Origin of the sequence: Nostoc sp. CCY 9925 (assembly GCF_963920935.1) — a bacterium.
GTDB lineage: Bacteria > Cyanobacteriota > Cyanobacteriia > Cyanobacteriales > Nostocaceae > Nostoc.
In genome coordinates this window covers 1-56,290 of sequence record NZ_CAWUDO010000056.1, presented here as the reverse complement: position 1 = coordinate 56,290, position 56,290 = coordinate 1, and the positions used below count along the sequence as shown (strand labels likewise).

The 56,290-nt window shown below is 41.3% G+C and carries 53 protein-coding genes, 1 tRNA gene, 3 pseudogenes and 1 riboswitch; of the genes and pseudogenes, 40 read left to right on the top strand and 17 right to left on the bottom strand.

Annotation, left to right across the window (positions count from 1 at the left end):
• Positions 1 to 202 precede the first annotated feature (202 nt).
• Positions 203 to 739, bottom strand: a complete 537-nt coding sequence (gene cysC / locus ACM0OY_RS24775; RefSeq protein ID WP_414571477.1) for an adenylyl-sulfate kinase — start codon at positions 737 to 739, stop codon at positions 203 to 205.
• A gap of 3 nt (positions 740 to 742) precedes the next feature.
• Between cysC and ACM0OY_RS24770 the strand changes: the two genes are divergently transcribed.
• The 3 genes from ACM0OY_RS24770 to ACM0OY_RS24760 all read left to right on the top strand — a co-directional run bounded on the left by ACM0OY_RS24770 (position 743) and on the right by ACM0OY_RS24760 (position 2,586).
• The gene (locus ACM0OY_RS24770) at positions 743 to 967 is read left to right on the top strand and encodes a hypothetical protein (RefSeq protein WP_414571476.1); all 225 of its coding nucleotides are present in this window, start codon (positions 743 to 745) and stop codon (positions 965 to 967) included.
• 150 nt (positions 968 to 1,117) lie between these two features.
• Positions 1,118 to 2,071 (top strand): phosphatase PAP2 family protein, encoded by a 954-nt coding sequence (locus ACM0OY_RS24765; RefSeq protein WP_414571475.1) that lies wholly within the window; start codon positions 1,118 to 1,120, stop codon positions 2,069 to 2,071.
• 350 nt (positions 2,072 to 2,421) lie between these two features.
• Complete coding sequence (locus tag ACM0OY_RS24760) at positions 2,422 to 2,586, top strand: CopG family transcriptional regulator (protein WP_414571474.1); 165 nt, start codon at positions 2,422 to 2,424, stop codon at positions 2,584 to 2,586.
• A gap of 396 nt (positions 2,587 to 2,982) precedes the next feature.
• Here ACM0OY_RS24760 and ACM0OY_RS24755 read toward each other — a convergent pair whose 3' ends face one another.
• A complete protein-coding gene (locus ACM0OY_RS24755; protein WP_414571473.1) occupies positions 2,983 to 3,357 on the bottom strand; it encodes a hypothetical protein in 375 nt (124 codons plus the stop codon).
• A 453-nt stretch (positions 3,358 to 3,810) separates the two neighbouring features.
• Positions 3,811 to 3,936 carry a hypothetical protein gene (locus tag ACM0OY_RS24750; RefSeq protein WP_414571472.1) on the bottom strand — a complete coding sequence of 42 codons (126 nt, stop codon included), beginning with the start codon at positions 3,934 to 3,936 and terminating at the stop codon, positions 3,811 to 3,813.
• A 963-nt stretch (positions 3,937 to 4,899) separates the two neighbouring features.
• Here ACM0OY_RS24750 and ACM0OY_RS24745 point away from each other — a divergent pair.
• Complete coding sequence (locus ACM0OY_RS24745; protein WP_414571471.1) at positions 4,900 to 5,133, top strand: hypothetical protein; 234 nt, start codon at positions 4,900 to 4,902, stop codon at positions 5,131 to 5,133.
• Positions 5,134 to 5,255: 122 nt separating this feature from the next.
• Positions 5,256 to 5,675: pseudogene (locus ACM0OY_RS24740) on the top strand (HD domain-containing protein); the annotation flags it as partial.
• A gap of 140 nt (positions 5,676 to 5,815) precedes the next feature.
• On the opposite strand, the gene ACM0OY_RS24735 reads toward ACM0OY_RS24740, so the two are convergent.
• Positions 5,816 to 6,496: an NADPH-dependent F420 reductase gene (locus tag ACM0OY_RS24735; protein ID WP_414571470.1), complete on the bottom strand. Its 681-nt coding sequence runs from the start codon at positions 6,494 to 6,496 to the stop codon at positions 5,816 to 5,818.
• A gap of 73 nt (positions 6,497 to 6,569) precedes the next feature.
• Here ACM0OY_RS24735 and ACM0OY_RS24730 point away from each other — a divergent pair, with 73 nt between their 5' ends.
• From ACM0OY_RS24730 to ACM0OY_RS24715, 4 genes are all read left to right on the top strand, one after another.
• The gene (locus tag ACM0OY_RS24730; protein WP_414571469.1) at positions 6,570 to 7,136 is read left to right on the top strand and encodes a Uma2 family endonuclease; all 567 of its coding nucleotides are present in this window, start codon (positions 6,570 to 6,572) and stop codon (positions 7,134 to 7,136) included.
• Between the two features lie 28 nt (positions 7,137 to 7,164).
• Positions 7,165 to 7,770 carry an SHOCT domain-containing protein gene (locus ACM0OY_RS24725; protein ID WP_414571468.1) on the top strand — a complete coding sequence of 202 codons (606 nt, stop codon included), beginning with the start codon at positions 7,165 to 7,167 and terminating at the stop codon, positions 7,768 to 7,770.
• Positions 7,771 to 7,874: 104 nt separating this feature from the next.
• Positions 7,875 to 8,090 (top strand): type II toxin-antitoxin system HicB family antitoxin, encoded by a 216-nt coding sequence (locus tag ACM0OY_RS24720; protein ID WP_414571467.1) that lies wholly within the window; start codon positions 7,875 to 7,877, stop codon positions 8,088 to 8,090.
• Positions 8,083 to 8,310 carry a type II toxin-antitoxin system HicA family toxin gene (locus ACM0OY_RS24715; protein WP_414571466.1) on the top strand — a complete coding sequence of 76 codons (228 nt, stop codon included), beginning with the start codon at positions 8,083 to 8,085 and terminating at the stop codon, positions 8,308 to 8,310. The genes ACM0OY_RS24720 and ACM0OY_RS24715 overlap by 8 nt, the downstream gene beginning before the upstream one ends.
• Before the next feature lie 152 nt (positions 8,311 to 8,462).
• Here the strand turns inward: ACM0OY_RS24715 and ACM0OY_RS24710 are convergent, their stop codons facing one another.
• From ACM0OY_RS24710 to ACM0OY_RS24700, 3 genes are all read right to left on the bottom strand, one after another.
• Positions 8,463 to 8,813, bottom strand: coding sequence for a DUF1257 domain-containing protein (locus ACM0OY_RS24710; protein ID WP_015136553.1), 351 nt, complete (start codon positions 8,811 to 8,813; stop codon positions 8,463 to 8,465).
• A 140-nt stretch (positions 8,814 to 8,953) separates the two neighbouring features.
• Positions 8,954 to 10,465, bottom strand: coding sequence for an AAA family ATPase (locus ACM0OY_RS24705; protein ID WP_414571465.1), 1,512 nt, complete (start codon positions 10,463 to 10,465; stop codon positions 8,954 to 8,956).
• Positions 10,466 to 10,556: 91 nt separating this feature from the next.
• Positions 10,557 to 10,910 carry a hypothetical protein gene (locus ACM0OY_RS24700; RefSeq protein WP_414571464.1) on the bottom strand — a complete coding sequence of 118 codons (354 nt, stop codon included), beginning with the start codon at positions 10,908 to 10,910 and terminating at the stop codon, positions 10,557 to 10,559.
• A gap of 289 nt (positions 10,911 to 11,199) precedes the next feature.
• On the opposite strand from ACM0OY_RS24700, the gene ACM0OY_RS24695 reads away from it, so the two are divergent.
• The 6 genes and pseudogenes from ACM0OY_RS24695 (at position 11,200) to ACM0OY_RS24670 (ending at position 17,777) form a co-directional block, all read left to right on the top strand.
• The gene (locus ACM0OY_RS24695) at positions 11,200 to 11,733 is read left to right on the top strand and encodes a hypothetical protein (protein WP_414571463.1); all 534 of its coding nucleotides are present in this window, start codon (positions 11,200 to 11,202) and stop codon (positions 11,731 to 11,733) included.
• An 83-nt stretch (positions 11,734 to 11,816) separates the two neighbouring features.
• Complete coding sequence (locus tag ACM0OY_RS24690; RefSeq protein ID WP_414571462.1) at positions 11,817 to 12,092, top strand: hypothetical protein; 276 nt, start codon at positions 11,817 to 11,819, stop codon at positions 12,090 to 12,092.
• A complete protein-coding gene (locus tag ACM0OY_RS24685; protein ID WP_414571461.1) occupies positions 12,016 to 13,170 on the top strand; it encodes an NAD-dependent epimerase/dehydratase family protein in 1,155 nt (384 codons plus the stop codon). The genes ACM0OY_RS24690 and ACM0OY_RS24685 overlap by 77 nt, the downstream gene beginning before the upstream one ends.
• 12 nt (positions 13,171 to 13,182) lie before the next feature.
• Positions 13,183 to 13,827, top strand: a pseudogene (locus ACM0OY_RS24680) (DUF4291 domain-containing protein).
• A gap of 6 nt (positions 13,828 to 13,833) precedes the next feature.
• Positions 13,834 to 14,964, top strand: a complete 1,131-nt coding sequence (locus ACM0OY_RS24675) for a glycosyltransferase family 4 protein (protein WP_414571460.1) — start codon at positions 13,834 to 13,836, stop codon at positions 14,962 to 14,964.
• 194 nt (positions 14,965 to 15,158) lie between these two features.
• Positions 15,159 to 17,777, top strand: coding sequence for a GAF domain-containing protein (locus ACM0OY_RS24670; RefSeq protein ID WP_414571459.1), 2,619 nt, complete (start codon positions 15,159 to 15,161; stop codon positions 17,775 to 17,777).
• An 82-nt stretch (positions 17,778 to 17,859) separates the two neighbouring features.
• Here ACM0OY_RS24670 and ACM0OY_RS24665 read toward each other — a convergent pair whose 3' ends face one another.
• The gene (locus ACM0OY_RS24665) at positions 17,860 to 18,135 is read right to left on the bottom strand and encodes a hypothetical protein (protein WP_414571458.1); all 276 of its coding nucleotides are present in this window, start codon (positions 18,133 to 18,135) and stop codon (positions 17,860 to 17,862) included.
• Positions 18,136 to 18,974: 839 nt separating this feature from the next.
• Here ACM0OY_RS24665 and purC point away from each other — a divergent pair.
• The 7 genes from purC to ACM0OY_RS24630 all read left to right on the top strand — a co-directional run bounded on the left by purC (position 18,975) and on the right by ACM0OY_RS24630 (position 28,115).
• The gene (purC, locus tag ACM0OY_RS24660; RefSeq protein ID WP_414571480.1) at positions 18,975 to 19,712 is read left to right on the top strand and encodes a phosphoribosylaminoimidazolesuccinocarboxamide synthase; all 738 of its coding nucleotides are present in this window, start codon (positions 18,975 to 18,977) and stop codon (positions 19,710 to 19,712) included.
• Between the two features lie 238 nt (positions 19,713 to 19,950).
• Entirely contained in the window at positions 19,951 to 22,458 is a 2,508-nt protein-coding gene (locus ACM0OY_RS24655; RefSeq protein ID WP_414571457.1) for a BamA/TamA family outer membrane protein, read from the top strand.
• Between the two features lie 186 nt (positions 22,459 to 22,644).
• Positions 22,645 to 23,535, top strand: a complete 891-nt coding sequence (lpxC, locus tag ACM0OY_RS24650; RefSeq protein ID WP_414571456.1) for a UDP-3-O-acyl-N-acetylglucosamine deacetylase — start codon at positions 22,645 to 22,647, stop codon at positions 23,533 to 23,535.
• Positions 23,536 to 23,712: 177 nt separating this feature from the next.
• Entirely contained in the window at positions 23,713 to 24,243 is a 531-nt protein-coding gene (fabZ, locus tag ACM0OY_RS24645; RefSeq protein WP_414571455.1) for a 3-hydroxyacyl-ACP dehydratase FabZ, read from the top strand.
• A 288-nt stretch (positions 24,244 to 24,531) separates the two neighbouring features.
• Positions 24,532 to 25,350: an acyl-ACP--UDP-N-acetylglucosamine O-acyltransferase gene (gene lpxA, locus ACM0OY_RS24640; RefSeq protein WP_190959468.1), complete on the top strand. Its 819-nt coding sequence runs from the start codon at positions 24,532 to 24,534 to the stop codon at positions 25,348 to 25,350.
• A gap of 144 nt (positions 25,351 to 25,494) precedes the next feature.
• Entirely contained in the window at positions 25,495 to 26,664 is a 1,170-nt protein-coding gene (lpxB, locus tag ACM0OY_RS24635) for a lipid-A-disaccharide synthase (RefSeq protein ID WP_414571454.1), read from the top strand.
• 164 nt (positions 26,665 to 26,828) lie between these two features.
• Complete coding sequence (locus tag ACM0OY_RS24630) at positions 26,829 to 28,115, top strand: DNA cytosine methyltransferase (protein ID WP_414571453.1); 1,287 nt, start codon at positions 26,829 to 26,831, stop codon at positions 28,113 to 28,115.
• Positions 28,116 to 28,251: 136 nt separating this feature from the next.
• Here the strand turns inward: ACM0OY_RS24630 and ACM0OY_RS24625 are convergent, their stop codons facing one another.
• The gene (locus tag ACM0OY_RS24625) at positions 28,252 to 28,791 is read right to left on the bottom strand and encodes a phycobiliprotein lyase (RefSeq protein ID WP_414571452.1); all 540 of its coding nucleotides are present in this window, start codon (positions 28,789 to 28,791) and stop codon (positions 28,252 to 28,254) included.
• Positions 28,792 to 29,221: 430 nt separating this feature from the next.
• Between ACM0OY_RS24625 and ACM0OY_RS24620 the strand changes: the two genes are divergently transcribed.
• The 7 genes from ACM0OY_RS24620 (at position 29,222) to ACM0OY_RS24590 (ending at position 37,192) form a co-directional block, all read left to right on the top strand.
• Positions 29,222 to 30,379: a sulfate ABC transporter substrate-binding protein gene (locus tag ACM0OY_RS24620; protein ID WP_414571451.1), complete on the top strand. Its 1,158-nt coding sequence runs from the start codon at positions 29,222 to 29,224 to the stop codon at positions 30,377 to 30,379.
• 88 nt (positions 30,380 to 30,467) lie between these two features.
• Positions 30,468 to 31,469 carry a PstS family phosphate ABC transporter substrate-binding protein gene (locus tag ACM0OY_RS24615; protein ID WP_414571450.1) on the top strand — a complete coding sequence of 334 codons (1,002 nt, stop codon included), beginning with the start codon at positions 30,468 to 30,470 and terminating at the stop codon, positions 31,467 to 31,469.
• A 38-nt stretch (positions 31,470 to 31,507) separates the two neighbouring features.
• The gene (gene pstC, locus ACM0OY_RS24610) at positions 31,508 to 32,449 is read left to right on the top strand and encodes a phosphate ABC transporter permease subunit PstC (protein WP_414571449.1); all 942 of its coding nucleotides are present in this window, start codon (positions 31,508 to 31,510) and stop codon (positions 32,447 to 32,449) included.
• 5 nt (positions 32,450 to 32,454) lie between these two features.
• Positions 32,455 to 33,354, top strand: a complete 900-nt coding sequence (gene pstA, locus ACM0OY_RS24605; protein WP_414571448.1) for a phosphate ABC transporter permease PstA — start codon at positions 32,455 to 32,457, stop codon at positions 33,352 to 33,354.
• A 103-nt stretch (positions 33,355 to 33,457) separates the two neighbouring features.
• A complete protein-coding gene (pstB, locus tag ACM0OY_RS24600; protein ID WP_414571447.1) occupies positions 33,458 to 34,285 on the top strand; it encodes a phosphate ABC transporter ATP-binding protein PstB in 828 nt (275 codons plus the stop codon).
• Positions 34,286 to 34,488: 203 nt separating this feature from the next.
• Positions 34,489 to 34,914, top strand: coding sequence for a hypothetical protein (locus tag ACM0OY_RS24595; RefSeq protein WP_414571446.1), 426 nt, complete (start codon positions 34,489 to 34,491; stop codon positions 34,912 to 34,914).
• Between the two features lie 121 nt (positions 34,915 to 35,035).
• Positions 35,036 to 37,192, top strand: a complete 2,157-nt coding sequence (locus ACM0OY_RS24590) for a single-stranded-DNA-specific exonuclease RecJ (protein WP_414571445.1) — start codon at positions 35,036 to 35,038, stop codon at positions 37,190 to 37,192.
• A 96-nt stretch (positions 37,193 to 37,288) separates the two neighbouring features.
• Here the strand turns inward: ACM0OY_RS24590 and psb30 are convergent, their stop codons facing one another.
• A complete protein-coding gene (psb30, locus tag ACM0OY_RS24585) occupies positions 37,289 to 37,432 on the bottom strand; it encodes a photosystem II reaction center protein Ycf12/Psb30 (protein WP_069068686.1) in 144 nt (47 codons plus the stop codon).
• Positions 37,433 to 37,855: 423 nt separating this feature from the next.
• Here psb30 and ACM0OY_RS24580 point away from each other — a divergent pair, with 423 nt between their 5' ends.
• From ACM0OY_RS24580 to ACM0OY_RS24570, 3 genes are all read left to right on the top strand, one after another.
• Positions 37,856 to 38,206, top strand: coding sequence for a YkgJ family cysteine cluster protein (locus ACM0OY_RS24580; RefSeq protein WP_414571479.1), 351 nt, complete (start codon positions 37,856 to 37,858; stop codon positions 38,204 to 38,206).
• Between the two features lie 99 nt (positions 38,207 to 38,305).
• Positions 38,306 to 38,737, top strand: a complete 432-nt coding sequence (locus tag ACM0OY_RS24575) for a TMEM165/GDT1 family protein (protein ID WP_414571444.1) — start codon at positions 38,306 to 38,308, stop codon at positions 38,735 to 38,737.
• 52 nt (positions 38,738 to 38,789) lie between these two features.
• A complete protein-coding gene (locus ACM0OY_RS24570) occupies positions 38,790 to 39,101 on the top strand; it encodes a TMEM165/GDT1 family protein (RefSeq protein WP_414571443.1) in 312 nt (103 codons plus the stop codon).
• Positions 39,102 to 39,297: 196 nt separating this feature from the next.
• Here ACM0OY_RS24570 and ACM0OY_RS24565 read toward each other — a convergent pair whose 3' ends face one another.
• Complete coding sequence (locus tag ACM0OY_RS24565; RefSeq protein WP_414571442.1) at positions 39,298 to 40,224, bottom strand: cobalamin-binding protein; 927 nt, start codon at positions 40,222 to 40,224, stop codon at positions 39,298 to 39,300.
• 469 nt (positions 40,225 to 40,693) lie between these two features.
• Between ACM0OY_RS24565 and ACM0OY_RS24560 the strand changes: the two genes are divergently transcribed.
• Together ACM0OY_RS24560 and ACM0OY_RS24555 are read left to right on the top strand one after the other, a co-directional pair.
• On the top strand, positions 40,694 to 42,907 hold the full coding sequence (locus tag ACM0OY_RS24560) for an ATP-binding protein (protein WP_414571441.1): 2,214 nt from the start codon (positions 40,694 to 40,696) through the stop codon (positions 42,905 to 42,907).
• Positions 42,908 to 43,748: 841 nt separating this feature from the next.
• Positions 43,749 to 46,301, top strand: coding sequence for a beta strand repeat-containing protein (locus ACM0OY_RS24555; RefSeq protein ID WP_414571440.1), 2,553 nt, complete (start codon positions 43,749 to 43,751; stop codon positions 46,299 to 46,301).
• Positions 46,302 to 46,525: 224 nt separating this feature from the next.
• Here ACM0OY_RS24555 and ACM0OY_RS24550 read toward each other — a convergent pair whose 3' ends face one another.
• Positions 46,526 to 47,056 carry a pentapeptide repeat-containing protein gene (locus ACM0OY_RS24550; RefSeq protein ID WP_414571439.1) on the bottom strand — a complete coding sequence of 177 codons (531 nt, stop codon included), beginning with the start codon at positions 47,054 to 47,056 and terminating at the stop codon, positions 46,526 to 46,528.
• A 263-nt stretch (positions 47,057 to 47,319) separates the two neighbouring features.
• Between ACM0OY_RS24550 and ACM0OY_RS24545 the strand changes: the two genes are divergently transcribed.
• On the top strand, positions 47,320 to 48,210 hold the full coding sequence (locus tag ACM0OY_RS24545) for a hypothetical protein (RefSeq protein WP_414571438.1): 891 nt from the start codon (positions 47,320 to 47,322) through the stop codon (positions 48,208 to 48,210).
• 493 nt (positions 48,211 to 48,703) lie between these two features.
• On the opposite strand, the gene ACM0OY_RS24540 is transcribed toward ACM0OY_RS24545, so the two are convergent.
• From ACM0OY_RS24540 to ACM0OY_RS24530, 3 genes are all read right to left on the bottom strand, one after another.
• Entirely contained in the window at positions 48,704 to 49,453 is a 750-nt protein-coding gene (locus ACM0OY_RS24540; protein WP_414571437.1) for a class I SAM-dependent methyltransferase, read from the bottom strand.
• A gap of 42 nt (positions 49,454 to 49,495) precedes the next feature.
• Positions 49,496 to 49,870 carry a response regulator gene (locus ACM0OY_RS24535; RefSeq protein ID WP_414571436.1) on the bottom strand — a complete coding sequence of 125 codons (375 nt, stop codon included), beginning with the start codon at positions 49,868 to 49,870 and terminating at the stop codon, positions 49,496 to 49,498.
• A gap of 134 nt (positions 49,871 to 50,004) precedes the next feature.
• Positions 50,005 to 51,546, bottom strand: a complete 1,542-nt coding sequence (locus ACM0OY_RS24530) for an ATP-binding protein (protein WP_414571435.1) — start codon at positions 51,544 to 51,546, stop codon at positions 50,005 to 50,007.
• Between the two features lie 205 nt (positions 51,547 to 51,751).
• Between ACM0OY_RS24530 and ACM0OY_RS24525 the strand changes: the two genes are divergently transcribed.
• The 3 genes from ACM0OY_RS24525 (at position 51,752) to ACM0OY_RS24515 (ending at position 53,537) form a co-directional block, all read left to right on the top strand.
• Positions 51,752 to 52,204, top strand: a complete 453-nt coding sequence (locus tag ACM0OY_RS24525) for a cupin domain-containing protein (RefSeq protein ID WP_414571434.1) — start codon at positions 51,752 to 51,754, stop codon at positions 52,202 to 52,204.
• Positions 52,205 to 52,330: 126 nt separating this feature from the next.
• A complete protein-coding gene (locus ACM0OY_RS24520; protein ID WP_414571433.1) occupies positions 52,331 to 52,855 on the top strand; it encodes a hypothetical protein in 525 nt (174 codons plus the stop codon).
• Between the two features lie 199 nt (positions 52,856 to 53,054).
• Positions 53,055 to 53,537 carry a hypothetical protein gene (locus tag ACM0OY_RS24515; RefSeq protein WP_414571432.1) on the top strand — a complete coding sequence of 161 codons (483 nt, stop codon included), beginning with the start codon at positions 53,055 to 53,057 and terminating at the stop codon, positions 53,535 to 53,537.
• A gap of 240 nt (positions 53,538 to 53,777) precedes the next feature.
• On the opposite strand, the gene ACM0OY_RS24510 is transcribed toward ACM0OY_RS24515, so the two are convergent.
• Positions 53,778 to 54,524, bottom strand: coding sequence for a cobalt-precorrin-6A reductase (locus ACM0OY_RS24510; RefSeq protein WP_414571431.1), 747 nt, complete (start codon positions 54,522 to 54,524; stop codon positions 53,778 to 53,780).
• Positions 54,521 to 54,934: a DUF1636 domain-containing protein gene (locus ACM0OY_RS24505; RefSeq protein WP_414571478.1), complete on the bottom strand. Its 414-nt coding sequence runs from the start codon at positions 54,932 to 54,934 to the stop codon at positions 54,521 to 54,523. The genes ACM0OY_RS24510 and ACM0OY_RS24505 overlap by 4 nt, the downstream gene beginning before the upstream one ends.
• A 21-nt stretch (positions 54,935 to 54,955) precedes the next feature.
• A riboswitch (cobalamin riboswitch) is annotated at positions 54,956 to 55,139 on the bottom strand.
• Positions 55,140 to 55,231: 92 nt separating this feature from the next.
• Here ACM0OY_RS24505 and ACM0OY_RS24500 point away from each other — a divergent pair.
• Together ACM0OY_RS24500 and ACM0OY_RS24495 are read left to right on the top strand one after the other, a co-directional pair.
• Positions 55,232 to 55,305: transfer RNA gene (locus ACM0OY_RS24500), tRNA-Val, on the top strand.
• A 410-nt stretch (positions 55,306 to 55,715) separates the two neighbouring features.
• A pseudogene (locus ACM0OY_RS24495) lies at positions 55,716 to 56,139 on the top strand (transposase); the annotation flags it as partial.
• Between the last annotated feature and the right edge of the window lie 151 nt (positions 56,140 to 56,290).

Sequence of the window (56,290 nt, the reverse complement as noted above, 5' to 3'; positions counted from 1 at the left end):
CTGCCTCCTGCCTCCTGCCTTGTCATAACGACAATTTTCAACACCGACCTACTTATAAGTACATGGGTAAGGGCACAACATGTTGTGCCCCTACGATTATCTGTACCTCACTCCTTTACAATCTGCTATTGAGTACAAGTTTGTATAGAACAGCTTACTAACTGAATCGGATTCTGAATTCTCAATTCTGCTAATTAACTGATTATATTTTTCCCTGTTCGCGAAGATAATTTAAAACTATTTCTACACATTGATTGACAGTTTCTTTATGAGTTTTGAGAGTTATATCTGGGTGTAAAGGCGGTTCATAGGGAGAAGAAATTCCAGTAAATTCAGGAATCTCTCCAGCTAAAGCTTTTTTATATAAACCTTTAACATCCCTTGTGATGCAAACTTCCAAAGGAGTATCAACAAAAACCTCAATAAAATTCGGTATTTGAAGTTTGAGTTGTTCGCGGGCATCTCGATAAGGAGAAATTAAAGCCACAACAGTATTAATGCTATGTTTATTTAAAAGTCCACATACAAAACCAACTCTGGCAACATTAGTATTTCTATCCTCATGAGAAAAACCTAAGCCTTTAGAAAGATTAGTGCGGATGACATCACCATCTAAATATTCACATGGAAGTGATAATTGCTCTAATGCTCTGGTTATTTCTATTCCTAAAGTTGACTTTCCTGCCCCAGATAATCCAGTTAACCAGCAAGTGAAACCTGGTGATTTCAAGTTGTTCATATTTTGGAAACTACATTATTATTTACGATCGGAATATTCAATTTGAATTTACATGCGATCGCCACCCCCTTGTTTGGCATAATTAAAGCAGCGATCGCCACTAGATTAACAACGATTATGGGAATATTTGCCTCAGTTTCCCAAAATATTGGGTTAGTCTACCTGAAGCTAATTTCTGTGCGTCTAGCTTCTTTGACAACCTACACAATTTCAGGTTTTTGTCTCTAATACCAAGTCTATTGATTTATAATTACAATAGTTTTCATGTATTGCGACCACAATCTTGTTTCTTCTATTGCGTCCAAAAAAATAATGTGGTTCATTTCCCTGAAAATGGCTTGTAAAATACGCTATTACGAAAACTGATTAGTTAGAATAATGAACGCTGATGTCAGTAATCGCTCCCATCAAAATATTTTGATTCAAGCTATACATACTGCCGTTAAAGGCAGAGCTAGATATAAAGTAAGTGGACTTAGGCATTCTCATAGTCTTAAAAACTACATAGCATCAAGATTATCACAAGATAAAATAATTACCAAATTTCAAGTTAATGATTTGACAGGAAATGTTCTTGTAATTTTTAATCAAGATTTTAGTCCAAATGCGATCGCCTTAATTCTGCAAAATATTGTCTTAGATTACACAAGAAAATTTAAAGAAGTACTTACACCAAAACTTGATATCAACGAAAAGGCTAAAACTTTACCTATATATTCAGTAAACAATCAGCTTATTCAGTTATCTGGGGCTATTTTTTCATTGGCGTTTTGTAGTGCATTGTTACACAGATATGGCCTTGATCGCAGTATTTTGCTAGCAATCCAAAAGGTGCATACCCCACTCCTCGATCAGCTCATGCTGAGTATAACTTTTTTTGGTGAACCACTGGTTTTACTATTAATTAGTTTAGGAGTAGGAATTAATTGGTCATACAATAATCGTCGCTGGCAAGCAACTACTTTGGGTATAACTACAAGTAGTGCGATGGTTTTAATTTATTTGCTGAAAGTGCTTTTTGCTAGGGCGCGTCCAACACTATGGAAGTGGATTATTGATGTTGGTCACCCTAGCTTTCCCAGTGGTCATGCTATGTTGTCTTTAGTAGTTTATGGTCTGATAGCCTATATTTTGGCCAAGGAATCTCCTCAATGGCAGAAGCAAATTTTTACCTTGACTGCTATTCTAATTATTGCGATCGGTTTTAGTCGGCTTTATCTAGGCGTTCACTGGCCAACTGATGTCTTCGTTGGTTATGCTGTAGGTTTATTATGCTTAGTCGCCTGCATTCTTACCTTAGAACTAGAACAAAAATATCCTGCTTATCAGTAAGTTTGTTGCCAATTAATTCAGTGCGATCATTAATGATTACTAATTAAATCAAAAGTAAAAATTAATCCTCAATTTATCTTTTTTGCCTCTTTTATGGTGTTTAATTCAGTAAATTCCCTGTTTGAATATGTATATTTTATTTCAAAGTTAACATTATGTTTATAATTACTGGATTTAAATTAGCTAAACTTCACATTTTAGAGTAGAATTTATTTCTTCACGGTTAATCGATAAATATAGCATTTGTCTTCATTATTTCTTAAATGCAATTTCATTGATTATACCATTGTAGTAACAGCATAAAAAACTGATATTAGAGAAGTACTAGCAGAAACATAGTTTGTTGAATCATGAATAAAAAATGGGCTGTTAAACGATTTACAATCAATCTGGCATCAGAAGAGGCACAGAAGCTTGAGCAATACTGCTCAACTACAGGGAGGCCAGCAACCGATGTCATTCGGGAATTAATTCGCTCTCTTTCTACTAATGACGAAAAAGTTTCTCCAAAATAGAAGGTGTATTGAGCTAGGCAATAGGGAAGATTAATTGCAAAATTACAAACCTCTCTCCTATAAGGAGCTACGGTGTATACACATCTGTGTAGGAAACCAAAATCCTCGTAGATCCTCCTAAATCCTCCTTTTTAAGGAGGACTTTGAGAGGTTTTTGCCCCCCTTTCCAAGGGGGGTTGGGGGGATCAAAAGTCTGGGGAGCAACTGTAGAAGACTTGTGTGTACACCGTAGCCTATAAGGAGAGGGCTTTACAGAACTTATAAATTTTCAAACAAACCTGACATTAGAGAGATCGCATGATTTTTTGCGGCTGTGCCAAACATAGATAAAGGTGTCCAGTCAATAATACCGCTCTAAATTCGTAGATAAGAAGCGATCGTCAGAAAGTTTATCTATCAGGTAGTAGGCAAGTCTCCTTCAGGTAAAATGTTATCTATACTAAGTACCCAAGGTATACCTTTGTCAATTGGAGAAGTAACAGTAATTTTAGCTCTGTTGCTAAACTGTTTTAACTTTTCAGCAAAATAGGGAACAGTTTTCATAATGTTGCGATAACTTTCCATATCGTGACAAATCATAATTAATGTCAGAATGCCACTGTTGATTTGGAAATACCAATGGCAACTAGATAACAAAACGCGTGTTATATTGTCGCACGCGAAGAAAAAGCTTTTTTTAATTGCTTCTTCAAGTTGTCTGAATAGTATTTCACTCACTCTTATTGTTTGATTTGAAGGCAAATCATCTGGAGGTAGACAAGATTTATTCATAGAACTTTAGCCAGCGGCAAAGTACGACAATGATTCTTTGCACAAATATTGCAGAAAAATTCAGCCTTGACATAGAAGTCCTATTTGATTGCGTGAAAAAACTCATCCTCAACCAGAAAAAGCTGATTCCCTACCTGTAGATAGACAATTAATTGCCTATCTACTCGTACTCTCTGATAAGAGCAAATGAGTTCAAAAATCAAATCGGATTGCTATAGCCGATTGTGCAATAAATATGTGCATATTCCTTTAAGTGGAACAGTAATTTTTAGTGAGGCAAAATTTACCCCAAAGAGCGAAATTGGTTGGTTGTGTATTCCTTACGGCTTATATTCTGTGGTCACATAGGTTAGGACACTGTTAATTGCTCTGAGCAATGAAGTAACTGGGTTCACACTCAGTACGGGCTAAACACCCTGCTTCTGCTAACAGCACTTTGCCATAACTCACCTATCAAGCATCAAATCCTAAACCAATTTCTAAAACTGTATTCAGCATTACTTTATGCCAAAAAAGTTGGTAACCCTCTAAATACAAAATAAATTCCTTATTAGTGATAGTTAGGGAGTTTTGAGTCATAATCAATAGCTAAAAAACAATCTTCAGCAAAAAAAATTGCGCTTTGCAAGAAATTTTGCACAATATGTGATATTGTTGGAATATAGGGAATCAAAACAGCGAAAGCACAGTTATATTGTCCAAGAGAAATAATATAAATTCAAAGACCATGCTTTCGCCTTGACAGATTTAGTTAGATCCGCTATTGCTTTTTGAACTGTTGTGATTGTAGGTTGTGCGTCTATGATTTACCTATAGGCGAGAGCCACTGAAAACTAGTATTCACAACGCGAATAACTTTGCAAACAGCATCTCTGCATTGCACAGTCTATGCCGAGGTCAGGCACACATCGCTGGGATGCACCTTTATGATTTCTAGACTGGTGAGTATAATAAGCTAATCGTCATTCATTTTTTCAGAGTGGTTCGCTTGTAGTAACCGGCTCTATCCCTGGTTTTATGCAACTTAAATGATCATTAGCTTACCCCATTTTTTCGAGATGTTCTAGCAGGAAGAGAAGGAGTTTTAATCGCTCTCGGTGTTTGGGAAGAGGGACTTTTAGTCAAACCTGATAAGCTGATGGTAGTCAGAAAACTGACTGATTTAGTCGGTACACGCTTACTTTTGGGACAAAAACTCGAACAGCAACAGATACCGTTTTAGCGAATGTCTAGAGTAGATTGCAATTATGGTTGGTTGTGTAGCTTAAGGAAAAACTCTGCGTAAATTTGAATTCCTGTTGCAATCATTCTTAATTCCAATCTTGAAACCCTGGGTAACTCTGGCTTTCTTAATTTTGACCCTTCTCTGCGAGACGCTACGCGTAGCTTGGTTCTCCGTAGGAGTACGACTCCGCTCATGGTTAATTTTGAATGCGTGAATTTTGAATTGGTATGAAGCCTTGCTTCCTTTTAATTTACAACAAAGTATCGCTACTGATGTAGCCTAAGAATTTCAACTTTATTATCAGCATTAATAGAGTTATGAATACAATTAAACTCACAGAAAAATTTGAATCAGCTTTAGTCTATGCAACTCGTCTTCATGCCAATCAAACACGCAAAATTAGCGGTGTTCCTTACATATCACATTTACTGAGTGTAGCAGCTTTGGTAATAGAAGCTGGCAGGGCGGCCGCATCATGTCAACAAGCAAAGTCTATTCTCAATAGAACTAAAATTAATGTCATTAACTCTTGCTTATTGCGAAAATTTTAGGCGATCGCTTTGGGGCTTAAAAAATAATCAAGCGCGAAATCCTGATTTTTTCGTTGGTTTTTAACCTTCGTTGTGATCAAGAGTAATTTAGATGCGTTTGCCCTGTAGAAGCTGGTGGAAGTGAAGAAGAAGCGATCGCAGCTCTATTACATGATAGTATCGAAGACCAAGGCGGTAAAGTCACTCGTGAAGATATCCGTCAACGTTTTGGCGAAATAGTAATAGCAATAATTGATGGCTGTACAGAGTGGGATACACCTCCCAAACCCCCTTGGCTAGAACGGAAACAGCGGTATTTAGAAAACCTGCGCCATGCATCACCATCAGTAAGGCTGGTATCATTAGCAGACAAATTGCATAATGCTAGGTCGTTATTAGCAGATTGGCAACAACGGGGAGATGCCATTTGGGTTGAGTTTCATAACAGCAAAGAAAAGACTTTGTGGTTTTACCAGTCACTAATTGAAGTTTATCATCAAACAGGTAATGATTGGATGACACAAGAACTCGAACGAATTGTTAACCAATTAAATTTAGGTTAGTTGGCGTTGCTGAATTAGGGGATGAAATCTGAGGTACTCAAATGTGAAACTCTTTATTTTCTCTGCGTATTTGCGCCTCTGCGTGAGACAATTTATCCCGCATTTATGCAAGGCCGGTTAGTTTGTTGACTTCATATAATTTAATTTAAACTCGAAGTTTGCCGTCCACCTAAACGTTGCCCTGATGGTGTAGGTAAAACATTCACAGAGATAGTTGCATAAACACCCTGTTTTTGGCCAGCTATAATTAGACGAATAAAGTCTCCTAAACCTTCAACCAATCGAGCATTACGTAAAACACCACAATCCACTGGTAAAAATCCAATTTCTTCTGTAAGTCCCATCACTATTTTTTTGGCTTGCTCATCATCTCCTGCCACAAAAACAGAAACGCCGTAATTTTTCAATGGTTCAGGTGCTAATTCAAAAACTTCCTGCGCCATAGTATTAAAAGCTTTTACCACCTGCGCCTGGGGTACATCTTGAGCAAGCTTTTCAGCTAGAGATTCTACTATTGGAGCATAAGCAAATCCTTCAGGAATCTCCTGATTATTACAATCAATAATAATTTTATTGTCGAGAACTTCAGAATGAGAAAGCAGCTGTTTGGGCATAACGTTACGTGCTGTCCATAAAATTACATCAGCAAACGCCGCCGCCTGTTCGTTAGTTCCGCCTTGGGTTCGGCGTCCAGCGAACTCTGCCGTTGCTTTTCCTTTTTCGGCATCACGGGAGCCAAAAAACACTTCATGTCCCTGCTCTGCCCAGAGAATACCTAGAGAGCGTCCCATGTTTCCACTACCAACAATTCCAATCTTCATGAATTAACCCTGATTACACCGTAGATTGTGAAGAGACTATAGTTAAGGCAGGTGAAGTAGCCACAAAGCAATTATGACCACCAACTTACCTGTAGTTACAGAGATTGTACCAATTGTTTTGCAATTGCAACCCGCGATCGCTATGACCAACGAACAATTTTACGACTTTTGTCAGCTAAACCGTGATTTTCGCATCGAACGCAATGCTGCTGGAGAATTAGTGATTATGCCCCCTACTGGTTCCGAAACCGATGAACGCAACTTTAACTTAGTTGGGCAGTTGTGGGTGTGGACTGAAGAATTTGAGTTAGTGGCACAAGTTAATTCAACTACATCTGTGATTAGTCAGCCTCTAACTATTAGCCATGAAACTCAAGTAGCAACTCCAAGCAAAAACTCTACAGTTAAAATAAACACATATAATGATGTTTCATCTATTAAAAATCAAGCTTCAAATCAACCTCAATCAACATTTAGTCAACTTGCAATCTACTATTTTTGTGGAATTAGTTTAATAATTGGTACTTTGTTGAGTTCATCAACCTTGGGCAATCCAGCTGTCACTTGGTTAATCATTATATTTGTTCTAGCTTGTTTAGTTCGCTATCTCTACACCACAAGGTCGAGGATTTATAGCTAAATATTCACAGCAAACAATCGAAGAACAAGTGAAGCAGCAAGCAAACGCTCTAGCAAAATCAGAAAGAATAATACAAATAGAAAATCTGGTAACTAGCGGTTTATTGGATGCAGGTGAACAAGTTGTATTCTCTCAAATAGCTACTTACCGGGGTGGAGTTCGTGGTTATCCAAACTCTGCTCAAAGCTGCGGATTGGCATTTGTTCTTGACCACTCCTTCGTATTCTACGATAAAGATATGTATTTTAAAGTCCTATATGAACGAGTGATTGAAGCTAAACTTGATTTCTTTGAGCTTGGGGGTGTTCGTGGATTTTTAGCTCTTGGTGATGTAGGACGCCAGCTTCAACAAACTAAAAATACCTTGGAATTGTCTTATCTCGATGGGGATAATACTGAACGCAGTACAAAATTTCAGATTAATGACGCTCTTACCATACCAGGTGAAGCAGAAAAGGCTAGGGAATTTCTCAACTATCTTCTTGAATTTAAAGGGCAATTTTTAAGCTATTCATCTCAAAATCTGTCTGATCCTCTATCTAAAATAGAAAAATTGAAAAAATTGAGAGACCAAGGAGCTATTAGTGAGGATGAATTTGAAGCGAAGAAACGCAAACTACTTGAACAGTTATAAGAAAATATTTATAGAGAAATTCTGCTGATGTTGTTTGGAGGTGTGATCGCACTCAGCGTTAAACTAGAAAAAGCAGTGCGAACGCTCTATCAAAATAAAACACCATGAAGACCAAAACCTTGACTGCCATTCTTCACAAAGAAGAAGATATGTATGTTGCTGAATGTCCTGAAATCGGCACAGTTGACCAAGGTGAAACAATTGAAGAAGCTCTTGCTAATCTTAAAGAAGCTACAAGGCTATACCTAGAAGAATGTCCTTTGCTCGACACTGATACTAATCCTAGATTTGTAACGAGTATAGAGGTCAGCTATGCCTAAATTGCCAAGGATATCAGGCAATGAGGCGGTTCGTGCATTAGAGCGCTTAGGATTTATTCAAACTAGACAAACTGGTAGTCATATTGTATTTAAAAAACCAACTCCCGAAGGAGAAATTGTTTGTGTTGTACCACTCCACCGCGAGTTAAAAGTTGGTACACTCAGTGGTGTTCTTAAGCAAGCAAAAGTCACACCTGAAGAATTTATAGAAAATTTGTAACGGCTTTGCAGCTATCCTGGGGGAACGCCTAAAGCGAATGCATAACACAAAAAAAATTAGGACTGAGAAATAAATCTCAGCCCCGAAAAAAAGCGGGCTAACCGCTAATGCCTGGTTAACCCGTGCAGCTTTGGGAACGCGCAGAGAAATTGTTATTGCAATACCAACTTCACATTGGCGTTTTGTAGACCGCGCTGTTTTACTTCAGCCAAGGTCTTGTTAACAGCATATTTTTGGTTAATAGAGTTGATCAACTCGGTTTGGTTGTGCTTCTTAGCAACGCCCCACAGGTCAGCGATTAGGTCAAAAGAACCATCGCTGTTGCGAGACCAGCCGAGGTCATATTCGCCTTCCAATACGGCAACGATATCGGAACGAACGCGCTGACCGTTATAACCACGTACATCAGCTTCAGTTTTTACGCTGATACCGAGGTCGCGCAAGGAAGCTTTGAGGATTTCGGCATCGGTGATCTTGGTACGCAGGGTGCTAAAGTGAGACATTTGGGTTTCCTCCAATGAGAAGATTGAGAAATACGACAACGGTTTGTTTTGGACGAAGCCGCACTTAGCAGGAGGCGGCTTTTTTCATAACTGCTAGCACTAAAGCTAGCCTTTCCCCCTGGGATGGCAGAGGAAAGCTTTTAAAACTCCATTCGCTGATATTCAGCAACGGAGGATGCTGCGGGACGCGCTCGCTGTCTGGCCCAATCTCTCAGAGCCGTTACTTGTTCTTGCATCGTTCGAGACAGCGGCAATGTTGCCTTCAGCGCAGCAATAATATCTAGTTGTGTGAACTCCCGATCTTGGGCAAAAGCTTCATACATTGCCGCAACGATCGCTTGCTCAATTTCTGCCCCAGAAAAGCCATCGGACATCTTAGCTAATTGCTCAAGGTCAAACCTAGAGATGTCTTCACGACGCTTGGTTAAGTGAATATTAAAAATATCTTGGCGTTCTTCTGGAGTTGGCAAATCCACAAAGAAAATTTCATCAAAGCGTCCTTTCCTCAAAAATTCCCCAGGTAACCGTTCAACTCGGTTCGCGGTTGCCATTACAAACACTGGAGATTTTTTATCTTGCATCCATGTCAGGAAAGAACCGAAGATTCTACTTGAAGTCCCGCCATCAGAATCGGAGGAACCTCCACTACCAGCAAAGGATTTATCCAATTCATCGATAAACAAAATTGCTGGGGAAATAGATTCTGCTGTTTTTAGGGCGTTACGCAAGTTTGCTTCACTTCGTCCCACCATCGAGCCGTCGTAGACTCGCCCCATGTCCAAGCGCAACAATGGTAAACCCCACAGGCGAGAAGTAGTTTTGGCTATTAATGACTTACCGCAACCTGGAACCCCTAGAATTAACATCCCTTTTGGTTGAGGCAAACCATATTCTCTCGCTCTTTCTGTGAAAGCGTTAGAACGTTGCTTGAGCCATCTTTTCAACTCTTCTAACCCACCTACAGCATCAATGGTTTCATCTTCTTCAATGTACTCTAAGATACCATTGCGCCGAATTAGTTGCTTTTTCTCAGACAAAACGATATCTACTTCATCTTCCGTCAAACGCCCCGTAGTTACCTGCGCCTTTCGGTAGACTTTTTCAGCTTCATCTTTGGTTAAACCCAAAGCTGCTCTGAGAAGTTTTTCTCTTGCCTCTGTTGTCAAACGCCGCCCACGATATTGGTCTATGTGATAAGTCAGTACTTTATTCAACTCAGCCATATCTGGCAAGCGAAAGTCCAGAACTACAACTTCCTTTTCTAGTTCTATTGGTACTTGTTGCATCGGCGACATCAAAATGATGTTCTTCTGCGTACCTTTAAAGCTAGCGATCGCATCACGTAACGATCTCGTGGTTGCAGGCGCATCAATAAAAGGATGTAAATCTTTAAGAATAAATATACTGGGTTCTTTTTGCCGGATAATCCACTCAATCGCCGCTTCTGGAGATACGGTATTGTGTTGGGTGACATTCCGGGGTTGACCATACTCCACAATGCCGTGTGTCACTGTCCAAACAAATACTCGGCGCTGGGGCTTTAACAACTGGGCAGTCGTAGAAATTGCTTGCTCAGCCCGCTCTTCCTCGGAGGTCACAAGGTAGATTAAAGGGTATTGAGCTTGAATTAGGATATTGAGCTCTTCTTTCATACATCGACCTTCTCGAGACCTTATAGAGACAGTAGAGACATTGCTTTGGTAAAGGCAACCGAATGATGAATTATTCATTCATCATTCCTATCTAGCAAGGAACCAACTCTTCCTCACCCTTGGGATGGGTTTCATCTTCATCCATTTCATCAATGGAAAGATGTTCTTGACCAACTACTCCTGGTTGATTACCCAAAGTAACCAGTTCCCCATCACGTAAGACTAGTGAGCTATTACAAGTTGGGCATGAATAAATTCTGTGAGTCCGCCCAAAAGATGAAGCTTCCACTTCATCAACTAAATCTGAATTAGACAGGTAAAAAACGAGGGCACGTTCGGCAAGTTCTGACATTGGTTCGCAATCGACTGCTGAACGAATCTTCAGTTTTCTGTGCAACTCTGGCGATAAATACAAAGTGACCTTTTGCTTAGTTTGCGTTTGCATATAACTCTTTAACGGTCTTACCCGGGTATGTATATCACGTTATCGATTCTTCTATTTCTTGTCAAGACAGCAAAACGTTTTGACGGTAATTTCGTTACATTTATTTACATATTAGACTTAATTGCTGTTTGAAGTAGTGACATCGTTGCCAAATTGAGTTAATTATGAAACGGTTATCTGGGTTGAACCAGATTTAACCAGCAGCAGTAGCCTAGCTCTAGAGAGCGGATAGAGATTTGTGTTTTTGGTACTTCTATAAAAATCAGTAAATTTGGCAAAAAATGTAATAATGACTACTGCTAAAGTTAAAACCTCTTGTTTGACACAAAAAATTTATAGGCTTGGTTTTGGCCTTAGCCCAGCTATTGCCCTGTTGATAATTGTGTGGGGTTGCACAGCGACTGATTTGAACGTTGAAGCTATTACCTGGACAACTTATAGCAACTCTCGTTATGGTTTTGAGTTTCCATATCCAAGTAATTGGACTTCCCTAGCAGCTCCAGAAAACGATGATGGAATTGGGTTTATTGCACCCCAGAACAACTCAGTGGAAATTCGTGGGTGGGCAAGTCATCAGCTACCAAATTCGATGATTAAAGATCGTGAGTCTGGGAAAAACATAAAACCCAACTTTCAGACTGCCCAAGGAATATCTGGGGTACTGGTTGTAGAAGTCGATCGCCAAGCAACTTCAATGACACTGACACTAACTCAGAATCAAGTCAAATACCACTGGCAAGGACGAAGCAACAACAAAGAATTTCCAAATTACTACCGTTTGTTTTATTACATTGCCCAGCAGTATCGAATTCCCAAGTCTTGAGTTATGGGGCAATGGGAAGTGTGGGGAGTGTGGGGGAGATTATAAAAAAGCTTCCCACCCTTCCGACCCCTCCTACACTGGCAATGCCCAAGACTTCGACTTACCTCGACTTCTCTACGAGACGCACTCGCGTTCGCTACTTCGGCTTGCTTCGGCTTTGCTCAGCACAAGTCGCTCAGTACAAGTGCCCAATGCCCAAAATCCACATCTCTCTCAGAATGATGATTAAGAGGGGACATAAACCTGATAGATTTAGCTATCAGCGAGTAAAAACTGGTGAAGATGAAAGTCCTGGTTATTGGTGGCGATGGGTACTGCGGTTGGGCAACTGCTCTTTACCTTTCCAATCGAGGTTATGAAGTTGGAATTTTAGATAGTTTGGTGCGGCGGCACTGGGATAATGAACTGGGTGTTGAAACTCTCACGCCGATCGCACTAATCCAGCAACGCCTCCAGCGCTGGCAAGATTTGACTGGTAAATCTATCGACCTGTTCATCGGCGATATTACTAATTACGAGTTTCTCAACAAAGCATTACATCAATTTCAGCCAAATGCTATAGTGCATTTCGGCGAACAGCGCTCAGCTCCATTTTCGATGATTGACCGCGAACATGCAGTTGTCACCCAGGTAAATAACGTAGTTGGTACGTTGAACTTACTGTATGCTATGCGGGAAGATTTCCCAGATTGTCATTTGGTGAAGCTGGGGACAATGGGTGAATACGGTACGCCCAACATCGATATTGAAGAAGGGTACATCACCATTGAACACAATGGACGCAAGGATACTCTACCTTATCCCAAGCAACCTGGTTCGATGTACCATTTAAGCAAAGTCCATGATAGTCATAACATCCACTTTGCTTGCCGGATTTGGGGATTGCGGGCAACAGATTTAAATCAGGGTGTGGTTTACGGCGTCTTAACCGAAGAAACGGGGATGGACGAATTATTGATTAATCGGCTGGATTATGATGGCGTGTTTGGTACAGCACTGAACCGCTTTTGTATTCAAGCAGCGATTGGACACCCCCTCACCGTTTACGGTAAAGGTGGACAAACTCGCGGATTTTTAGATATTCGGGATACAGTCAGATGTGTGGAGTTAGCGATCGCTAACCCTGCCGAAGCTGGTGAATTCCGCGTATTTAACCAATTTACCGAACAATTTAGCGTCGGCGACTTAGCATTACTGGTGAAAAAAGCTGGGAATGCAATGGGATTGAATGTAGAAATCAATCACCTAGATAATCCCAGAGTCGAGAAAGAAGAACATTACTTCAACGCTAAAAACACCAAATTGCTGGATTTAGGTTTACATCCGCATTTTCTCTCTGATTCTTTACTTGATTCTCTGCTAAACTTTGCAATCAAGTATCAGAAACGAGTTGATAAAAAACAAATTCTGCCCAAAGTCTCTTGGCACAGAAATTAGAGTTTTCCCTACGTGCGGCTGATAACAGAACCTTATTTAACTCAAGTCAATAACTGGCCAAAAACTGGTCGCCATATCCTAGCACAATATGACGACCAGTCAATTGTTGTTTATCAAGCATATCGTCCAGCTATTGGTAACTTCGCCGCCACCTATGGTTATTTTGGTGGTGAGTTCAGTTTTGAGCGCATGAGTTGGATCAAACCTAACTTTCTTTGGATGATGTATCGTTCCGGATGGGGTAGAAAAATTGGTCAAGAGGTAGTGTTAGCTATTTAGATTAAGCGTTGGGCTTTTGATGAAATTTTAAAGGCGGCTGTTCATTCTAGCTTTGTTCCAGAACTTTATCCCAACACAAGTGCGTGGCAAACAGCACTAAAGCACTCACAAGTTCGCTTGCAGTGGGACCCAGACCATCACCCATCTGGGACAAAATTAGAACGACGGGCTATTCAGTTAGGGTTACGCTCTCAAGTGCTAGCTGCTTACGCCAAAGATTGGATTGTGAACATAGAGGACATCTCAGACTTTGTACAAAAGCAGCGGCAAAACATTAAGTCTGGCTGTGAACAATTGATTACACCACGGGAGATAGTTTACTCTGTTTTTGATGTCGAAACCCAAGAAAAGCTGGGATTATCTGCCTGGACTGAATAGTTTTTTATGAGAATTGCTCTATTCACCGAAACCTTTTTGCCCAAGGTTGACGGCATTGTAACGCGCCTGCGCCACACCGTTGATCATCTACAACGCAATGGTAATCAAGTGCTGGTGATTGCCCCTGATGGAGGCATTACAGAACACAAAGGCGCTAAAGTTTACGGCATTACTGGCTTTCCTCTGCCATTGTATCCAGAACTAAAAATGGCGCTTCCCCGCCCAGCCATTGGTTACGCTTTAGAAGAGTTTCAGCCAGATATTATTCATGTCGTAAATCCAGCCGTTTTGGGTTTATCTGGCATATTTTATAGCAAAATGCTCAAAATTCCCTTAGTGGCGTCTTATCATACCCATTTACCTCAGTACCTCCAGCATTACGGCTTAGGTATGCTAGAAGGGCTGCTTTGGGAACTGCTTAAAGGCGCTCATAATCAAGCAGCTTTGAATCTGTGTACCTCCACAGCTATGATGGAGGAACTGTCAGCACACGGTATTGAACGGGTAGATTTATGGCAGCGTGGGGTGGATACGGAATTATTTCATCCCGATTTAGCTAGTCTAGAAATGCGATCGCGTCTATCGCAAAATCATCCAGAGAGTCCCTTACTACTTTACGTTGGCCGTCTTTCCGCTGAAAAAGAAATTGAGCGCATCAAACCAATTTTAGAAGCAATTCCCGAAGCACGATTGGCATTGGTTGGCGATGGCCCGCACCGCCAAGCATTGGAAAAACACTTTGCCAGCACAAACACCTATTTTGTTGGATATCTCATGGGGCAAGAGTTAGGTTCTGCCTTTGCTAGTGCTGACGCCTTTATTTTTCCTTCCCGAACAGAAACACTAGGTTTAGTACTACTCGAAGCAATGGCAGCTGGTTGTCCTGTGGTAGCAGCCCGTTCTGGAGGAATTCCTGATATTGTTACAGATGGTGTAAATGGATATCTTTTTGACCCAACAACAGATGTTCAAGGAGCATTTTCCGCTACTGTCCGCCTCTTAGAAGAGAAACAACAACGAGACATCATCCGTCAAAATGCTCGCCGGGAAGCAGAAAGTTGGGGTTGGGCAGCTGCCACTTCTCAGCTACAAGATTACTATCAAAAGGTGGTATTTTCTCAACAGTTGACAAAATAGGGGAGTAGGGAGTGGGGGGAGCAAGGGAGATGAGGGAGATGAGAGAGTAGGGCAGCAGAGGGGTAGAGGGGATGAGGGAGTATGGGGGGAAAGATTTCTTCCCCATCCTCCCACACCTCCCACACTTCCAATGCCCCATGCCCCATACCCAATGCCCAAAATCTAAAATCTAAAATTTAAAATTTAAAATTTCCATGACACTTCCTAACCCTGGTAGCGTCTTGGCTACATTAACTGAACTAACTCAAGTTAATCGTACTCACGCCCTACTGCGTCGCGTTAAAGATTTATCTGTTAATGAATTTGTTTGCTTACTCGACTTTATAACAGCTGAGTTCCAGCAATTTCTCAGAGCCATTGAACTAATTAATAATGAAGCTCTAGAAACTATGTTGGAGAAAGTCCTAGAAGCAATTACACTCAAAATTGGCCAAATCCTGCAAGCAGAAAACACAGCTATTTTTTTAGTTGACCATGACAAAGGTCAACTTTGGTCAAAAGTTCCCCAAGATAATTCTCAAAAGTTCTTAGAAATTCGTACTCCCATTACAGTGGGTATCCCCGGTCATGTTGCTAGTACGGGTCAATATCTAAATATATCTGAAACTTATACTCACCCGCTATTTAGCCCAGAATTAGAAAAACAAATGGGCTACAAAATTCATAATATTTTATGTATGCCAGTTATTAGTAGCAAAAACCAAACCGTGGCGGTGGTGCAACTAGCTAATAAAACTGGCAATATTCCATTTAATTATGATGATGAAGAACGTTTTCGAGATTTTGCTGCTTCTATTGGGATTATCCTGGAAAGCTGCCAATCTTTTTATGTAGCCGCCCGCAATCAAAGAGGCGCAACAGCTTTGTTGCGGGCAACTCAGACACTAGGGCAAAGTTTGGATTTAGAAGCAACTTTGCAAATAGTCATGGAGCAAGCTCGAATTTTAATGCAAGCAGACCGCAGTACGCTGTTTTTATATCGTAAAGAAATGAGCGAACTCTGGACGAAAGTGGCGGCAGCAGATGGCACAAATTTAATAGAAATTCGCATTCCCGCTAACCGTGGTATTGCTGGGTATGTCGCTTCTACTGGTGAAGCTCTAAATATTCCCGATGCCTACAAAGACCCCCGTTTTGACCCAACTACAGATAGAAAAACTGGGTATGTAACTCGCAATATTTTGTGTTTACCAGTCTTTAATTCGGCAAATGAATTGATTGGTGTAACCCAATTAATTAATAAGCAACAAAGCAGTTTTACTGCCTCGGATGAAGAGTTTATGCGGGCTTTTAATATCCAGGCGGGAATTGCTTTAGAAAATGCTCGACTGTTTGAAAATGTGCTGTTAGAAAAGCAGTATCAAAAAGATATTTTGCAGAGTCTTTCTGATGCTGTAATTTCTACAGATATGGCAGGAAAAATTGTCACAATTAATGATGCAGCTTTAGAATTATTGGGTTGTACCATTGGAGATGCTAATACCAAAAGCAACAAGCTTTTGTGGGAACAAAATTTGATTGGTCGCCGAGTTTGGGAAGTTGTGCCGATTGAAAATCTGCAAATGCGGTTAGAAGATAGTTTAAAAACTGGAGCTAAACATTACGTACCAGAGCAAATTTTGATTGTGGGATTGTATCAAGTTACGAGTGCTGTTAGCGATAACGGGGCGTTTAGCCCGTCCCCAGTTTTGAATTTCACTCAGGAATCGCTACTCAAAACTCAGTACTTAAGTTTAGCAGTACGCGATCGCCACAACCCCGATATTTTTATTCCCTGGAATCAACCCCTGACTCCCCAATCTCAGTTTCTCACATCCGATCGCGTGCAAATATTAGAACGCAGTATCAATCTCACCGTTAATCCCCTAACTAACCCAGAAGGCGGTGTCCGTGGTGGTTTGGTGGTATTGGAAGACATCAGTCAGGAAAAACGCATGAAAACTACCATGTCCCGCTACCTGACGCCCCATGTAGTCGAACAAGTTATGGCTTTGGGGGAAGATGGCTTAATGGTAAGTGAACGTAAAGAAGTAACCATCTTATTTTCTGATATCCGAGGCTACACAACACTTACGGAAAATCTCGGTGCAGCTGAAGTGGTATCGCTGCTAAATCAGTATTTTGAAACGATGGTAGAGGCAGTTTTTAACTATGAAGGCACTCTGGATAAATTTATTGGTGATGCTTTAATGGCGGTATTTGGTGCGCCGCTACCACTTACAGAAAATCATGCTTGGAGGGCTGTACAATCGGCCTTGGATATGCGACAACGCTTAGAGGAATTTAACCAACGACGAATTGTCCAAGCACAGCCAGAAATCCGTATTGGTATTGGCATTAGTTCTGGAGAGGTCGTTTCGGGTAATATTGGTTCTCGCAAGCGGATGGATTACACCGTAATTGGCGACGGCGTAAATTTGAGTTCGCGCTTGGAAGGAGTAACCAAGGAATATGGTTGTGATATTCTTTTAAGTGAATTTACTTATCAACTTTGCAGCGATCGCATTTGGGTGCGCCAGTTAGATAAAATTCGAGTCAAAGGGAAACACCAGGCTGTAAATATCTACGAGGTAATTGGCGATCGCACTACTCCTTTAGATGCCAACACTCAAGAATTTTTATTTCACTATCATACTGGACGTTCAGCTTATTTATCACGTAACTTCTCGCAAGCGATCGCTTGTTTTGAAGCTGCTAAACGCATCAAATCCAAAGACCAAGCTGTGAATATCCATCTACAACGTGCTTGTAATTACCAAGAAACGCCCCCTCCAGAATCTTGGGATGGTGTTTGGACAATGATTGCTAAGTAGTCGTGAAGGCTAAAGCGTTACTAAGAGTCAAAAAATGCTTTTTCTGGGTTGGACTTTGGACTGTTGACTCTTAACTAACTTGTCAATCTTGAACCTCTCCCTGGCCATCCTGAAATGGATCTTCACCGATTCTCAGCTCTTTTTTTGAGCGTTTCAACTGCTTCCATAAATCCTTTATTTGGTCGTAAGCCTCATCTGGAGCCATTTTTCCACCTGTTTCTAAGTTGCAAATATAGCTTACTTTTTGAGCAAATTCCTGTAGATTTGCATTAAAAACCAAGTTTTCTGGCTTTACTTGACCGTAGTAGCGACCACGAGGATAGATAAAATCATCTTTATTCACTATTTTTCTCTCCATTTATTAAATTCCTCTTCTGTTTGAATATTGGAAGCTGAATCACTAGCTACCCCCTTCTTTCTGCATTAGATTGGGGGAACCGAATCATTGAACTCCATTTCCAACCGGTGATGCGGGAATTGGTCGATTCAGATATTGAAACTAGAAGATAAAGCTTAAAAGACTTTCACGGTAAATTTTACAAAGAAAGCTCCTGCTCAAGTGACTAGAGAGAATATTTAATTTTTTTCCAATTGTCAATTTATATCATCTTAATTTAAGAAATTCCGATTGTAATAAACTTCGCTAAAAACCCTTATTGTATAAGTATTAATATATACTAATACTCAAAATAATTTTCTTTGCAAAAATAATTACAAATAAACTGTAAATCAATAAGTCACACACGAAAAACTTACTACTTACTAAACCCAATTGTCTTCTGTTAAAAGTTAGAGATCAAGTTCTGAATCTTCAGTAATCAGCTCCTGTCCACTAACTATTCACCCAAAAACCAAAGTCTTACAGCTATTTTCACGTTTATAGACCACGATTGAGTCCAGGGACAAAGGAACCAATCAATTTTGGATTTTGGATTTTGCAAAAAATTTGAGCGGAGGTTTCCTCAACTCAAAGCTTTTCAAGAGAGATTTTTACTTCAATCGAAAATCCAAGTTTCGCTCTCAGCGTATCTTTGGTGCTTTTAAACTCACTAAAGCTGCCTTGGCAGAGCACTGTTTCCGGCGCTTAGTGCCCAGTCCCCAGCCCCGAATGGCTAATGGTTAATAACTAAAGATAAAATGGTGAAGCCTCAAAGGACAAACAAAAATTGTCCATCGCCTACAACTTTATCTGCCACCATGTCTGTTAATTCCAAGCTATACGAAGGCAAAGCGAAAATTCTTTACACAACGGACGATCCAGAAGTCTTGTTGGCTGATTTTAAGGATGATGCCACAGCATTTAACGCCCAAAAGCGTGGCAGTATTCAAGGAAAAGGAGAAATTAATTGCAGCATTTCCAGCCAGCTTTTTAAACAGTTAGAGGCAAATGGTATAAAGACTCACTTTATCGACAGCCCTACCCCTAATCAGATGCGGGTGAGAGCAGTAAAGATTTTGCCTTTAGAAGTAGTGATTAGAAATATTGCTGCTGGTAGTCTGTGTCAGCAAACAGGGTTACCAGTGGGTACAATTCTGAAACAGCCTTTGGTAGAGTTTTATTACAAAAACGACCAATTAGGAGATCCTTTGTTGACACGCGATCGCCTGTACCTGCTAGAACTAGCCACGCCGGAACAAGTGAATGCAATCAGACATCTAGCATTGCAAATCAACGACTTTCTCAGTGGCTTTTGGCAGCGGTGCGGCATTACCCTAGTGGACTTCAAACTAGAATTTGGTTTGGACTCACAACAGCAGTTGCTCTTGGCAGATGAAATTAGCCCCGACACCTGCCGTTTGTGGGATACCGCAGAACAAGACTCAAACCGCCGGGTAATGGACAAAGACCGCTTCCGCCGAGACTTAGGAAATGTAGAGGATGCCTACCAGGAGGTTTTACAGCGAGTACTAAAAGCAGTAGATAGTAATAATTAAAAAATTGGGAAAAATCTATTAAACTCGTGTGGATCGTCATTTGTCCTTCGTCTTTTGTGAAAAACTAATGACCAATACTTCAGTTTCTCTACGAGACGCTACGCGTAGCTTGCTTCCCCGCAGGGGTACGCTCAGTACAAGTGACTAATGACTAATACTTCGGGGCTTAGCTCAGTACAAGTAACTAATGACTAATTTGTGATGGTGTGTGTGGTTGTGAAGAGGAATCATAAGTAAAATGCGTTTATCTCCCGTATTGCTGACAGCAGTAGCAATTGCAGTGCCTTTGGGCGGCTCACCGAGTGCAAATGCACAAATCGCCGACAGTTCAAAACAGACAACAGAAGTTTTGACACTAGAAACAAATCAACAGCCAGAAAAAGATACTGGTCAGGTTGACTCTAGTCATAATGTAGAATCTCGACTTAATGTCACAGAGGTTGCAGAGGCGGAACATCTCCAGTCCCGCGTTGTGGCAGTTTTCCCTGGTAAAAAAACAAAAGCAATCGCCATACCAGAGGTAATAGTGCCAACCTTCACAACAGCAACAAAGGCACAAATCCCTCAAACTAATACCAGTATTGCTCAACAGCCATCTCCGGCTCCAGACATTCCACCCCCAGATATTCAACAACCAACGCCTTCGCCAACTCCTGAGACTACTCCAGTCCCAGGCAATTTCGATCCCCCTGCAACAGAACCTGTATTACCCACAACTCCCGAAGATACTCAACAGCCATCTTCCACTCCCGACATTCCACTTCCAGATAGTCAACAACGAACACCAGCCCCAGCCCCAAGTACTACTCCGCAAAATACACAACCTGGCGCAGCCCCAGCCCCAGGCACTACTCCGGAAAACACACAACCTGGTGCAGCCCCAGAAGCTACCGATCCCCGCGTACTCGTCTCGGAAGTACTCGTGCGATCGCAAACTGGGCAACTAGCACCAGAACTGGAAGAACAAGTTTACAGAGTCATTCGTACCCAACCAGGACGAACCACAACCCGCAGCCAATTGCAAGAAGATATTAACGCCATCTTTGGTACTGGCTTCTTTTCCAACGTCCAAGCAGCACCAGAAGACACCCCGTTGGGAGTACGGGTGAGCTTTGTTGTACAGCCCAACCCCGTTTTGAGTAAGGTACAAGTGGAAGCCAATCCTGGCACTGGTGTTCCCTCAGTACTACCATCTAACACTGTGGATGAAGTATTTCGCGAACAGTATGGTAAAATACTGAACCTGCGTGACTTGCAGGAAGGAATCAAACAATTAAACAAGCGGTATCAAGACCAAGGTTACGTACTAGCCAACGTCATTGGAGCGCCCCAAGTCTCTCAAAATGGAGTTGTTACCTTACAAGTAGCAGAAGGGGTAGTGGAAAACATCCGAGTCCGGTTCCGCAATAAAGATGGTCAGGAAACAGACGAAAAAGGACAGCCAATTCGAGGACGCACGCAAGAATACATCATTACACGAGAAGTAGAATTAAAGCCAGGACAGGTATTCAACCGCAACACAGTCCAAAGAGACCTACAGCGCGTGTATGGACTAGGACTGTTTGAGGATGTGAATGTCTCTCTTGACCCTGGTACTGACCCCAGCAAGGTAGATGTAGTAGTGAATGTGGCTGAACGTAGCAGCGGTTCGATTGCCGCTGGGGCAGGGATTAGTTCTGCTAGCGGACTTTTTGGTACAGTTAGCTATCAACAGCAAAACCTGAACGGTAGAAACCAAAAACTAGGAGCAGAGGTACAGGTGGGAGAAAGGGAACTGCTGTTTGACCTGCGGTTTACCGATCCCTGGATTGCCGGAGATCCTTACCGGACTTCCTACACAACTAATCTCTTTCGCCGTAGTTCCATTTCGCTGATTTTTGATGGTCAAGATCAGGAGATTAGAACTTTTAATCCAGATAATCCCACAGATACAGAGGCTCAAGATCGCCCCCGTGTTGTTCGTCTAGGTGGTGGTGTAACTTTTACCCGTCCCCTATCCTCCAATCCTTACAAAAGTTCAGTTTGGACTGCCTCAGCTGGTTTACAGTATCAACGAGTTACCACTGATGATGCTGATGGCAACCGCAGAACAACAGGAGCATTATTTGACGATAATGGTAATCGCATCAGTCCAGAAGAAGTTCCACTCAGCTTCTCTGGTACAGGTCAAGACGATTTATTACTCTTACAACTAGGGGCACAGCGCGATCTCCGTAATAATCCCCTCCAACCCACTAGCGGTTCTTATCTCCGCTTCGGGATCGATCAGTCAGTACCCATAGGACAAGGTAATATTTTACTTACCAGATTACGCGGTAGCTACAGTCAATATTTCCCCGTACAATTAATTCGCCTCAGCAAAGGCGCACAAACCCTAGCATTTAACCTGCAAGCAGGAACTGTCCTTGGCGACTTGCCCCCCTACGAAGCCTTTACCATTGGCGGTAGTAACTCGGTTCGGGGTTACGAAGAAGGAGCATTAAGCAGTGGACGCAGTTATGTGCAAGCATCGGTTGAGTATCGGTTTCCAGTTTTTTCAGTAGTTAGTGGCGCACTATTTTTTGATATCGGTAGTGACTTGGGAACTACTACCAGACCGGCTGAAATACTAAACAAAAACGGTACTGGTTACGGTTATGGCGTCGGCGTTCGTGTCCAGTCTCCCTTAGGACCAATTCGTATCGACTACGGTCTCAACGATGACGGTGATAGCCGCATTAATTTCGGTATTGGCGAAAGGTTCTAATTGGGCATTGGTGAATAACAAATGACTAATGAGAATTCTCTTTTGAGATTAGCTTGCTAATTTTGACGTTTGCCTCAATACTGTTCCGATAAAGGGATTAACGACATTTGTGAGCAAATATCAGGGGTTTTACCAAAACAGACTAACTATGAACGATACTCAACGAAATATATTGACTTTTCGGCTATGCAACAGCACACTCTAGCAGCCCCAATCACCCAAACTGGAGTGGGACTGCATAGCGGTGTGACTACACAAGTGCGGATACTACCAACCCAGGATAGTAGTGGACGCTACTTTGTTAGGGTAGATTTACCGGATATGCCAATAATTCCAGCCCAAGTTGCGGCAGTTAATCACACTGTTCTCTCAACTCAATTGGGGAAAGGAGAGGTATATGTTCGCACAGTAGAACATTTGTTAGCAGCGCTTTCGGCTATGGGTGTAGATAACGCCCGCATTGAAATTGATGGGTCAGAAGTGCCACTTTTGGATGGTTCGGCAAATGTGTGGGCAGCTAACATCGCCCAAGTTGGCTTGGTATCACAAATGATTGATAACCGTGAACCCTTGGCTATTAAAGAACCAATATGGGTTTATCAAGAAGATGCCTTTGTATGCGCCCTCCCGGCATCCGAAACCCGTTTTAGTTACGGTATCGATTTTGACCTGTCTGCCATTGGTAACCAATGGCATAGTTGGTCACTAGCGGCTGAACCAGGAGATGCTTCTGCTAGCTTTGCTACGGAAATTGCTCCTGCTCGTACTTTTGGGTTATTGCATCAAATTGAACACTTACAAAAAACAGGGTTAATTAAAGGTGGTAGTTTGGATAATGCACTGGTTTGTGGCCCTGAAGGTTGGTTAAATCCACCATTAAGATTTGCAAATGAGCCAGTCCGTCATAAAATCTTGGATTTAGTAGGAGATTTAAGTTTACTAGGAAATTTTCCTGTTGCTCATTTCTTAGCGTATAAAGCCAGCCACAATTTACACATTCAACTGGCTAAGAAAATTTTAGATTTGGGATTTTGCGAAAAGTCGAGCCACTGCGTTGCGGGGTTCCCCCCGTTGTAGCAAGTGGCGTCGGAGCCTCGGCTTCCGGCGCTCTGTTAGCGCAGCGTTAGCGACGTAGGAGCGTCACTTTTCAAGACAGATTTTGGATTGGAGTCTGAATGCTGAAAATCCTAGATTAATAAGGGTTTCAATGTACGCCTACTAACATTACCAGATTACAAATTAACTACACAGCTAATGTCAACCCTTACTCAAGTGAATAGCAGCGATCGCACTACACCTGTATCTACCGAAAAACAGGGCACAAATGAGACTACAATCACATCTGAGATTAAAACAACTTTCACACCTGAAGAAATTCAGCAACTGCTACCCCACCGCTACCCATTTTTACTTATAGACAAAATCATTGACTACACCCCAGATAAAAAAGCTGTTGGCATTAAAAATGTCACAGTTAACGAACCCTGTTTCCAAGGTCATTTTCCGGGACGACCACTGATGCCAGGAGTGCTAATTGTCGAAGCAATGGCACAAGTCGGGGGCATTGTCTTAACTCAAATGTCTCAGGTTGAAGGTGGACTGTTCGTTTTCGCTGGTATCGATAAAGTCCGCTTTCGTCGGCAAGTCATACCGGGAGATCAACTAGTAATGACGGTGGAACTGTTATGGGTAAAACAACGTCGTTTCGGTAAAATGCAAGGTATTGCCGAAGTTGATGGTCAACTCGCTTGTGAAGGTGAATTGATGTTTTCTTTAGTTAACTAAAAGTTTGCTTTCGTGGTACGGGCATAGCCGTGAACTGCCCTACTGAATCCTGACAAGGATAACAGTTAAAAAAAAAATCCACAACAGCATCTTATAATTTCTTGATTTTCGCCTCTCTCACACTCAACTTGCTTGCCCGACACTTTCGTTCACTGAAATACTCATGCTCAGCAACGCCAGTCGCCTCAATGGAATGGCAGTCGCTACAACTCTGTAACTAGAGCAAGGCGCTACCTGAGAAACCCCCGTTCGCGCTGGCTTATTTAAGACAGTTCTGGAGATTCACCCTTGAAAACGCTTATTCATCCAACTGCTGTAGTTCATCCCAAATCGGAACTCCACCATACAGTGCAAGTCGGTGCCTATGCTGTGATTGGAGCGCATGTCAAAGTCGGCCCTGAAACAATTATTGGCGCTCATGTGGTGCTAGAGGGACCTTGTGAAATTGGGGCGGGAAATCAAATTTTTACAGGAGCAGCCATCGGCATGGAACCCCAGGATCTCAAGTTTGTGGGAGAACCAACCTGGGTCAAAATTGGTGATAACAACTTGATTCGTGAGTACGTGACCATTAATCGTGCCACTGGGGCTGGTGAAGCGACAGTGATTGGTGATGGTAACCTGCTCATGGCTTATGTCCATGTGGCTCATAACTGCGTTATTGAAGACCAGGTAGTGATTGCCAACTCTGTGGCGTTGGCAGGTCATGTACATATAGAGTCGCGTGCAAGGCTGAGTGGGGTTTTAGGCGTCCATCAGTTTGTGCATATTGGCAGACAAGCAATGGTAGGCGGTATGGCACGTATTGACCGGGATGTAGCTCCATATATGTTGGTAGAGGGAAATCCGGCGCGAGTACGAACCCTCAACCTTGTGGGACTCAAACGGTCTGGTATGGACGCAGCAGATTTACAAATGCTGAAAAAAGCCTTCCGCATTCTCTACCGATCTGATTTGTCCTTCAAGGATGCCTTGGAACAACTGGAATTGTTAGGGGATACTGAAGAGTTGCAGCATCTGAGGCGCTTCCTGCTACTTTCTCAAATGCCAGGAAGACGTGGCTTGATTCCAGGGAAGGCGAAAAAAGGCGCAAGTGATGAATCGTGAGTTAGGTAGAGACGCGATTAATCGCGTCTCTCTACATGAGTTAGGAGTTGGAAGTTATGAGTCGATCAATTAAATTTTTTAACTGCTAACTCCTCACTTTTAATTCCTCACTCTGAACTTTTAACTCCTAAGTTGAATTATCAAATGCGGATATTTATCAGCACTGGCGAAGTATCTGGCGATTTGCAAGGGTCGCTGCTAATTACAGCACTCAAGCGTCAAGCTATGGCGATGGGGTTGGAATTGGAGATTTTGGCCCTGGGTGGCGAAAAAATGTCGGAGGCTGGGGCAACTCTACTGGGCAATACTAGTAGTATTGGCTCAATGGGTATTCTGGAAGGGCTGCCTTATGTTTTGCCGACTCTCCAAGTGCAACGACGGGCGATCGCTTACTTAAAACAAAATCCACCAGACTTGGTAGTTCTAATTGACTATATGAGTCCAAATCTGGGGATTGGTACTTTTATGCAACAAAATTTACCACACGTGCCTGTGGTGTACTACATTGCTCCCCAAGAATGGGCTTGGTCATTGAATTTGCGTAACACTAGCAGACTTGTCGGTTTCACAGACAAATTATTGGCCATTTTTCCAGAAGAAGCCCGTTACTATCGTCAGCAAGGAGCAGAAGTTAGTTGGGTGGGGCATCCTTTAGTTGATCGGATGCAAGATGCTCCCAGCCGGGAAGCGGCGCGTGCAACACTGGGGATTGCGCCAGAACAAATTGCGATCGCTCTACTCCCCGCCTCTCGTCGCCAAGAATTAAAATATCTTTTACCAATCATTTTTCAAGCTGCCCAAACTATTCAAGCTAAATTACCCGAAGTTCATTTTTGGATTCCCCTGTCTCTAGAAATCTACAGGCAGCCAATTGAGGAAGCAATTGAGCGTTACGATTTGCGGGCTACAGTTCTATCAGGTCAACAAAAGGAAGTTTTTGCTGCTGCTGATTTAGCCATTAGCAAATCTGGTACTGTCAACTTAGAACTTGCCTTGTTAAACGTGCCGCAAGTTGTAATTTATCGCCTAAATCCCATGACTGCTTGGATAGCTCGTAAATTCCTCAAAGGTTCTATAACTTTTGCATCGCCACCTAATTTGGTAGTGATGAAGCCGATTGTGCCAGAATTTTTGCAAGAGGAAGCCACACCAGAGAATATTATTCAAGCAGCGATGGAATTGCTAATCAATCCAGTTCGCAGACAGCAAACTTTGGCAGATTATCAAGAAATGCAGCGTAATTTGGGAGAAATTGGCGTGTGCGATCGGGCTGCTCAAGAAATTTTGGCAATGTTACCGGCGAGTGGGGAGTAAAGAAAATGAGGAAGCAGAGGGATCGAGAGACACAAAGGAGAATAATAATTCTTAACTCCTAACTCTTGTAGAGACGCGATTAATCGCGTCTCTACTAATTAATCGCCGTCTCTACTCAGCACTCCCAATACCCAGGAAACTTCTGCTAACTCATCAACAAAAAAATGAAAGAGCAGCCAAAAAGACCAATAGTAATAGATTTGTTTGCTGGTGCAGGAGGGCTAAGTTTAGGATTTGAACAAGCTGGTTTTGATGTGAAAGCTGCTGTTGAAATCGATCCAGTTCATGCAGTCATTCATAAATTTAATTTCCCCCATTGCGTTGTATTACCTTGTTCGATAACTGAATTATCCGGGAAAGAGATTCGGGAAAGAACTGGAATTGGCAACCAAAATATTGAAACTATAATCTCTGGGAGTCCCTGTCAAGGTTACTCCTATATAGGCCGTAGAGCATTAGACGATCCCAGAAATTTTTTAGTCAAAGATTTTATCAGAATTGTCTTAGAATTAGAACCTTCTTATTTTGTTTTTGAGAATGTTAAAGGTTTGACAGCTGGAAAACATAAATATTTTCTATCTGAACTAATTGAAACTTTCAGCGAAAATGGCTATCAAGTCCGTTTACCGTGGAGAGTTTTGAATGCTGCTGATTATGGAGTACCACAAAAGCGAGAAAGATTATTTATTATCGGTGCAAAAAAAGGTTTTGTCTTGCCTGAGTATCCTACCGGATCTACTAAACCACTTTATGAAACGTTAGCCAACCCTATATTACCTCGTACTCCTTCTTGTTGGGATGCCCTTGGAGATTTACCAGAAGCAGAAGAATTTGAAGAGTTATTATACAGTGATTCAGTAGAGACGGAAAAATGGAGTAATCCCAGCAACTATGCACGAGAGATGAGATGTTTAGATGCTAGCAGCTGGCATTTTGGCTATAGAAGAAATTGGAATTCGTCTGTTTTGACTTCTAGCATGAGAACTAATCATTCGCAGATTTCACGCGCTAGATTTCAAGTCACAGAACAGGGAAAAAAAGAACCTATTTCTCACTTCTTCAAACTTGCAGAAAATGGCATCGCCAACACTTTAAGAGCAGGAACTGATGCGGCTCATGGCGCACATACTTCTCCAAGACCTATTCATTATAGTCAGCCTCGTTGCATTACGGTACGGGAAATGGCACGATTACATGGCTTTCCCGATTGGTTTCGTTTTCATATTACTAAATGGCATGGTGCAAGGCAAGTAGGGAATGCAGTTCCGCCGCCATTAGCAAGAGCAATTGCTACAGAAATTATCAAATGTTTGGGAATTATTCCAACTACTCCTGAAAGTGTTTTGGATTTGGGAGATCCAAAACTTTTATCAATGAATATGAAACAAGCTGCAAATTATTGGCAGTTGACTAGAGAAAAATTATTTGAGCGATCGCTGAGTCTACTCTAACATCGTTTCACTTTTTTGAGAGCCAATACCCTTGATTTTCTAATCATTTTGAATTCTCACTGGAGGCGGAGCTTGAGAAGCTCCGTTCTTGACTTCTGAATCCTTAACTTAATTTTCAAATTAAAAATAGTATAATTTATTGAATAATTTTTTCTAGATACTGAGCAATCATTTGCTGTTCACCCCCACGGGAAATGACAGTTTGCCGGGTGCGATATTTCTTGCCAATTATTTTTAATTCTTCTTCAAAAAGAGCGCCATTTTCTTCTGTCCACAAGTATATTGTTTTGGGATCTCGAAAGTAGTATTCAGCTATAACTAACTTAGGCACAGGAAAATTGCGACCAAAATACATAGTTGTTCCTAAGCTACCTAATACTGTCCAACGTCTAGAACCTTGCTCACCTGTTTCTGCATCTACTGTGTTCCATTCGACGTAGGAACCACAAGTCAATTCATCACTTTCATCCAATTCATGCAGTTTTGCTAAATCAATTAATTCAGGGGTTCCTCGATCTAGAAAGCGCATAGTTACTGTTTTTGTTATTTCCCTAATTTTGCCATTTGGTAGTGCATAGTAGCGTCGCTGAGAACACCAATCGCCATTGGATTCTTGCAGAAAATTTTTAATTAATGATTCTTGTTCTTGAGATGCTATCTTGTTGTTTTGATTCATTACTAGTATTGTATCTATCTTCTCTGGGGAACTTATTTTGAATACAAGGATCGTCAAAAAATCGAGTATTCCCTAAAGGAATATCTGCGAGGATAGGAACCTACTGTGAATAGGAAATTAGGTAAACCAGTATTTGCTAAATTAACACTCTGCTTATTGATATAATAACTACTTAGTTCTAAGTTAATAACCGAATTAATACTTAAACAAAAGGCTATAGTTTTCAAATTTAGATATTAATTGCTTGTATAAAATGTATTATTTATTACAATTTTCCTCAGAGTCAGACTGTTGTAATATCGTCATTTACCTGAAAACAGATGTAGTAAAAAAATTTGAAGCTCTATGAGAATTTTTGTTCTATATACTCTATAATTCTCATAATTACGGTATCTGGCTAGAAATACCGTAGATTTAGGGGTGAATTCAAATGAGCGAGTTGCAACAACAGACACAAGTGGGTAAATACCTAACTCAGGCAATGCAGATTTATCGCAAGAAAGCTTTGGAAGTTATGGAATTTTGGTACCAACGCCGAATTAGAAATTGGTTCAATGGACGTAGTATCCAAAGCTTCATGAGTTTGTTGCTCATAGGTGCTGTTTTAAGTATGTTAGTTGCCTCCTGCTCTGAAAGCAGCTCAGCTACAAAGGCTGATGTAAAGCTGAGGCTGGTTTCCTTTTCTGTTACTAAAGCAGCTCACAATCGGATAATTCCTAAATTTGTAGAAAAGTGGAAGCAAGAACACAACCAAAACGTCACATTTGAGCAAAGTTATGGGGGTTCTGGTGCTCAAACTGCTGCTATCATTGACGGTTCACAAGAAGCAGATATAGTACATTTGGCACTTCCCCTGGATGTAAATAAAATTCAGCAAGCAGGTTTAATTAAATCAGGTTGGGAAATCAAATCTCCCAGAAATGGTATTGTTAGTAGATCAGTTGCTACTATTGTCACCCGCGAAGGTAATCCGAAAAACATCTATACATGGCAAGACTTAGCAAAAGAAGGCGTGACATTGATTGCGGCTAACCCAAAAACCTCTGGTATTGCTATTTGGGAATTCTTAGCTTTGTGGGGTTCGGTGACTCAAGCAGGAGGTGACGAAACAACAGCATTAGATTATGTCACCAAAGTCTATAAAAATACCCCTGCGCTGACAAAAGATGCTCGTGAGGCTAGCGATTTATTTTTCCAAAAAGGTCAGGGAGATGTCTTAATTACCTACGAGAATGAAGTAATTTTGGCAGAGAAAACTGGCACAAAACTGCCTTATGTTGTACCAAAAATCAATATTTCTATTGATAACCCTGTAGCTGTAGTTGATAAAAACGTTGATAAACACGGCACAAGAAAAGTTGCACAAGCATTTGTTGATTATCTTTACTCAGCAGAAGCTCAACGAGAATTTGCTAAATTACAATATCGTCCTGTTAACCCCACTGTTGCCCAAGAAGTATTATCTCAATATCCACAAGTAGATACATTATTCACATCTCAAGATTTAGGTGGTTGGGATAATATCGAGAAAAAGTTTTTTGTAGATGGGACGATTTTTGACAAAGTTCAAGCTGGCAAAAAAGCATAAGTCTTAGTTTTTTAGTTCAGGATTTTCTAAATGCAAGTAGATAAAAACTATTAGGCATTTTGTGTTAGTTTACCTCAATTGATAATTTATGAGCTTTCGTCGCCGATTCAAAAATAGCTTCTTGTTAACTTATTTAATGCTTCTTGCCAGTAGCATCAGTGCTTGTAACAGCGGACAGGAATTGAAAAGTCAAGTAAGTATTGATGGTGCAGCTGTAGGTTTTCCTGTTTCTTTAGCAGTTGCAGAAGAATACGGCAGAGGAAAACCTGAAGCTAAAGTTAGTGTGGCTTCAAGTGGTACTGGTGGTGGTTTCAGTAAATTTTGTAATGGTGATATTGATATAGCTGGTGCTTCTCGTACCATTAGAGACGAAGAAATCAAGAAATGTCAAAGTAAGAATATTGACTTTGTTGAGTTGCCTATAGCTTTAGATGGTATTGCTGTGATTGCCAATCGTAAAAATAACTTTGCCAAATGTCTAACTATTAAGGAATTAGACAAGATTTGGAGTGCTAAATCAGATGGCAAAATCTTGAGTTGGAATCAAGTAAATCCTAAATTCCCTAATGAAAAACTCAAGCTATATGCTCCAGCTTCTGATACTGGAACATTCGATTATTTGACTCAAGCTGTTACTGGGAAGGCTAAGAATGGTCGTACAGACTACACTCCCAGCCACAATCAAAATTTACTAGTACAAGGAGTATCAGGAGATGAGTTTTCATTGGGATATGTAGGTATATCTTACTATATTCAAAACCAACAAAAACTTAATTTAGTTGGTGTAGAAAGTCCTTCAGGAAAATGTCAAAAACCAGTTCCGGTGGATAATGTGATCAAAAATATCTACACACCTTTATCTCGACCTCTATTCCTCTACGTAAGTAAAAAATCTTTAGATACTAAACCAGCAGTCAAAGAATTTGTAGATTTTTATCTAGATAATTCTTGGAAATGGGTAGATAGCGTTGGTTATGTTGCACTACCTGATGAAGCATATGTCAGAGTCAAACAAAAATTTGGTAGGGGTGAAACTGGGACTAAATTTAAAAAAGCAAAACCGGGTGAACCGATTACAAACTTTATTTAAATAAACTCCTAGTCATTGAAATCAAAAATTAACTTTTTATGGCAAATATGAATTTTCAAGAAGATCCTTATCTATTATCTAGACAGTCTCTGGAGAAAAACGCATCTGAAGATATCTCAGAAAAGATTGTTGCAGTAATTTTATTTAGTTGTGCTCTAGTTTCGGTTTTAACTACCTTTGGTATTGTCTTAATTATCTTTCAAGAAACATTTGGTTTTTTCCAAGAAGTTTCCTTTGCCCAATTTTTTCTTGATACTAAGTGGACACCTCTATTTGCAGATAGGCATTTTGGTGTTTGGCCTTTAATTAATGGTACTTTTTTAACGACTGCGATCGCAATGGCAGTGGCTATTCCTTTAGGTTTATCTTCTGCGATTTATTTGAGTGAATATGCTCAGCCGAAAGTAGCAGCAATTTTACGTCCCGCAGTGGAACTTTTAGCAGGCGTTCCAACTGTCGTCTATGGGTATTTTGCGCTATTATTTGTCACCCCATTATTGCGAAATATTTTCCCCCTGGAAATTTTTAACGCCTTGAGTGCAGGTTTAATGATGGGGATAATGATTACTCCCACTGTTGGTTCTATCAGCTTAGATGCTATTAAAGCAGTTCCCCGTTCTTTGCGCGAAGGAGCTTATGCCATAGGTATCACTAAACTCGAGACTATTTTTAAAGTAGTTTTACCAGCAGCGCTTTCCGGAATTATCGCTTCGATTATTTTGGGTATTTCTCGAGCTGTGGGTGAAACAATGACTGTTCTCATTGCCGCGGGACTACAGCCAAAATTGACTATTAATTTTGCGGAATCCATAGAAACTATGACCGCTTACATGGCACAAATTTCTGGTGGAGATAGTCCGCGTGGCAGTCTCAATTTCAAGACATTATATGCTGTAGGTGCTGTTTTGTTTTTGATTACACTAACTTTGAATATTGTTAGTTATTGGATTGCTAATCGCTTTAAAGAAAAATACGAGTAATAGGCATGGCTACAAGTTTTAAACAAGATGATTCTTGGGATTCAGCAACAGAATTTACTGATAATGTTGAGAAAAGAGAAACGCTAGGAAAAGTATTTGAATTCCTTTTTTTATTAGGGTTACTGATTGGTTTATTTATCCTAGCATTGCTACTTTTTGATATTCTCCGAGATGGATTAGGCAGATTTTTATCGCCTGGTTTTCTTACGGAAACGCCTTCTCGTTTCCCTGACCAAGGTGGCATTCGTCCTGCTATTGTTAGCAGTATTCTTCTAGGAGTTGTTGTTATTTTAGTCACTGTACCCATTGGTGTTGGAGCAGCTTTATATCTTGAAGAATACGCGCCTAAAGTTTGGTGGACAGCAATTATTGAAATTAACATTAGCAATCTGGCTGGTGTGCCTTCTATCGTTTACGGATTGCTAGGTTTAGGAGTTTTTAATTATTTGCTTGGGTTCGGCCCAGCCTTGATTTCTGGTGCGTTGACTTTATCTTTATTATCTTTACCAGTAATCATTGTGACGGCTAGAGAAGCAATTCGCGCTGTGCCAGATTCGCTGCGAAATGCTTCTTATGGATTAGGTGTAACCAAATGGCGAACTATTAGCAATCATGTCATACCCTATGCAATTCCTGGTATTTTAACTGGAGTGATTATTTCTGTATCCCGTGCTATTGGTGATGCTGCATCTTTAATTGTTGTCGGTGCTGTGGGTTTTCTCACTTTTGACCCTGGTTTGTTTCAAAGATTTATGGCATTACCCATTCAAATTTACAGCTATATCACTCGTCCGGAACCGGGTTTTGCTGATGCAGCAGCAGCCACAATTATTGCGTTGTTATTGTTGATTTTAGTTTTAAATGGTGTGGCAATTTATATCCGACAACGCTTCTCAACACGTTAGGTGATTCGTAAGAATTCAGAATTTAGAATTCCAAATTCCGAATTAATAAAGATAGCCGAATAGCTAATTGGGTAATTTTTCTTAAATTTTGGAGATACGCAAAATGACCAATAGTAATAGTAGAAGTCAACGAGATAGTGCCACAATAGAACAAACAAATACAGTATTTAATGCTGAAGGAGTAAAAGTATACTATGGTGGATTCCTGGCACTTTTAGATGTTTATTTAAAGGTTCCGGAAAAACAAATTATTGCTTTTATTGGGCCTTCAGGATGTGGTAAAAGCACCTTACTGCGTTGCTTCAATCGGATGAATGACTTAATCCCTGGAGCGAAGGTAGAAGGTAGATTGAATTATCGTAATCGCAATATTTATGACCCCAATATCAATTCTGTAAAATTACGCCGTCAAGTGGGAATGGTTTTTCAAAGACCGAATCCTTTTCCCAAGACAATATACGAAAATATTGCTTTCGGCCCCCGTTCTAACGGCTATAAAGGTAATATTGACGAATTGGTAGAAAATTCCCTCAGACGCGCTGCCATCTGGGATGAAGTCAAAGACAAACTCAAAGAGAAAGGTACTGCATTATCTGGCGGACAACAGCAACGGCTTTGTATTGCCAGAGCGATCGCTATGAAGCCAGATGTATTATTAATGGATGAACCATGCTCTGCTCTCGACCCGATTTCTAGTCGTCAAGTAGAAGAATTGTGCTTAGAACTTAAGCAACAATATACCATTGTCATGGTGACTCACAACATGCAGCAAGCTTCCAGAGTTGCAGATTTTACCGCTTTCTTCAATACAGAAATTGACGAGTATGGCAAACGTCGCGGAAAATTAGTCGAGTTCAGTCCCACAGTGCAAATGTTCAGTTCTCCCCAAACCAAAGAAGCTGAGGACTATATCAGTGGGCGTTTTGGTTAAAGAGACATTACACAGCAGAATTGAGAACTCAGAATTTAGAACTTAAAATTCAGTAGTAAAAGAAGCTTTATGCTTGGGTTTGAATTGAGGTTGTCTACTTCACCAACTTTAAATCTGTTGTATTTCTAATTCCGGAAAATATGCTGAGGCTTGACAGTACTTAACTAAAGTAAAATTTTAGTTAAGTACTTATACTGTGTATTATGTTTAAGCCTCTGTCGTTTGCTTTAATTGCAGTTACCCTGCTCGCAGCATCCATTAATAACCCGCCTGCTACCTTGGCTGGAACGTGTGCGTCTAAGTGTGGTTCGCGTCCAATTCAGTTTAACCCTGGACAACACATCCGAGTTGAAGTAGTAAATAGCACACCTAATTTGATTAAAATCCAAAAACCCTCCGGGACTGATGCAATATCCTTGAGTCCAGGACAGAAATTAAATTTAGAACAAATAGAAAGTACAGAACCAAATACATCTCTGATATTCTGGAGCGAAACGGGTTTGTCGCTACAAGCAATTGTCTCAAAACCTAACTTTGGCACATTGCGGGTCGAACTCCGTCCTACTTGGCGTTCTCCTGGCGATCGCTCGTTGTATATTATGGATGATGGTAGAATCAACGTGTTTTAGGATTTTGGAGTGAATTTGGCACGTTGCGTTGAGGCATCGGTTCTGGTAAAAGTTATTCAGGCGATGCCTGCGGCGGGCTACGCCTACGCTTTATCAAAATGGAAACTCCTGATTTTTAATTGTGCCAGACCGACCTTTAACTGAATCCCTAAAACAAACCAGATCCCTACCCAATCAACGTTGGCAGATTTATCCACAGCAAACTCAGTTAGCTCAAAAGCTAGGGGTTGAGACAAATCTTTCACCCATCATCAGCCAGCTGTTAATTAATCGCGGTATCGAAACATCAAAAGCAGCACAAGAATTTTTAGAGCCAGAGTCTTTAGTCTTGCCTTCCCCCTTAGAAGAATTTCCAGATTTGGCGATTAGTGTAGAGTTATTGCAAAATGCGATCGCCTCTCAAACAAAAATTGCTATTTGTGGTGACTACGATGCTGATGGCATGACTAGCACTGCTTTACTTTTACGTAGCCTCCGCACTTTAGGGGCAAAAGTAGACTATGCTATTCCCAGTCGGATGCACGAAGGGTATGGTATTAATAAACGCATAGTTGAAGAATTTCACACTGAAGGATTTGGACTAATTCTCACTGTAGATAATGGTATCTCTGCATTTGAACCAATAGCTAGAGCTAGAGAACTTGGTCTTGCAGTTATTATCACCGACCACCACGACATCCCCCAAAAACTACCACCAGCCAATGCTATTCTCAACCCCAAACTTATAGCGGAATCCTCACCTTATCGCGGTGTTGCTGGTGTTGGTGTCGCCTATATCTTGGCAGTGTCTCTAGCACAACAGCTACGAGAGACTAAAGGCTTAATTAGACCGATGTTAGCACTATTTACACTGGGAACGATCGCAGATTTAGCTCCCTTAACTGGCGTCAATCGCCGCTGGGTGAAACGCGGTTTACAGCATTTACCCAAATCCAACTTAGTTGGAATCCAGGCGTTAATTCAGGTAGCTGGAGTGCAGGCGAGGGAAGAGGGACAAGGGGACAAGGGGAAAGAGGACACGGGGACACGGGGAAAAGAAGATACGGGGAAAGAATTCTCCGCGTCCCCGCGTCTCCCCATCCCTGCGTCATCTTCTCCCAAATCCTTGAAGCCTGAAGATATCGGATTTCGCCTGGGGCCGCGAATCAATGCCATTGGTCGGATTGGTAATCCCCAGACTGTGATTGAACTACTAACTACAGATGATATGGGGGTGGCGCTGGAAAGAGCAATGCAGTGCGAACAAATAAATCTCAGCCGCCAGCAGATGTGTGAGCAAATTGAACAAGAAGCGATCGCTGTTGTAGAGACCTTCTATGCAACGTCTCTACAGCAAGACCGTATATTAGTTGTTGTGCAACCCAATTGGCATCACGGCGTTATCGGTATCGTCGCCTCCCGCTTGCTAGAACGCTACGGCGTCCCTGTGTTTATTGGTACGTATGAAGATGAGCAGCACATACGCGGTTCAGCACGAGGAATTCCAGAGTTTGATGTGTTTGCAGCTTTGGAATATTGCCACGACTTACTAGGCAAATATGGTGGACACAAAGCAGCCGGTGGATTTTCTCTACCAGCTGAAAATTTACAGACGCTGCGATCGCGTTTGATTGAGTTTGCCAACGGATGTCTTGAACCCCAACATCTCAAGCCTCTGCTGAAAATCGATGCCGAAGTCAACCTCAACCAAATCAATCAGCAGCTTTATCAACAGCTTAATGCCTTGCATCCTTGCGGTATCGAGAATCCCGATCCCGTTTTTTGGACACCTAATGTCCAAGTGGTAGAGCAGCAAATTGTTGGCAAGGGTCATATTAAACTGACAATTGCCCAAACTGTTGATGGTCAACAGTATAAAATTAAAGCGATCGCTTGGCGTTGGCGCGATTACTTCCGCCTACCATCACGGCTAGATGTCGCTTATAAACTGCGAGAGAATCACTTTAACGGTAACACTACCATCGAGCTAGAGTTAGTAGGTGCGAGATTACCAATTCAGATTCAACAATTTTTTGTTTCGCCGCCTACCTCTTCAAGTACCACTTTTGAATACAACCAGCGACAGTATACTTGTGGTTTCTATAAAAATGGTTTGGCAGCAGAATTAAGAATTAAAAATCCTGAAGGCAAAGTCTTAGCTATGCAACCAGGACAGGTAAACGGTTTGCTTGGCACTAATCGTCAAGATGCCAAAGAAGTTGATATTTCTCAACCACTGTATGACAGTATTATCCAGGCAGCCCTTCAAGCATTATCAGTAACTAGTGCTGAGTTATGAGTTCTGAGTTTTAAGTTATGAGCTTTAAATTTCAAAATTTTCTTCTGACTCTATACTCAACACCTCTTCTGACTCAATACTCAGCACCGATCGCTCTTAAAGGTTACCGTTGCGAAATGCCAGCACAAAGATTACCGCTGGCCCAGCAATCACGATTAGCGCCACAGACAGTAACTGGAAAATAACTTCCCAATTGATGCTGGTAAAAGCGTTAAACAAGTCAGACACTGCGTCAAACATTTTCCTCTTCTCCTGCTAATTTTTAAAAAATCCAATAACTTAGTTAGGAAACCCGCAATCGATCATATCTGGCCACGGGCTGTAGAATTTAATTTACTTAACAAAATTATAAGAAAAAACATAAAATGTGAGAAATTGGGGACTAGGAACTAGTAGTTTGCTAAAAGAACTTGGCGGGCTAAAGGGTAAAGGGAAAAGGAGAGAGGTTTTTAATCCCTTTTATAGCAGGGAACAGGGAATAGGCAACAGGCAACAGAATTGAAAGTTTATTGGCGTCAGGATTTGACGATCGCTTTATGTCCTAAACTATGCTTCAACTGCTATACCTTTCCCCAGACCTCACCGAGCATTTTTAGGTTGGTGTTACATCCAAATGAGAATCGCTATAATACCCAGTACCGAATCCCCAATCCCCAATCTCAAATGGCAACTTGGCAATGTATAAAGGAATGTGGAGCCTGCTGTCATCTCGATCCAGCAGAGCGTCCAGATTTGGATGAGTATCTCTCACCGCTAGAACTAGAACTTTACCTCAGTATGGTAGGTGAAGGAGGATGGTGCATTAATTTTGACCATGCCACGCGAGAGTGCCGCATCTACTCAAATCGTCCACGCTTCTGCCGTGTGGAGTCAGAAGTGTTTCAAGATCTGTATGGTATTGAGGCAGAAGAACTGAATGATTTTGCCATTGACTGCTGTCGTCAGCAAATAGAGGGAGTATACGGCGATCGCAGTTTAGAAATACTACGGTTTGATCGAGCTGTTGGCCTTTAACACTACCATCCTGGTTTTTTCTCTGGAGTTGCAATTTATTACAAAAATCTGAGAATATGATAGAAATATGAAAGCAACCTAGCAACAAAACTATTGCCTGTGAAACTAGATTCTGCACCTTTAGAGATTTCTGGCATATCTCCATCTGAGATCGAGCTAGAACTGAAAGACAGTAACGATTTTAACTTCAATTCTGCTCAGTGTCTGGAAGTTCAGCCTGTAGTTGCAGATAATCCTCGAAAGCAGGAATCACCGCTAGTAATTTTTGGTACAACCTTTATAACTATCTTTTTAGCAGAGATTGGAGATAAGACTCAGTTATCGACCTTATTAATGAGTGCAGAATCTCATTCACCGTGGGTAGTATTTATCGGATCTGCGGTTGCGCTCATAACCACGAGCTTATTAGGTGTACTTTTAGGTAGTTGGATAGCCAGCCGACTCAGCCCCAAAACTGTAGAAAAATCAGCAGGTGTAATGTTGTTGTTGATTTCTCTAATGCTGTTTTGGGATGTATTTATTAGTCATTAGTCATTGGTCATTGGTCATTTGTCATCTCTCCCTCATCTCCCCCCTCAATAATATGGATTGGCATCTTCTTGGACTGAGCTTTATTACAGTTTTTTTATCGGAATTAGGTGACAAAAGTCAGCTAGCGGCGATCGCACTTACAGGGCGTTGTCAATCTCCGCGTGCTGTATTTTTTGGCACAGCCGCAGCACTAATATTGACAAGCCTTTTAGGAGCATTAGCAGGGGGAGCAGTAGCAGAATTATTACCTACACGCTTCATGAAAGCGATCGCTGCTGTGGGATTTGCCATCCTAGCTGCACGTCTGCTGTTATTTAATAATGAAGTATCAGAAGTATCATCTGATTCTGAACAAACACCTTGAAGGAGAATTCAGAGTTCAGAAGTCAGAATCACTGTTGGTGAAGGATTAGGCCTACCAATTAAAAGCACCAAATCATAGATTTGGCGCGAGTCTTAAACCTATTTATTTATCCCGCAGCCATGAAGTAGCAAGGTTTAAAACCAAATCACTCACTGAAACTGGAATTAATACTGAATTCTGAGTTGTAAATTCTTCTTCACAAAGGTTCCCAACCAGTTCCCTTGTAGCCGTATTGAAAAATTTCTGGATGTAAAATTTCTGCCAAAATTTCTAGAGAGTCCACCAGTCGGGGTCCTGGACGATTGAAGTAAGAATTACCATCAGTGATGTAGACCCTACCAGTTTTGGTAGCGTGGAGTTGTTGCCATTCTGGAAGTTGAGTTAACATCTGGGCTTCTTGGCGAGTGCGATTTAAATCAAAGCCGCAAGGCATAAAAACAATTACATCAGGATTGCTTGCTATTAGTGTTTCCCACGGTAAATGAGGAGAAGGTTGACCTGCGACACTAAACAGGGATTGTCCTCCTGCCAAGTTAACCAATTCCGGAATCCAATTCGCCGCTACCATCAAAGGATCGATCCACTCGATGCAAGTAATGGTGGGCAGTTCATTTAAACCAAGTCCTTGGATTCTTTGCTCACAAATTTTGACACGAGCCTCTAGATTTTCTATGACTTTTACTGAATCTACGCCGAAGATGTTGCCTACTCGCTCAATGTCAGCACAAATATCTTGGAGAATGTTAGGTTGTAAAGAAATAATCTGGGGTTGGCTCTCAACGAGTGTAGCAACTGCTTTTTCGACTTCGTGCAAGCTGACAGCACAGACATCACACTGGTCTTGAGTGAGAATGTGAGTGGGCTGCAACTGCTCTAAAACATCTGTTTTTATTTGGTAGATACTGAGAGCCGATTGCAGCAAATTGTTCACCTCATCGTGAATTTGGCTGCTGGAAGCATTGGAATTGAGGCGTGCTTGGGTACAAATAGGGCGATTTTGGATTTCTGGGGGGTAATCGCATTCGTGCGATCGCCCTACAATAGCGTTAACCAATCCTAATGCGGCTAAAATCTCTGTTCCACCGGGAATTAAGGAAACAATTCTCACATTACTATCCATCATCGCTCCACCTTTGTAACAGCTACCATTAACTTAATTCTGGCAAAATTTAAGTCATTAGATATCTTTCTGTAGGGGAATTCAAGGGTATTGTGTTTAGTCAGAACAAATCAAGAATCCAACCCTGAGGAATTGTATCGGTTGGTATCAAGGTAGCAATTATCACAATTAAGTGATGTAATGATTACATTGGCTGTACCAGCCAAGTTTTAAAAATACTATACTACTTGATAGTTAAATGATTTTTAATGCCAATTATGATTCATTGAGGCAAAAAAGACTGGTATAAAGTTACAGAACTGATTGGCAAATTCTAGTTTGGAACTAGTCATTCCAAAATCAGAAAATTTCATTAAAACAAATATACTTTCCGGTTATGAAAAACCCTATGGAGTAATTGTAGTTATACAAAGACGGTTCTATTGTTTCCGTAGAACTGCGAGGCAAAATTATTTCTTCTTGAGGACAACTCATGCAAGTGGTCGCGGCTAGAAATATCACAGAGCATAACCAAGCCCAAGAGGGTTTACCAGCTAGAGAAGATAGTCGGCGAAAACAAAGCCAAACCTTGGTACAACTAGCAAGGAGCAAAACATTTCAGCAAGGTAATCTGAATGCGGCCATCAGGGAAATCACAGAAACTGCTGCTCGGACGCTTTTAGTGGAGCGAGTTGGGGTGTGGTTATATAATCAAGAACGCTCAAAAATCGAATGCATCGATTTGTACGATGTCAATACTAAGGAACATAGCTTTGGTAGCTCGCTCTTCAAAAGAAATTATCCTGCTTATTTTCAGGCTTTAGAACAGGAACGTAGCATTGCGATAGATGATGCTAGAAACGATATCAGAACCCAAGAATTATCAGAGTCTTATCTTTCTATTTTTGGTATCACATCCCTGCTGGATGCACCAATTTGGCTAGAAGGGCGTTTAGTAGGCGTAGTGTGTCACGAACACGTAGGCGAAGGTCGCCAATGGACTTTGGAAGAAGAAACTTTTGCTGGCTCAATTGCAGATTTCGTCACCTTGGCTATGGAAGCAAGCCAGCGAAACGCAGCACAGGAAGCACTGCGACAAAGTGAGGCGCAATTTCGGGCAATTTTTGAGCGTTCTTCTATCGGCATTGCACTTATAGACATGAAAGCACAGATAGTCGATACCAATGTGGCACTGTCTGAGATTTTAGGATATAGCCGAGAAGAGCTATACGGGAAACGCTTTATAAATTACGTTTGCACGCAGAAAGGGGATTTAGAGATTTACAAACAATTGGTGTCGCGAATTCGCACGGATTTAGGAAAAATTTCAAAAGTCCAAGTTAAAGAACAACCCGCAGATAGACATCGTATTGAAATGGAAAGACGCTGCCCACATCAAGATGGTAGCTTAATTTGGACTCATATTTCTGTTTCTGTGATTCCAGACAGCAATGGCCAACCTGAGTTTTTTCTAGCGATGATTGAGGACATTACTGAACGCAAGCAAACAGAATTGAAACTACGTGCTTCCCAAGAAGCAGCAGAAGCAGCCAGTCGAGCAAAAAGTGAATTTTTAGCAACCATGAGCCACGAACTGCGAACGCCTCTAAATGCAATTATGGGCTTGTCGCAATTGCTACAACAAGAAATAATTGGCTCTCTTAATGAAAAACAGAAGGAATATATCAACTGTATATACAGTAGTGGCGAACAGTTACTGGCGGTGATTAATGATATCCTGGACTTGTCTAAGGTAGAAGCAGGCAAAGAAGAATTGCTGCTTTTACCTTTGCCAGTGTCAGAGATATGTAATTATGCCATATCGACGGTGCGCGATCGCGCCTTAGAAAAAGGATTACAACTCACATATGAAATTGACCCCAAAGCAGATACTTGCATTGCTGATGAACGGCGCATCAAACAAATGCTACTTAATCTGCTCACTAATGCTGTTAAATTTACTCCAGCCGGTAAGGTATCTCTGGTAGTAAAAAAACTACCACAAGGGATGAAATTTATAGTTTCAGATACTGGAATTGGTATTGACTCAAGTGACTTTCAATTTTTATTTGAACCGTTTAAACAGCTTGATAGTAAGTTAAATCGGCAGTATGAAGGTACGGGTTTAGGTTTAGCTTTGACACGCAAATTAGCACGTTTGCACGGTGGAGATGTGAGCCTTACATCCACTTTGGGAGAAGGTAGTGAGTTTACTTTATTTCTACCAAATCGATTGCATCTCGAAGATGAGGTAGATGAGGGAGAAAATTCTACTTTTTCTGCATCGTCTCCTCCAGGCATCCCTCAAAATAAAACTATTTTACTTGTGGAAGACGAGCAAAATACTGGCATTGTATTACAAGATTATCTCCAGACAATTGGGTATCGAGTCAAGTGGATAAATAGCGACAATGATTTTTTGAAGCAGGTGCAAATCCTAGAGCCAGATTTAATTTTGTTAGATGTTCAGTTAGTAGGTGATGCTAGTGGCTGGGATTTATTAAATATTCTCAGACAAGAGCCTTATTTACTAGATTTGCACGTGATAATGATGGGGTTTAGCGAACTTTCAGAAGATAAAATTTCTCTTTTGCAAGCTGGTGCTAACGACTATCTTTTGAAACCAATTCGAGTATTTCAATTAGAGTCAATCTTAATGCGATATTTGAGTGACAGTGATTTTGATATCAACGAAATACCAACTTAGACTCTAGGCGATCGCATTTATATTTTTAGCGCCAAAGAGGTATTGTAAAATAATGTCAAGCGATCGCTCGATCTTCTTCATCCTTTGGTATAGCTCAACCCAGACATCGCTGCAATCAATAATAAAAATATAAAGATTACATAAAGCTCAGTAGTTTTATATACATGTATACATCAAAAATATGAAGAGTATGCAAAGATAGCTTTTTAAGTATAGACATCTAAGTAATATTCTGGACTTAACTATTATCATGTTATTTAGATGTTCCCTATTTTCAAGCTAAATTCCCACAGGCATATAGCTCACAACAAGAGCATGAAAATTCTTTTGCCTCTCCCCTGAATGCTTAGCCATATTTTCAGGACAGTAAGATTTATGCATTGACAACAAATCAAAGATGAAGTGTGAATTTCAGGCATTCGAGCTTGATTTTTTGACGTTTTTTCAGCGATAACTACTGAATCAAAGATTGTTCAGAGCCTGAAACGACGTATTTTTCTGAATTCACACGCTAAGGAATTTGACAGTGCTTAAGACTTAGATAGTTCTACGTTTGGATAAGTGTTACTTCCAAGCAGGTCAACAGAGTGAATCTTTGGGAAAAATTGCTAACCCTTAAAGGTGACTTTAAAGTATTCCTAAAAGGGTCAACTTTCAGTGAATTCATTGTGTCCAGGACTTACGCACAGGTAACGGAAAACGAACCACAAAGGACGCAGAGGACACGGAGTAATAAGGGTTAGAGAAGTTTTTTGCGTAAGTCCTAGTGCCCTAAAACAGCATTAAAAGCAGGTTCAGAACTTAAAGCTACCGAAAAAATCAATTCAGGAAGGTAAAAGTTATGGCAAATATCAATGGAACCAACGGTAATGATACCCTAGCGGGCACCTACGAGGCTGACAGGATTAACGGTAAAGCTGGGAATGATACTATCACAGCTTACAACTACACCGACGCTTATGGAGCCGACGACACCCTGACTGGTGGCGGTGGCAACGATAAATTTGTTTACAACTCGTCTTTTTTCAACTTCGACGAGACTAATATCATCACCGATTTTCGTGGCGTAGGTAAAGGCTCAAATCCCTCGGCAGCAGTTATAGGCGAAGTGGATACCCTGATATTCCAAGGTTCTGGCTTAAGTGCCCGAAATCTGCTACTCACCCAGAATGGCAAGAATTTGGAAATTTCTTTTGAAGAAAGTTATGGTAAAGTTATCCTGCAAAACTTTACTCTGGAAAACCTAGATAACCTATCAACGCTGGGCAATATCTTGTTTGATGGACAAACCAACATTACAGACAGCTTTGATGTGGTTAATGCCAACTCCACCCAACAAAACCCGTTCCGCAAGAACACAGTCACCTTCTTTAACGACCTGAATAACGATGTCAACGGCTTTGACAACTCAGATGATGTCATCAATGGTCGAGGGGGTAACGACAAAATCGACGGCAAGAGTGGCAACGACCTGCTGCGTGGTGATGCGGGGAATGATACTCTCGTTGGTGGTCTAGGGAATGATACTCTCGTTGATGGTCTAGGGAATGATAGTCTCATTGGAGGCGATGGTAATGATACTCTCTTTGCCTCCTCTGGCAATAACACCCTTAACAGTGGCGCTGGTGACGATTACTTAAATATTGACAATTCATGGGGTGATAATCTGCTGTTTGGAGGTAATGGTAATGATACTCTCTCTGCATTTGACGCTTTTGGTAATAACACCCTCAACGGTGGCGCTGGTAACGATACCTTCTATAGTCAATCGAACGATCTCTTTCCTTTTAGCAGTACGAACAATAAAATCTTAATTGGTGGCGGTGGCAAGGATAAATTTGTTCTAGGTTATGATATATGCCCTGTTACCACTATCACCGATTTCAGTGGCATTGGTAAAGGCTCAAACCCATCAGCGGCAGTAATTGCCTCATTGGATATTTTGCAATTTACACAATCTGAGCAAACTGCGAGAAATCTGCTATTAACTCAAAATGCTAACGACTTAGAAATAACCTTTACAGGGGGATTTCGTAATATCAAAGTAGTCTTGCAAAACTTTGCTCTAGAAAATCTAGACAATTTAGCCGAGGTCGGCAATATTCTGTTTTATGGACAAACTACCATCACGGACAGCTTTGATGTCTTCGATGCTAATTTCAACCAAAGCACCGTCTTCAAAAAGAACACAGTCACCTTCTTGAACGATTTGAACAACAATATCAACGGCTTTGACAACTCAGATGATGTCATAAATGGTCAAGGAGGTAATGACAAAATCGATGGCAAGAGCGGTAACGATGTTTTGAGGGGCGGTGCGGGCAGTAATACTCTCATTGGTGGTACTGGTAACGATATTCTATCGGATGATTCCGATTCAACAAGTAATAATCTGCTCTCTGGGGGCGATGGCAATGATTCTCTCTCCACCTCTGGCTTATTAGTCGGTGGTTACTTGACAGGATTGAATTTTCTTGGTTATTCATCTGGCAATAACACCCTCAACGGTGGTACTGGTAGCGATACCTTAAGAGCTAGTTTGTCAACAGGCGATAACCTGCTCTCTGGGGACAATGGCAATGATTATCTTGTTGCTTCTGGCTTTTTCGACTATGATTTCGGATCTTTTACCGAAACCTATACCACCTCCGGCAATAATACCCTCAACGGGGGTGCTGGCAACGATACCTTGAATGTTGATTTTTCAATCGGCGATAACCTGCTCTTGGGGGGCGATGGCAATGATTCTCTCTCGGCCTCCACTTCGGACTTAGCTTACGATGTGTACGGCTACACTACCTCAGGAAATAACACCCTCAATGGTGGTGCTGGCGACGATACCTTAAAAATTGACTATTCATCAGGCGATAATCTACTCGATGGTGGCGATGGCAATGATACTCTCTTTGCCCTTTCCCCCTCAGGCAATAATACCCTCAATGGTGGCAATGGCAATGACATTCTCACCATTGTAAGCATTTATGATACCCTCTCAGGAGGCAATAACACCCTTAATGGTGGCAATGGCAATGACATCCTCAAAGGTGGGAACGCTGATGATACCCTTTATGGAGGAAATGGTACTGATACCTTTGCTTTTTATAGTTTCAATGATGGCGTTGATATTATTTATGACTTCAACGCTACTAATGAACTGATTCAGGTATCGGCTGATGGTTTTGGTGGTGGGTTATCAATAGGTACACTTGCAGCTAATCAGTTTACCCTGGGAACATCTGCAACAACCATCGCTCAGCGATTTATCTATGATGGCACTACAGGTGCATTGTACTTTGATCAAGATGGCAGTGGGGGTGCGTTTACTCAGGTAAAATTTGCCCAACTAGTTGGTGGAGTGTCACTAAGCAATAACAATTTTGATGTGATTGCTTAATCGCGATGAGCGTTTCATGATTCTATCCAGATAAAAATAAGAAATTTGGAAAATGCAAGATGGTATCATAGCATCTTGCATTTTATTTTTTAATAATCGCCAAACAGTTTTCCCATCAAATCCTAAGTCATATCAAGTTCGGATAATCACTTATTATTAAAATTTCTCCGCGTCCCCGCGTCCCCGCGTCAGTCCTAATGATAAGTCTTCACCCGAACATGATATTACCTATTCTCATCCAAGATTGTCCCTTCTATATTGGCTCCCTCTAAATTTGCTCCGCTTAAATTTGCCTGGTTTAAGTCTGCTTCGCTAAGATTTGCTTGGGATAAGTCGGCTACCGTTAAATCTGCGCCACTTAAATCGGCTCCATTTAAATTTGCAGCAATTAAGCTTGCTTGCTGTAACTCCGCCTCGGTTAAGTTAGTTTCAATCAGTTTGGCAACTGTCAAATCAGCCTGACTCAAATTAGCTCCATCCAAATTAGCTCCATCCAAAATAGCTCCATCCAAAATAGCTCCAGTTAAGTTGCTACCGCTGAGGTTGGCATCACTCAAATCTGCTCCGTTCAAGTCTGCCTCAATGAAACTAGTTTGCGCTAAATTCGCGTGACTCAAATTAGCTCCGTCCAAGATGGCTTTATCTAAAATTGCGCCTTTAAGGTTAGCTTCCCTGAGGTTGGCTTCACTCAAGTTGACACCAGTAAAGTCTCTTATGCCTGCCGCATAATTTTTGAGGAGTTGTTCTGCTTTCATATCTGTTTTGCGTCTGTTGCTGTGCTAAGGAACGTTGAATTGAAGCTACCTAGACAGGCACAAATCCCCAGCACGCGCTACAGAGGATCTATACGATCAAGTGATAGTAAATCACTTTTACCTAGCTTAGCCATCCTGAGCTATTAATGCCACTATCTAGAGTTGTCAAATGCTTTCATACTTGGGAGGGATGTTTAGGAATTATTTAAGCATTAGTGCAAAGCGATCGCTATACTCTATTGTGTATTCGTCTGGCACAGGTTATGGCAAAACCAATTCGTATTCTTTTGCAGACTACGATTCCTACGACTGAAGATGATTGGAGCATTTTTCGTTTCTCAATGTTGCAAGATTATTTAGCATCAATTAAAGATGAAGCGGGAAATTCTTTATTTGAGGTTACAGGACGCGATTACGAGTCTAATGCAGTTGGTGGTGACCCAGTATTAAGTACACTTGACAAATCAGATTTTGATGAACTTTGGCTATTTGCTTTAGATGTAGGTAATGGTTTAACCGAAAAGGACATTACCGGAATTAATGCTTTTAGGCAACGCGGTGGTGGTATTCTGACAACACGCGATCATCAAGATATGGGTTGTTCGATGTGCGGTTTAATTGATATTGGTGATGTCCATTATTTCAACACAAAAAACCCCGATCCTGATGAATCTCGCTGGAGCCGAGATGACTCATTTACAACTTATATTTCTTGGCCCAACTATCATTCTGGGGCTAATGGCGATTATCAAAAAATTACCATTGTTGAACCCATTCACGAACTGTTCAAAAATCCCAATTCGCCTTCGGGATATATCGAATTTTTTCCCGCGCATCCCCACGAAGGCGGGATTGGTGCGCCTTTAAGCAATGAAAATGCGCGGGTAATTGCCTTAGGAAAAAGTTTAGTTACTAGCCGTAAGTTCAATCTTGTTGTAGTAATAGAGCATCATCAAGATCCAGAAGGAAATAGATTAGGACGAGCAGTAGCTAATTCCAGCTTCCACCATTTAGTAGATTACAACTGGGATACTGAAAAAGGCTGTCCTACTTTTGTAGATGAAGCACCGGGAGATGGTATGAAAAAAGAGCCACGCGCTTTGGACGATATCAAAACCTATGTGCGTAACGTCGCTTTCTGGCTAGCAAATTAAACAACAATAGACCTCTTGCACGAATGCAAAATTTGCCCTCATCCCCCAACCCCTTCTCCCACAATTGGGAGAAGGGGAGCAAATTTCAAAGTCCCTCTCCCACGCTTGGGAGAGGGATTTAGGGTGAGGGCTTTTGATTCATCCAAGAAGTCTAATATCCATCGTCACATTTTGGATTTGAGATATTTCGACTTCTCTACGAGACGCTACGCCTAGCTTGCTTCCCCGCAGGGGTACGCTCAGTACAAGTTTTGGATTAATTCAATAAACGACTGCCCGAATTCAATAAACGACTGCCCGAATTCAATAAACAACTAGCCAAATTCAATAAATGACTAGCCAAATTCAATAAATGACTAGCCAAATTCAATAAACGACTAGCCAAATTCAATAAATGACTGCCCGAATTCAATAAACGACTGCCCAAATTCAATAAATAACAGAATCTTGGTGTTGGGTTTCGTGCCCAATACCCAATCCCGGCACCCAAAACTTAATCCCCAATCCCTTTGACACACTCAATACCAATTATGGGCACACAGTCAATAAAATCCTGCCAAAACTCTTGACCAAATTCCTCCACACCTTCAGGAGAAACTATTGGTTTTTGCCAGCGAACCTCTTGGAAACCAACACTCCGAAATGCCCATTCATAAGTTTCTGTGCTGAGATAATAGTTATCAAAGCTAAATTCCTGCCCATTACCATAAATTGTATATGTTATCGGCGTGCCCTCTATTAATGGTGAGTTGATGCTTTTAATCAATCCATATTTTTTAGTTGCAAGATAAGATGTAGGCGGTTGAGAAGCATTATTATTCATGGTCACAAAACGACCACCTGGTTTCAAGTTGATAAATATGGTTTGGCACATTTTGAGTAATTCTTCTTTCGTTTGAGCATAATTTAATAAAAAAGAAGCCGCCACCAAATCAAAGTTGCCAATTTTGCCGAGTTCTAGTACATCAGCAAGAATATATTCAATATCTTGGGATTGCGTAGCTTCTTCTTGTCTTGCGAGTTCAATCATTTTTTCAGAAATTTCTACTCCTACCACCTTTGCTGCGCCTTGGAGTTTGAATTGTCTGGTATAGAATCCTTCTCCGCAAGCCAAATCAAGGATTGATTTGTTAACTAAATTCCCAAGCAAATTAAAGTATGTATATGCTTCAATATGCAGACGAAAGGGCAATTGTTTGGATTTTTTATACTGCTCGGCTATGGAGTCATAATAAGCTGTCATTGGTATCTGCTCAATTTATAAAATATTTGTACTAATTTACAATCAGCACCAACCCAATGCTTCACTGATTTGTCCTGCTAGTTTCAGAGGACGAAAAGGTTTGGCAAAGACAGCAGCTACATCTAAGCCTGTAAAGGTATCCCGATCTGAATCCTGGACTTTAGCAGTTAGTAAAATGACAGGAATTGACTGAGTAACTGGGTTAGCCTTGAGTTGTTGCAGAGTGGCACGCCCATCCATATCAGGCATCATCATATCTAATAAAATAACATCAAGTTTAAAGTTGGCAGCTACATTCAACGCTTCTCGACCAGAACAAGCAGTCAACACGTTCCAACCAGCACCCATTTCTAGTCCCAATTTTGCGATCGCTTGCACATCTTCTTCATCATCAACAATCAAGATACTTCTGTTCATTATGTTACTCTCGCATGATATGTGATGCTGGTTAGCTTGACGGTCTGGAATTATTCTAAAATGCGATCGGGGAAAAGTAGGGTAAAACTTTTGTTCTTTGTCATTTGTTCTTTGTCGTTTGTCCTTTGTAAAGACTAAGTAGTTAAAGGTAAAAGGACATAAAATGTGCTGCCTTGCCCTAAAATGCTCTGAACCCAGATTTTACCGTTATGTTGCTGCACAATATTCCGACAAATGGCAAGTCCTAAACCTGTTCCTCCTTTGTTACGGGAATCAGATGCATCTACCTGCTGAAAACGCTCGAAGATAATTTGTAATTTATCTTCAGGAATTCCTCGTCCTTCATCTTGGATGGTAATCAAAACATAGTTGGGTGAGGAAGTAAGGGAATTCTGACTTTCTTGAGAATCAACGGTTTTAGATTCTGAGACAATAGCACTAATCCACACGCGATCGCCTGGTTCCGAAAACTTGATAGCATTACTGAGTAAATTTGTCAATGTTTGTAGTAGGCGATCGGAATCTGCCCAAAGTTCAATTGTCAAAGGATTGACAATTAGTTGGACTTGTAATTTATCTGCCATTGCTTGCATTGCTTCCGTTGCCGTAATTAGCAATTCGGCGACATTACATTTGGCCTTTCGCATGAAGATTTTGGCCGATTTCATCCGCTCTAAATCAAGAATATCGTTCACCAAGCGCATCAGGCGTTCAGTATTAGTTGTCGCAATGCTCAGGACTTTTTGCCCTTGTTGGGTGAGAGTTCCTAATTGTCCTGCACCCAACAAATCTAATGCTCCCATTGTGGAAGTTAGAGGTGTACGCAATTCATGACTGACTAAAGAGATAAACTCGTTTTCTAAACGTTTGCGTTCGGTGATGTCATTGGCAATTAATAAAGCACAAGGTACTCCGGCTAAGTCAATCAATTCGATAGATATTAATATGGTTTTGACTTCACTAGACTTAGTACAAAATTCAAATTCTTGATTGTAAAGCGAGCCAGTTTCCGGCAGAAGTTGGATTTTTTGGGCGAATGCTACTGTATTTTTACCCAAATCAATTTCGGTAGCGGTGTGTCCGATCACTTCCTCTAGAGAATAGCCGCTGATCCTTAAAAAACTGGGATTCGCGTCAAGAAAACGAGCTTCCGAAACTGTAGCGATCGCAATTGGATTGGGACTAGAACGAAAAACTTTAGCAAACTTCTCTTCTGCTTTAGTGCGATCGTGGATTTCCTGCTGCAACTGCTGATTTTGGGCTTGGAGTTGTTGTTGCAATTGCCGAATCGTCAAGTGATTTTCAATTCGCGCTAAAACTTCTTCTAATTGAAAAGGCTTAGTGATATAGTCTACCCCGCCAACTGCAAAAGCTTTTATTTTATCTAGGACATCACCCAAAGCGCTGATAAAAATTACCGGAATTTCACGAGTGCGATCGTTCGCCTTCAAATTTTGACAGACTTCATAGCCATTCATCTCAGGCATATTCACATCCAACAAAATCAAGTCCGGAGGAACTGCATTTGCACCGCGTAAACCCGTAGAACCTTTAGTTACACTCCTTACTTTATATCCCTGATCCGTCAGCATGGCAGATAAGAGGTTTAGGTTTTCTGGTGTGTCATCAATTACTAAGATGTCAGCTTTGGGGAATTTGAGTGACTGGTTAAGCATCACAATATCGACTTTCGCCAGAATAGGTTACTCATTATTCCTAGAAATTTTCACGTTAGTTCAGTTTCTTAATAATCAGTTACAAAAAAAATATCAATTACTCAATTGTCTCCCCTACTTCTCCCCGATTCACCACTAATCTAATAAACATCAAATCAAGTTTGTAGCTGATATCTACTAAATTACACAACAAGGAATAGCTTATATGCAAACTTCAACCATCCGTAAACCAATTATTCTGACACCAGGCGAAGGTAATCAATTTTCAGTTCTTGGCGCACATTTTACAACCAAAGCAACAGGCGAAGAAACAAATGGAACTTGGGCAGTTTATGAAATTACAGATACACAAGAAAATGGCCCGCCACTGCACACTCACCCCTGGGAAGAAGCATTTTATATTCTAGAAGGTGAAATAGATATCCAAATTGGTACAGAAACAATTTTGGCATCACCAGGCTGTTTCGTTAACATTCCTCACAATGCACTACACGCCTTCAAAGTTCGTTCTGCTACTACTAAATTCTTAGTTTTAATTGCACCCAAGGGAGCGAAAAAGTTTTATGAAGAAATGGGTGAAGTAGCAGATAGTCCAGCAGTAAACATGGAAAAAGTGCAGCCTGTTTTCAACAAATACGGATTGCAGTTTGCTGGATAAATTTGGAAACTACATCAAGTAAGTACAAACAATATATAGAACAGAATTCTGAATTCAGAATTCTTGTTGATAAATCTATTCCAAAAAATTCATCTGTACTCAATAACAAATAAGCAACTCAATTCTATGTCAAAAACTACTCGTCTGTTAGCTGCTAGTGTCCTTGGCTTGGGTCTCAATGCCAGCCTTGTTTTTTACCCAAGTGCCAGTCAGGCTCAAAATAATGCTGGAGTACCTACCGAACTCCAAGGTGAGTGGCGGTACGGTCGAATTTCATCCATCCAATATGAAGACAGCTACACAGGGCGGCCAGCAGCCCCGAACGGTTCTAGCGATCAATTCCAACTCACTTCTAACGGTAGCTACCAGCGAAGGAGGCTGATTCAAATCACCACCTACAACTGCACATCTAACCTATTCATAGAGGAAAAAGGCAAAGTTAAAGTTGAAGCTGGCCGTTTGACTTTTCAACCCAGCGACAGCACATCCCAAGGGCAAATCTGCAATAGCGGACGCACCTACTCCAGCCGCAATTCAGCAAAGCCTGAAACCTACCAGTGGTCAATTCAAACCAATGACTATGGACAGCAAGTTCTAGTGCTTGAAACTACAGACGGTCAAGGTAAAGCTCATTACGGGCGACCACAGTAGGATGGCAAAGGGCAATAGGCAAGAGAAACTATTGCTTTTTACCTGCCACCTGTCGCCTATTTACTGTTGCATGTTATTGCCTATTACCCATTAACAGCCAGCACATATTTTTTTTAGTTCTGTACAAAAATCAGATTTGTCTCCCCTAGTTTTCCCCGATTATTTCGTAATCTACAAGATATCGAACTGAGGTTATTCTATGATTCACCATATTTCCATTGCTGTTAAAAACCCCAACCATGTTGCTCAAGTTTTTGCAGAAATTCTAAAAGCACAAGCTGTTCCTTTTCCTCCTAACCCAAGCAGTTATATGGTTATACCTTTCGATGAACACGGTACAGCCATTGAACTTTATCCTTTAGGTTCTCAAATAGAGCCTGGTGAAGGTGATGACGAATGTGTATTTGTGCATACTGCTATTACTTCAAGGTTTACAGATATTCATGCAGCTATTTCTGTACCCACTAGCCAGAAAGAAATTGAACAAATTGGTGTCCGTGAAGGCTGGCGCGTAGTGCGCTGTAACCGTGATTCTTTCTTTGATGTCATAGAGTTCTGGGTCGAAAACAGATTAATGATTGAATTTCTAACACCAGAAATGGCGTCTGTCTATTTGAAATTTGCCACTGATAAGGAAAATCTGAAATATTTTTTAGCAGAACCGGCATTAGCAACAATTTGATAAATATCTATAGCAATCCTCTTTTATTTAGCTCGCCGATTTCTTTGAAAAGCCGGGGAGCTTTTTGAGTATTTAATTTTAAAGTCAATTCGACAGAATAAAAGGTTTTATTTAAATAAAACTGTCTGTTTACGATTCTCAGAGGCACGGACTTGGACTTTAGTTAGAGTGAGGGAAAGATTCATTAACTCAAGTTCAATTATCCAAAGCCCAATTTTCTTTTTCATCTTCTTAGCAATACTAATCGTGCAACTTGTCAAACACCCACGCCAAAGCATCATCAACATTAGTAACGTAATTTCCTGGTGGTATGGCTGGACGATTCACCATCACAACTTTCACCTCAAGTTCTCGTGCGGCAATGATTTTGGCGTAGGTTGCATCACCACCGCTATTTTTACTGACGATGGTATCGATATTGTGGTGAATCAGGATTTCCCTTTCGTTATAGAGGGTAAAGGGACCGCGATCGCACAATAACATCCCTGGTGGCACTAAGGCATCAGGAGTAGGAGCGTCAATCATTCGCATGAGAAACCAAATTTCTTTGAGATGAGCAAAGGCGGCGAGTTCTTGCCTACCAACTGTCAGAAATACTCGCTGTGCTTGGTTTTGCAGGATTGTAGCTGCGGCTGCAACGCTATCAACTTCAATCCAGCGATCGCCACTTACCTTTTGCCAAGGCGGACGAATTAACCTTAGATTGGTTACTCCGACTTTGGTTGCAGCATCTACAGCGTTCCAGGAAATTTGGCTAGCAAAAGGATGGGTTGCATCAATTAGCAAGTCGATTTGCATTACTTCCAGATAACTAGCCAATCCAGCAACACCACCAAAGCCTCCAACCCGCAAATCACCCAAAGGAACTAATGGGTCACGGGTGCGACCAGCTAGGGATGTGATTACTTCTACCCTTTCTATACTCGCCAGTCTAGCAGCTAGTTCTGCCGCATCTCCTGTCCCACCCAGAATTAAAATGCGGATCATAAAGATGGAATTTTTGCCAAAATGCCATTTTTTAGTGCTTTTGGACGTTCTGACCAAGGCAGTAAACCATCTGGCTTGGCATAGTACTGACTAGCACACTCTAGTATCGCAGATGCACTGCCATCAAGGGCTAGATCGCCAAATAGATATGTTAATTTGCCTTTGGCAGCAAAGGCAACCACGCAGGAACGATTACAAGCACTCATGCATTCAACTTCTTGAATTGGGAATTCGTCTCGCAAGTCCCAATCTTGTGCTAAGTGCTGGAGTTGCTCTACTAGTTGTTCGCCACCACTTCCAGGTAAACGTTTTCCATCTTGCCAAACGCTGGCACAGGTTTTGCAAACAAATAAAGTGTGGTCTGGAACATCACAGCGATCGGTTGGGGAAATATTTGCAGTCGCAGTCATCTGTACCTCGCAGAAATGTGGAACTAATAAATCTACTTCGGCGGGCATCCTGACTCACTCAATTTGTAATTTTGGATTCCTGAGGCAAGCTAATCTCAAATCTCAAATGAGTTCACAGTTGCGGGACAGCGCCGGATTTGCACCGAACTTTCCCCGTTACCTCTGGTAGCTGACCCCCACCAGAACCGAATAACCTTAACGATCATACACTAGGGTCGAATAGTACTGAAATCATCTAGATTCTTTATCTTGCTTTTTAACAAAAGTATGTGTTATGATTGATAATTGTGTGGTTAAGGACGTATAGCTCAGTTGGTTAGAGCGCTACGTTGACATCGTAGAGGTCACTGGTTCGAATCCAGTTACGTCCATTTGTACAGTGACTAATTATTTGTCGTCGTTGTGTGACTTTACCCATAACTTTGCCGCAACGGCAAGCTTATGCTTCCAATAGAACGCGGCAAAGTTATGGGTTCTTGGCCACTTTTGGTGATGATGAAAGGTTACGCGCTTTAAGGCAGAAGGCAGAAGGGTTTTAAGATTTTGCCTGTCGTCGTAGAACTTGTGATAAAGACCCAGATCCAACCTGAAGACTTTTCTTATCCCTGTTCTGTCACTTTGGGAGAAGCCAATGTCTGAAAGCTTTTGAGAGCTTTACTTTTGAGTTTTTGGCTATAAATTTTAGTTTCTGTTAGAAAAGAAAAGCTCAAAACTTTATTCCATCAAAGCTTCAGAGTTTCGCTCCGATTATTGTTTTCCGCAAGTGACACAAGAGGGTTATAAAGGGGAGGTCTACGGTTTCGATGGTGGCAAGAAGGTTAAAGGACGTAAGCGGCATATCGTCGTAGATTCTCAAGGATTGTTGATTGGGGTTCTGGTAACCGAAGTAAATGCCTCAGAACGATTAGGGACGGTGGTTGTGCTGGATGAAGCAAAAGAGAAGTTGTCCAAATTAGAACTGATCTGGGTAGACCAGGGGTATTCTGGCAAAAACTTTGCCAATGCTGTTTAGCAGGTCTGTGGTGAGCGGGTGCGGGTGGAAGTGATTACACGAACCTCTGAGACGTTTGAGCAGTTGCCCAAGCGGTGGATTGTTGAGCGAACCAATGGAAAAGCTGAATCGATTTCGGGGGTTAAGCAAAGATTATAAGGTGTATTCAGAGGTGAGTGAAGCGATGATTTATGGTTCTCTGCTTCGTCTCATAAGTAGGTCGGTGTTGAAAATTATCGTTATGACAAGGCAGGAGGCAGGAGGCAGGAGGCAGGAGGCAGGAGGCAGGAGGCAGGAGGCAGGAGGCAGGAGGGAAAAGCTTTTTGAGCAACTTTACTTTCCGTTACATACTTTGGTTTTTTTGC

What these genes read in the sequence shown, in the direction of transcription:
- ACM0OY_RS24545 (WP_414571438.1), top strand. Translation starts at nt 47,320, where the DNA reads ATGGCAAAACCAATTCGTATTCTTTTGCAGACTACGATTCCTACGACT.
- ACM0OY_RS24700 (WP_414571464.1), bottom strand. Translation starts at nt 10,910, where the DNA reads ATGCAAACGCAAACTAAGCAAAAGGTCACTTTGTATTTATCGCCAGAG.
- lpxC (WP_414571456.1), top strand. Translation starts at nt 22,645, where the DNA reads ATGCAACAGCACACTCTAGCAGCCCCAATCACCCAAACTGGAGTGGGA.
- ACM0OY_RS24560 (WP_414571441.1), top strand. Translation starts at nt 40,694, where the DNA reads ATGCAAGTGGTCGCGGCTAGAAATATCACAGAGCATAACCAAGCCCAA.
- ACM0OY_RS24675 (WP_414571460.1), top strand. Translation starts at nt 13,834, where the DNA reads ATGAGAATTGCTCTATTCACCGAAACCTTTTTGCCCAAGGTTGACGGC.
- ACM0OY_RS24665 (WP_414571458.1), bottom strand. Translation starts at nt 18,135, where the DNA reads ATGGAGAGAAAAATAGTGAATAAAGATGATTTTATCTATCCTCGTGGT.
- pstC (WP_414571449.1), top strand. Translation starts at nt 31,508, where the DNA reads ATGGCAAATATGAATTTTCAAGAAGATCCTTATCTATTATCTAGACAG.
- ACM0OY_RS24535 (WP_414571436.1), bottom strand. Translation starts at nt 49,870, where the DNA reads ATGAACAGAAGTATCTTGATTGTTGATGATGAAGAAGATGTGCAAGCG.
- ACM0OY_RS24550 (WP_414571439.1), bottom strand. Translation starts at nt 47,056, where the DNA reads ATGAAAGCAGAACAACTCCTCAAAAATTATGCGGCAGGCATAAGAGAC.
- ACM0OY_RS24530 (WP_414571435.1), bottom strand. Translation starts at nt 51,546, where the DNA reads ATGCTTAACCAGTCACTCAAATTCCCCAAAGCTGACATCTTAGTAATT.
- ACM0OY_RS24555 (WP_414571440.1), top strand. Translation starts at nt 43,749, where the DNA reads ATGGCAAATATCAATGGAACCAACGGTAATGATACCCTAGCGGGCACC.
- ACM0OY_RS24730 (WP_414571469.1), top strand. Translation starts at nt 6,570, where the DNA reads ATGACCACCAACTTACCTGTAGTTACAGAGATTGTACCAATTGTTTTG.
- ACM0OY_RS24505 (WP_414571478.1), bottom strand. Translation starts at nt 54,934, where the DNA reads ATGACTGCGACTGCAAATATTTCCCCAACCGATCGCTGTGATGTTCCA.
- ACM0OY_RS24735 (WP_414571470.1), bottom strand. Translation starts at nt 6,496, where the DNA reads ATGAAGATTGGAATTGTTGGTAGTGGAAACATGGGACGCTCTCTAGGT.
- ACM0OY_RS24520 (WP_414571433.1), top strand. Translation starts at nt 52,331, where the DNA reads ATGTCAAAAACTACTCGTCTGTTAGCTGCTAGTGTCCTTGGCTTGGGT.
- ACM0OY_RS24630 (WP_414571453.1), top strand. Translation starts at nt 26,829, where the DNA reads ATGAAAGAGCAGCCAAAAAGACCAATAGTAATAGATTTGTTTGCTGGT.
- ACM0OY_RS24720 (WP_414571467.1), top strand. Translation starts at nt 7,875, where the DNA reads ATGAAGACCAAAACCTTGACTGCCATTCTTCACAAAGAAGAAGATATG.
- psb30 (WP_069068686.1), bottom strand. Translation starts at nt 37,432, where the DNA reads ATGTTTGACGCAGTGTCTGACTTGTTTAACGCTTTTACCAGCATCAAT.
- ACM0OY_RS24570 (WP_414571443.1), top strand. Translation starts at nt 38,790, where the DNA reads ATGGATTGGCATCTTCTTGGACTGAGCTTTATTACAGTTTTTTTATCG.
- ACM0OY_RS24745 (WP_414571471.1), top strand. Translation starts at nt 4,900, where the DNA reads ATGAATACAATTAAACTCACAGAAAAATTTGAATCAGCTTTAGTCTAT.
- cysC (WP_414571477.1), bottom strand. Translation starts at nt 739, where the DNA reads ATGAACAACTTGAAATCACCAGGTTTCACTTGCTGGTTAACTGGATTA.
- ACM0OY_RS24685 (WP_414571461.1), top strand. Translation starts at nt 12,016, where the DNA reads ATGAAAGTCCTGGTTATTGGTGGCGATGGGTACTGCGGTTGGGCAACT.
- ACM0OY_RS24620 (WP_414571451.1), top strand. Translation starts at nt 29,222, where the DNA reads ATGAGCGAGTTGCAACAACAGACACAAGTGGGTAAATACCTAACTCAG.
- ACM0OY_RS24715 (WP_414571466.1), top strand. Translation starts at nt 8,083, where the DNA reads ATGCCTAAATTGCCAAGGATATCAGGCAATGAGGCGGTTCGTGCATTA.
- ACM0OY_RS24510 (WP_414571431.1), bottom strand. Translation starts at nt 54,524, where the DNA reads ATGATCCGCATTTTAATTCTGGGTGGGACAGGAGATGCGGCAGAACTA.
- ACM0OY_RS24515 (WP_414571432.1), top strand. Translation starts at nt 53,055, where the DNA reads ATGATTCACCATATTTCCATTGCTGTTAAAAACCCCAACCATGTTGCT.
- ACM0OY_RS24690 (WP_414571462.1), top strand. Translation starts at nt 11,817, where the DNA reads ATGCCCAAGACTTCGACTTACCTCGACTTCTCTACGAGACGCACTCGC.
- ACM0OY_RS24580 (WP_414571479.1), top strand. Translation starts at nt 37,856, where the DNA reads ATGGCAACTTGGCAATGTATAAAGGAATGTGGAGCCTGCTGTCATCTC.
- ACM0OY_RS24710 (WP_015136553.1), bottom strand. Translation starts at nt 8,813, where the DNA reads ATGTCTCACTTTAGCACCCTGCGTACCAAGATCACCGATGCCGAAATC.
- fabZ (WP_414571455.1), top strand. Translation starts at nt 23,713, where the DNA reads ATGTCAACCCTTACTCAAGTGAATAGCAGCGATCGCACTACACCTGTA.
- ACM0OY_RS24540 (WP_414571437.1), bottom strand. Translation starts at nt 49,453, where the DNA reads ATGACAGCTTATTATGACTCCATAGCCGAGCAGTATAAAAAATCCAAA.
- ACM0OY_RS24755 (WP_414571473.1), bottom strand. Translation starts at nt 3,357, where the DNA reads ATGAATAAATCTTGTCTACCTCCAGATGATTTGCCTTCAAATCAAACA.
- lpxB (WP_414571454.1), top strand. Translation starts at nt 25,495, where the DNA reads ATGCGGATATTTATCAGCACTGGCGAAGTATCTGGCGATTTGCAAGGG.
- ACM0OY_RS24625 (WP_414571452.1), bottom strand. Translation starts at nt 28,791, where the DNA reads ATGAATCAAAACAACAAGATAGCATCTCAAGAACAAGAATCATTAATT.
- pstA (WP_414571448.1), top strand. Translation starts at nt 32,455, where the DNA reads ATGGCTACAAGTTTTAAACAAGATGATTCTTGGGATTCAGCAACAGAA.
- pstB (WP_414571447.1), top strand. Translation starts at nt 33,458, where the DNA reads ATGACCAATAGTAATAGTAGAAGTCAACGAGATAGTGCCACAATAGAA.
- ACM0OY_RS24760 (WP_414571474.1), top strand. Translation starts at nt 2,422, where the DNA reads ATGAATAAAAAATGGGCTGTTAAACGATTTACAATCAATCTGGCATCA.
- purC (WP_414571480.1), top strand. Translation starts at nt 18,975, where the DNA reads ATGTCTGTTAATTCCAAGCTATACGAAGGCAAAGCGAAAATTCTTTAC.
- ACM0OY_RS24595 (WP_414571446.1), top strand. Translation starts at nt 34,489, where the DNA reads ATGTTTAAGCCTCTGTCGTTTGCTTTAATTGCAGTTACCCTGCTCGCA.
- ACM0OY_RS24695 (WP_414571463.1), top strand. Translation starts at nt 11,200, where the DNA reads ATGACTACTGCTAAAGTTAAAACCTCTTGTTTGACACAAAAAATTTAT.
- ACM0OY_RS24525 (WP_414571434.1), top strand. Translation starts at nt 51,752, where the DNA reads ATGCAAACTTCAACCATCCGTAAACCAATTATTCTGACACCAGGCGAA.
- ACM0OY_RS24705 (WP_414571465.1), bottom strand. Translation starts at nt 10,465, where the DNA reads ATGAAAGAAGAGCTCAATATCCTAATTCAAGCTCAATACCCTTTAATC.
- ACM0OY_RS24750 (WP_414571472.1), bottom strand. Translation starts at nt 3,936, where the DNA reads ATGACTCAAAACTCCCTAACTATCACTAATAAGGAATTTATTTTGTAT.
- ACM0OY_RS24655 (WP_414571457.1), top strand. Translation starts at nt 19,951, where the DNA reads ATGCGTTTATCTCCCGTATTGCTGACAGCAGTAGCAATTGCAGTGCCT.
- ACM0OY_RS24765 (WP_414571475.1), top strand. Translation starts at nt 1,118, where the DNA reads ATGAACGCTGATGTCAGTAATCGCTCCCATCAAAATATTTTGATTCAA.
- ACM0OY_RS24670 (WP_414571459.1), top strand. Translation starts at nt 15,159, where the DNA reads ATGACACTTCCTAACCCTGGTAGCGTCTTGGCTACATTAACTGAACTA.
- ACM0OY_RS24565 (WP_414571442.1), bottom strand. Translation starts at nt 40,224, where the DNA reads ATGATGGATAGTAATGTGAGAATTGTTTCCTTAATTCCCGGTGGAACA.
- ACM0OY_RS24615 (WP_414571450.1), top strand. Translation starts at nt 30,468, where the DNA reads ATGAGCTTTCGTCGCCGATTCAAAAATAGCTTCTTGTTAACTTATTTA.